The 56,955-nt window shown below is 41.3% G+C and carries 59 protein-coding genes and 2 pseudogenes (1 of these 61 cut by a window edge); 51 read left to right on the top strand and 10 right to left on the bottom strand.

All coding sequences use genetic code 11. The annotated features are described in order from the left end of the window. The 5 genes in view from comGB to BN1356_RS01795 are tightly spaced (at most 56 nt apart) and all read left to right on the top strand, a layout consistent with a single transcriptional unit that may run on beyond the window. On the top strand, nt 1–19 hold the end of the coding sequence (comGB, locus tag BN1356_RS01775) for a competence type IV pilus assembly protein ComGB (RefSeq protein WP_093649711.1). Its footprint begins 1,019 nt before the window's first position; 19 of the gene's 1,038 nt are visible here — the last part of the coding sequence; its start codon lies beyond the left edge, outside the window; it ends in the stop codon at nt 17–19. After that, entirely contained in the window at nt 20–463 is a 444-nt protein-coding gene (gene comGF, locus BN1356_RS01780) for a competence type IV pilus minor pilin ComGF (RefSeq protein WP_245620277.1), read from the top strand. After that, nucleotides 441–863, top strand: coding sequence for a competence type IV pilus minor pilin ComGG (gene comGG / locus BN1356_RS01785; protein ID WP_093649712.1), 423 nt, complete (start codon nt 441–443; stop codon nt 861–863). The genes comGF and comGG overlap by 23 nt, the downstream gene beginning before the upstream one ends. 22 nt (nt 864–885) lie before the next feature. Next, nucleotides 886–1,836 carry a class I SAM-dependent methyltransferase gene (locus BN1356_RS01790; RefSeq protein ID WP_093649713.1) on the top strand — a complete coding sequence of 317 codons (951 nt, stop codon included), beginning with the start codon at nt 886–888 and terminating at the stop codon, nt 1,834–1,836. A 56-nt stretch (nt 1,837–1,892) separates the two neighbouring features. After that, nucleotides 1,893–3,086, top strand: coding sequence for an acetate kinase (locus BN1356_RS01795; RefSeq protein WP_093650038.1), 1,194 nt, complete (start codon nt 1,893–1,895; stop codon nt 3,084–3,086). A 200-nt stretch (nt 3,087–3,286) separates the two neighbouring features. Here BN1356_RS01795 and pepA read toward each other — a convergent pair whose 3' ends face one another. After that, the gene (pepA, locus tag BN1356_RS01800) at nt 3,287–4,354 is read right to left on the bottom strand and encodes a glutamyl aminopeptidase (protein WP_093649714.1); all 1,068 of its coding nucleotides are present in this window, start codon (nt 4,352–4,354) and stop codon (nt 3,287–3,289) included. 154 nt (nt 4,355–4,508) lie between these two features. Here pepA and BN1356_RS01805 point away from each other — a divergent pair, with 154 nt between their 5' ends. The 4 genes from BN1356_RS01805 to BN1356_RS01820 are packed head-to-tail and all read left to right on the top strand — an operon-like array spanning nt 4,509 to nt 7,227. After that, complete coding sequence (locus BN1356_RS01805; RefSeq protein ID WP_093649715.1) at nt 4,509–4,793, top strand: DUF4651 domain-containing protein; 285 nt, start codon at nt 4,509–4,511, stop codon at nt 4,791–4,793. After that, the gene (locus BN1356_RS01810) at nt 4,790–5,107 is read left to right on the top strand and encodes a thioredoxin family protein (RefSeq protein WP_093649716.1); all 318 of its coding nucleotides are present in this window, start codon (nt 4,790–4,792) and stop codon (nt 5,105–5,107) included. Before BN1356_RS01805 ends, BN1356_RS01810 begins: the two co-directional genes overlap by 4 nt. Nucleotides 5,108–5,115: 8 nt before the next feature. After that, on the top strand, nt 5,116–5,742 hold the full coding sequence (ytpR, locus tag BN1356_RS01815) for a YtpR family tRNA-binding protein (RefSeq protein ID WP_093649717.1): 627 nt from the start codon (nt 5,116–5,118) through the stop codon (nt 5,740–5,742). A 57-nt stretch (nt 5,743–5,799) separates the two neighbouring features. Continuing rightward, complete coding sequence (locus tag BN1356_RS01820) at nt 5,800–7,227, top strand: aminoacyl-histidine dipeptidase (protein WP_093649718.1); 1,428 nt, start codon at nt 5,800–5,802, stop codon at nt 7,225–7,227. A 186-nt stretch (nt 7,228–7,413) separates the two neighbouring features. Here the strand turns inward: BN1356_RS01820 and BN1356_RS01825 are convergent, their stop codons facing one another. Next, nucleotides 7,414–8,124 carry a class I SAM-dependent methyltransferase gene (locus tag BN1356_RS01825; protein WP_093649719.1) on the bottom strand — a complete coding sequence of 237 codons (711 nt, stop codon included), beginning with the start codon at nt 8,122–8,124 and terminating at the stop codon, nt 7,414–7,416. Between the two features lie 83 nt (nt 8,125–8,207). Here BN1356_RS01825 and BN1356_RS01830 point away from each other — a divergent pair, with 83 nt between their 5' ends. The 3 genes from BN1356_RS01830 to groL all read left to right on the top strand — a co-directional run bounded on the left by BN1356_RS01830 (nt 8,208) and on the right by groL (nt 11,028). After that, nucleotides 8,208–8,600 (top strand): single-stranded DNA-binding protein, encoded by a 393-nt coding sequence (locus BN1356_RS01830; RefSeq protein WP_093649720.1) that lies wholly within the window; start codon nt 8,208–8,210, stop codon nt 8,598–8,600. A gap of 194 nt (nt 8,601–8,794) precedes the next feature. Continuing rightward, complete coding sequence (groES, locus tag BN1356_RS01835) at nt 8,795–9,082, top strand: co-chaperone GroES (protein ID WP_093649721.1); 288 nt, start codon at nt 8,795–8,797, stop codon at nt 9,080–9,082. A gap of 317 nt (nt 9,083–9,399) precedes the next feature. Further along, the gene (groL, locus tag BN1356_RS01840) at nt 9,400–11,028 is read left to right on the top strand and encodes a chaperonin GroEL (RefSeq protein ID WP_093649722.1); all 1,629 of its coding nucleotides are present in this window, start codon (nt 9,400–9,402) and stop codon (nt 11,026–11,028) included. Between the two features lie 94 nt (nt 11,029–11,122). On the opposite strand, the gene BN1356_RS01845 is transcribed toward groL, so the two are convergent. Genes BN1356_RS01845 through BN1356_RS01860 form a run of 4 tightly spaced genes read right to left on the bottom strand, consistent with a single transcriptional unit; the run spans nt 11,123 to nt 14,265 of the window. Further along, the gene (locus BN1356_RS01845) at nt 11,123–11,761 is read right to left on the bottom strand and encodes a bifunctional 4-hydroxy-2-oxoglutarate aldolase/2-dehydro-3-deoxy-phosphogluconate aldolase (RefSeq protein WP_093649723.1); all 639 of its coding nucleotides are present in this window, start codon (nt 11,759–11,761) and stop codon (nt 11,123–11,125) included. Between the two features lie 18 nt (nt 11,762–11,779). Then, the gene (locus BN1356_RS01850; RefSeq protein ID WP_093649724.1) at nt 11,780–12,781 is read right to left on the bottom strand and encodes a sugar kinase; all 1,002 of its coding nucleotides are present in this window, start codon (nt 12,779–12,781) and stop codon (nt 11,780–11,782) included. A 14-nt stretch (nt 12,782–12,795) separates the two neighbouring features. Beyond that, nucleotides 12,796–13,437, bottom strand: a complete 642-nt coding sequence (locus BN1356_RS01855; protein ID WP_093649725.1) for an RpiB/LacA/LacB family sugar-phosphate isomerase — start codon at nt 13,435–13,437, stop codon at nt 12,796–12,798. 15 nt (nt 13,438–13,452) lie between these two features. Beyond that, nucleotides 13,453–14,265 (bottom strand): gluconate 5-dehydrogenase, encoded by an 813-nt coding sequence (locus BN1356_RS01860; protein WP_093649726.1) that lies wholly within the window; start codon nt 14,263–14,265, stop codon nt 13,453–13,455. 217 nt (nt 14,266–14,482) lie between these two features. Between BN1356_RS01860 and BN1356_RS01865 the strand changes: the two genes are divergently transcribed. From BN1356_RS01865 to BN1356_RS13040, 13 genes are all read left to right on the top strand, one after another. Further along, nucleotides 14,483–14,908, top strand: coding sequence for a PTS sugar transporter subunit IIA (locus BN1356_RS01865; protein WP_093649727.1), 426 nt, complete (start codon nt 14,483–14,485; stop codon nt 14,906–14,908). Next, nucleotides 14,905–16,095: a glycoside hydrolase family 88 protein gene (locus BN1356_RS01870; protein ID WP_093649728.1), complete on the top strand. Its 1,191-nt coding sequence runs from the start codon at nt 14,905–14,907 to the stop codon at nt 16,093–16,095. Before BN1356_RS01865 ends, BN1356_RS01870 begins: the two co-directional genes overlap by 4 nt. Before the next feature lie 10 nt (nt 16,096–16,105). Continuing rightward, nucleotides 16,106–16,597 (top strand): PTS sugar transporter subunit IIB, encoded by a 492-nt coding sequence (locus BN1356_RS01875; protein ID WP_093649729.1) that lies wholly within the window; start codon nt 16,106–16,108, stop codon nt 16,595–16,597. Between the two features lie 24 nt (nt 16,598–16,621). After that, nucleotides 16,622–17,407 carry a PTS mannose/fructose/sorbose/N-acetylgalactosamine transporter subunit IIC gene (locus BN1356_RS01880; protein WP_093649730.1) on the top strand — a complete coding sequence of 262 codons (786 nt, stop codon included), beginning with the start codon at nt 16,622–16,624 and terminating at the stop codon, nt 17,405–17,407. Beyond that, nucleotides 17,394–18,215, top strand: coding sequence for a PTS system mannose/fructose/sorbose family transporter subunit IID (locus tag BN1356_RS01885; protein WP_093649731.1), 822 nt, complete (start codon nt 17,394–17,396; stop codon nt 18,213–18,215). Before BN1356_RS01880 ends, BN1356_RS01885 begins: the two co-directional genes overlap by 14 nt. 328 nt (nt 18,216–18,543) lie before the next feature. Continuing rightward, nucleotides 18,544–21,933 (top strand): polysaccharide lyase family 8 super-sandwich domain-containing protein, encoded by a 3,390-nt coding sequence (locus BN1356_RS01895; protein WP_093649733.1) that lies wholly within the window; start codon nt 18,544–18,546, stop codon nt 21,931–21,933. A gap of 379 nt (nt 21,934–22,312) precedes the next feature. After that, complete coding sequence (locus BN1356_RS01900) at nt 22,313–24,220, top strand: alginate lyase family protein (RefSeq protein WP_093649734.1); 1,908 nt, start codon at nt 22,313–22,315, stop codon at nt 24,218–24,220. Nucleotides 24,221–24,312: 92 nt separating this feature from the next. Beyond that, entirely contained in the window at nt 24,313–25,314 is a 1,002-nt protein-coding gene (locus tag BN1356_RS01905) for a LacI family DNA-binding transcriptional regulator (RefSeq protein ID WP_093649735.1), read from the top strand. Nucleotides 25,315–25,463: 149 nt separating this feature from the next. Beyond that, on the top strand, nt 25,464–25,856 hold the full coding sequence (locus BN1356_RS01910) for a hypothetical protein (RefSeq protein ID WP_093649736.1): 393 nt from the start codon (nt 25,464–25,466) through the stop codon (nt 25,854–25,856). A 240-nt stretch (nt 25,857–26,096) separates the two neighbouring features. Beyond that, nucleotides 26,097–26,510 (top strand): 30S ribosomal protein S12, encoded by a 414-nt coding sequence (rpsL, locus tag BN1356_RS01915; RefSeq protein ID WP_093649737.1) that lies wholly within the window; start codon nt 26,097–26,099, stop codon nt 26,508–26,510. Between the two features lie 17 nt (nt 26,511–26,527). Beyond that, nucleotides 26,528–26,998, top strand: coding sequence for a 30S ribosomal protein S7 (rpsG, locus tag BN1356_RS01920; protein ID WP_093649738.1), 471 nt, complete (start codon nt 26,528–26,530; stop codon nt 26,996–26,998). Between the two features lie 414 nt (nt 26,999–27,412). After that, nucleotides 27,413–29,494: an elongation factor G gene (fusA, locus tag BN1356_RS01925; RefSeq protein ID WP_093649739.1), complete on the top strand. Its 2,082-nt coding sequence runs from the start codon at nt 27,413–27,415 to the stop codon at nt 29,492–29,494. A gap of 53 nt (nt 29,495–29,547) precedes the next feature. Next, nucleotides 29,548–29,724, top strand: coding sequence for a DUF3781 domain-containing protein (locus BN1356_RS13040; protein WP_093649740.1), 177 nt, complete (start codon nt 29,548–29,550; stop codon nt 29,722–29,724). Nucleotides 29,725–29,784: 60 nt separating this feature from the next. On the opposite strand, the gene BN1356_RS01935 is transcribed toward BN1356_RS13040, so the two are convergent. Then, nucleotides 29,785–30,936, bottom strand: coding sequence for a glycerophosphodiester phosphodiesterase family protein (locus BN1356_RS01935; protein WP_093649741.1), 1,152 nt, complete (start codon nt 30,934–30,936; stop codon nt 29,785–29,787). Nucleotides 30,937–31,190: 254 nt separating this feature from the next. Here BN1356_RS01935 and gap point away from each other — a divergent pair, with 254 nt between their 5' ends. The 8 genes and pseudogenes from gap to BN1356_RS01975 all read left to right on the top strand — a co-directional run. Then, nucleotides 31,191–32,201 (top strand): type I glyceraldehyde-3-phosphate dehydrogenase, encoded by a 1,011-nt coding sequence (gene gap, locus BN1356_RS01940; protein WP_093649742.1) that lies wholly within the window; start codon nt 31,191–31,193, stop codon nt 32,199–32,201. Nucleotides 32,202–32,385: 184 nt separating this feature from the next. Further along, nucleotides 32,386–33,069, top strand: coding sequence for a GntR family transcriptional regulator (locus tag BN1356_RS01945; protein WP_281175818.1), 684 nt, complete (start codon nt 32,386–32,388; stop codon nt 33,067–33,069). Between the two features lie 47 nt (nt 33,070–33,116). Next, a complete protein-coding gene (locus BN1356_RS01950) occupies nt 33,117–34,313 on the top strand; it encodes an iron-containing alcohol dehydrogenase (RefSeq protein WP_093649744.1) in 1,197 nt (398 codons plus the stop codon). A 16-nt stretch (nt 34,314–34,329) separates the two neighbouring features. Then, a complete protein-coding gene (locus BN1356_RS01955) occupies nt 34,330–35,172 on the top strand; it encodes an aldo/keto reductase (RefSeq protein ID WP_093649745.1) in 843 nt (280 codons plus the stop codon). Nucleotides 35,173–35,182: 10 nt separating this feature from the next. Then, entirely contained in the window at nt 35,183–35,917 is a 735-nt protein-coding gene (locus BN1356_RS01960) for an SDR family NAD(P)-dependent oxidoreductase (RefSeq protein ID WP_093649746.1), read from the top strand. A 319-nt stretch (nt 35,918–36,236) separates the two neighbouring features. Next, entirely contained in the window at nt 36,237–36,998 is a 762-nt protein-coding gene (locus BN1356_RS01965; RefSeq protein WP_093649747.1) for an IS110 family RNA-guided transposase, read from the top strand. Nucleotides 36,999–37,017: 19 nt separating this feature from the next. Then, a pseudogene (locus BN1356_RS01970) lies at nt 37,018–37,485 on the top strand (transposase); the annotation flags it as partial. A gap of 19 nt (nt 37,486–37,504) precedes the next feature. Beyond that, a pseudogene (locus tag BN1356_RS01975) lies at nt 37,505–37,891 on the top strand (transposase); the annotation flags it as partial. Between the two features lie 191 nt (nt 37,892–38,082). On the opposite strand, the gene BN1356_RS01980 reads toward BN1356_RS01975, so the two are convergent. Further along, nucleotides 38,083–39,048 carry a hypothetical protein gene (locus BN1356_RS01980; RefSeq protein ID WP_093649750.1) on the bottom strand — a complete coding sequence of 322 codons (966 nt, stop codon included), beginning with the start codon at nt 39,046–39,048 and terminating at the stop codon, nt 38,083–38,085. A gap of 188 nt (nt 39,049–39,236) precedes the next feature. Between BN1356_RS01980 and BN1356_RS01985 the strand changes: the two genes are divergently transcribed. The 5 genes from BN1356_RS01985 (at nt 39,237) to BN1356_RS02005 (ending at nt 43,931) form a co-directional block, all read left to right on the top strand. Then, nucleotides 39,237–40,433, top strand: coding sequence for a phosphoglycerate kinase (locus BN1356_RS01985; protein ID WP_093649751.1), 1,197 nt, complete (start codon nt 39,237–39,239; stop codon nt 40,431–40,433). A 570-nt stretch (nt 40,434–41,003) separates the two neighbouring features. Then, nucleotides 41,004–41,531 carry an FUSC family protein gene (locus BN1356_RS01990; protein WP_093649752.1) on the top strand — a complete coding sequence of 176 codons (528 nt, stop codon included), beginning with the start codon at nt 41,004–41,006 and terminating at the stop codon, nt 41,529–41,531. Between the two features lie 75 nt (nt 41,532–41,606). Beyond that, nucleotides 41,607–41,969, top strand: coding sequence for a MerR family transcriptional regulator (locus BN1356_RS01995; RefSeq protein WP_093649753.1), 363 nt, complete (start codon nt 41,607–41,609; stop codon nt 41,967–41,969). Between the two features lie 93 nt (nt 41,970–42,062). Next, on the top strand, nt 42,063–43,409 hold the full coding sequence (gene glnA, locus BN1356_RS02000) for a type I glutamate--ammonia ligase (RefSeq protein ID WP_093649754.1): 1,347 nt from the start codon (nt 42,063–42,065) through the stop codon (nt 43,407–43,409). Nucleotides 43,410–43,538: 129 nt separating this feature from the next. After that, nucleotides 43,539–43,931 carry a GNAT family N-acetyltransferase gene (locus BN1356_RS02005; RefSeq protein ID WP_093649755.1) on the top strand — a complete coding sequence of 131 codons (393 nt, stop codon included), beginning with the start codon at nt 43,539–43,541 and terminating at the stop codon, nt 43,929–43,931. A gap of 363 nt (nt 43,932–44,294) precedes the next feature. Here the strand turns inward: BN1356_RS02005 and rnjA are convergent, their stop codons facing one another. Both rnjA and BN1356_RS02015 read right to left on the bottom strand, forming a co-directional pair. Further along, nucleotides 44,295–45,974 (bottom strand): ribonuclease J1, encoded by a 1,680-nt coding sequence (gene rnjA / locus BN1356_RS02010; protein ID WP_093649756.1) that lies wholly within the window; start codon nt 45,972–45,974, stop codon nt 44,295–44,297. 3 nt (nt 45,975–45,977) lie between these two features. Continuing rightward, nucleotides 45,978–46,208, bottom strand: coding sequence for a DNA-dependent RNA polymerase subunit epsilon (locus tag BN1356_RS02015; RefSeq protein ID WP_093649757.1), 231 nt, complete (start codon nt 46,206–46,208; stop codon nt 45,978–45,980). A 324-nt stretch (nt 46,209–46,532) separates the two neighbouring features. Here BN1356_RS02015 and tsaB point away from each other — a divergent pair, with 324 nt between their 5' ends. The 13 genes from tsaB (at nt 46,533) to BN1356_RS02080 (ending at nt 56,881) form a co-directional block, all read left to right on the top strand. Then, nucleotides 46,533–47,222, top strand: a complete 690-nt coding sequence (gene tsaB / locus BN1356_RS02020; RefSeq protein WP_093649758.1) for a tRNA (adenosine(37)-N6)-threonylcarbamoyltransferase complex dimerization subunit type 1 TsaB — start codon at nt 46,533–46,535, stop codon at nt 47,220–47,222. Beyond that, nucleotides 47,194–47,634: a ribosomal protein S18-alanine N-acetyltransferase gene (gene rimI, locus BN1356_RS02025; protein WP_093649759.1), complete on the top strand. Its 441-nt coding sequence runs from the start codon at nt 47,194–47,196 to the stop codon at nt 47,632–47,634. Before tsaB ends, rimI begins: the two co-directional genes overlap by 29 nt. An 8-nt stretch (nt 47,635–47,642) precedes the next feature. After that, complete coding sequence (gene tsaD, locus BN1356_RS02030) at nt 47,643–48,653, top strand: tRNA (adenosine(37)-N6)-threonylcarbamoyltransferase complex transferase subunit TsaD (RefSeq protein WP_093650039.1); 1,011 nt, start codon at nt 47,643–47,645, stop codon at nt 48,651–48,653. Between the two features lie 2 nt (nt 48,654–48,655). Further along, nucleotides 48,656–49,195, top strand: coding sequence for a cysteine hydrolase family protein (locus BN1356_RS02035; RefSeq protein ID WP_093649760.1), 540 nt, complete (start codon nt 48,656–48,658; stop codon nt 49,193–49,195). 180 nt (nt 49,196–49,375) lie between these two features. After that, nucleotides 49,376–50,071, top strand: a complete 696-nt coding sequence (locus BN1356_RS02040) for an AzlC family ABC transporter permease (protein ID WP_093649761.1) — start codon at nt 49,376–49,378, stop codon at nt 50,069–50,071. Continuing rightward, the gene (locus tag BN1356_RS02045) at nt 50,064–50,387 is read left to right on the top strand and encodes an AzlD domain-containing protein (protein WP_093649762.1); all 324 of its coding nucleotides are present in this window, start codon (nt 50,064–50,066) and stop codon (nt 50,385–50,387) included. The genes BN1356_RS02040 and BN1356_RS02045 overlap by 8 nt, the downstream gene beginning before the upstream one ends. A 131-nt stretch (nt 50,388–50,518) precedes the next feature. Then, on the top strand, nt 50,519–51,406 hold the full coding sequence (locus BN1356_RS02050; RefSeq protein WP_093649763.1) for a substrate-binding domain-containing protein: 888 nt from the start codon (nt 50,519–50,521) through the stop codon (nt 51,404–51,406). Between the two features lie 10 nt (nt 51,407–51,416). Continuing rightward, nucleotides 51,417–52,262, top strand: a complete 846-nt coding sequence (gene pstC / locus BN1356_RS02055) for a phosphate ABC transporter permease subunit PstC (protein WP_093649764.1) — start codon at nt 51,417–51,419, stop codon at nt 52,260–52,262. A 2-nt stretch (nt 52,263–52,264) separates the two neighbouring features. After that, nucleotides 52,265–53,143 carry a phosphate ABC transporter permease PstA gene (gene pstA, locus BN1356_RS02060; RefSeq protein ID WP_093649765.1) on the top strand — a complete coding sequence of 293 codons (879 nt, stop codon included), beginning with the start codon at nt 52,265–52,267 and terminating at the stop codon, nt 53,141–53,143. Next, a complete protein-coding gene (gene pstB / locus BN1356_RS02065; RefSeq protein WP_093649766.1) occupies nt 53,136–53,885 on the top strand; it encodes a phosphate ABC transporter ATP-binding protein PstB in 750 nt (249 codons plus the stop codon). The genes pstA and pstB overlap by 8 nt, the downstream gene beginning before the upstream one ends. After that, nucleotides 53,882–54,544: a phosphate signaling complex protein PhoU gene (phoU, locus tag BN1356_RS02070; protein ID WP_093649767.1), complete on the top strand. Its 663-nt coding sequence runs from the start codon at nt 53,882–53,884 to the stop codon at nt 54,542–54,544. Before pstB ends, phoU begins: the two co-directional genes overlap by 4 nt. Further along, nucleotides 54,541–55,218 (top strand): winged helix-turn-helix domain-containing protein, encoded by a 678-nt coding sequence (locus BN1356_RS02075; RefSeq protein WP_093649768.1) that lies wholly within the window; start codon nt 54,541–54,543, stop codon nt 55,216–55,218. The genes phoU and BN1356_RS02075 overlap by 4 nt, the downstream gene beginning before the upstream one ends. Continuing rightward, the gene (locus BN1356_RS02080) at nt 55,211–56,881 is read left to right on the top strand and encodes a sensor histidine kinase (RefSeq protein WP_093649769.1); all 1,671 of its coding nucleotides are present in this window, start codon (nt 55,211–55,213) and stop codon (nt 56,879–56,881) included. The genes BN1356_RS02075 and BN1356_RS02080 overlap by 8 nt, the downstream gene beginning before the upstream one ends. Nucleotides 56,882–56,955: the final 74 nt, after the last annotated feature.

Genomic DNA, 56,955 nt, shown 5'->3' on the forward strand with positions numbered 1-56,955 from the left:
CCAAAATATGGAGATTTAAATGAAAAAAATTATGAACTTGAAAGCAAAAGCATTTACTTTAGTGGAGTGTTTGGTTGCCTTGGTCATCTTGTCAGGAGGTTTATTGGTTTTTGATGGACTTAGTAAACTTCTTAGTCAAGAAGTGCACTATCACAGTCAGGCTAAGCAGAAGGATTGGTTGGTTTTTTCGCAACAGTTACGGATAGAGCTTGAGGAAACACGTCTTATTAGAGTAGAAAACAATCGCCTTTATGTGGATAAAAATGGGCAAGCCCTAGCCTTTGGACAGCTTAAATCTGATGATTTTCGCAAAACCAACGATAAAGGGCAGGGCTATCAACCCATGATTTATGGTTTAACATCGAGTCAGATTTCACAATCTGGACAGCTGATTCGGATTGATTTGTTCTTTGACGATGGTTTGGAAAGGACCTTTCTCTATGATTTTTCGGAAAAACCTTAAGGCGGGAACACTGCTGTATGCCCTGCTCATGTTGGGGATTTTTGCCCTTTTGCTGCAATTCTACATCCAGAGTCAGCTAGCTACTGGACAAATCAGCCAAGTTAGTCAGAAGGAAAGTCAGGCATATTTCATGGCACAGATGACCAAGGAAGAAGCTGTCATGATAGTTTCGCAATCAGTTGAGAAAAAGGAAGAAAGTAACTTACCTGACCAAGCTGAGTTGCCGTCTTCCAAGGAGGATAAGCTAGAAAAGGAAGCGAGCATTCCGAACAGTGGAGCTATTTCTTTTACAAATGGACGGGCGATCTATGAGCGAACAGGGCAATATCTTCAAATTCAGGTCATGTTGAATTCGGGTCAAACTTACGCATATCAATTCCCAATCTCTAGTCAAAACTAGGGATTTTTGTTATGATAGAAGCATGAATTTTGAAAAAATTGAAGAGGCTTATGATCTCTTATTAGAAAATGTCCAAAACATCCAAAATCGACTTGGAACCAACATCTATGATGCGCTGATTGAGCAGAATGCTGCTTATAGTTCCGGTTCAGAGGATGAATTGATTCATGGCAATAACCTTCGGCTAAAGAAATTGAATTTGACCAAGGAAGAATGGCGTCGTAGTTTCCAGTTTCTCTTGATCAAGGCCAATCAGACCGAACCCATGCAGTACAATCACCAGTTTACCCCTGATAGTATCGGCTTCTTGATGACCTTTCTCTTGGATGAGTTGGTTCAGGAAGAGGCTATATCTGTCTTGGAAATTGGCTCTGGAACTGGGAATTTAGCGCAGACCATTCTCAATCATAGTCAAAAGAAGCTAGATTATCTAGGGATTGAAGTGGATGATTTATTGATTGATTTGTCGGCTTCTACTGCAGAGGTCATGGGAGCGAACATCGGTTTTGCCCAAGGAGATGCAGTCCGTCCTCAAATCCTCAAGGAAAGCCAGGTCATCATCAGTGATTTGCCCATTGGTTTTTATCCAGACGATGCTATTGCTAAGCGGTATCAAGTGGCGAGTCAAGAGGAATATACCTATGCCCACCATTTGCTGATGGAGCAGTCTCTCAAATACCTCAAGCAAGATGGTTATGCGATTTTCTTGGCACCGAATGATTTGCTGACTAGTCAACAAAGTCCTCTATTGAAAAAGTGGTTAAAGGAGCAGGCTAGTGTTCTCGCTATGATCACTCTTCCGACCAATCTTTTTGGCAATCAGAGTATGGCGAAATCCATTCTTGTCTTACAAAAGAAACAGGATGCAGGTATTGAAGCCTTTGTTTATCCGCTCCATGATTTACAGAGCGGGGAACACTTACAGGCTTTTGTCGCTGACTTTAAAAAATGGAAAGCTGAGCATGCAATTTAAGTGAAAATCTGTTATACTAATTTAGGAAACGCTTAATGTTTAAAAAGGGGAATATTATGTCAAAAACAATTGCAATTAATGCAGGTAGTTCAAGTCTAAAATGGCAACTTTATCAAATGCCAGAAGAGACTGTTTTAGCAGCGGGTATTATTGAGCGTATCGGTCTCAATGATTCGATTTCGACAGTTAAATACGATGGGAAAAAAGAGAGTGAAACACTAGATATCCCAAACCACACAATTGCTGTTAAAATTCTCTTGGGGGACTTGCTTAAACACAATATTATCGAGAACTACGAGGAGATTACTGGTATTGGTCACCGTGTTGTTGCTGGTGGTGAAATCTTTAAAGAATCGGCAGTCATTGGACAAGAAGAAATCCAACAAATCGAAGAACTAAGTGCTTTGGCTCCACTTCACAATCCGGCTCACGTCGCAGCTATCCGTGCTTTTGAAGAAGTGTTACCAGAAGTCTTGAATGTCGCTGTTTTTGACACAGCCTTCCATACAACGATGCCTGAGCATGCTTACCTTTATCCGATTCCGAAAAAATATTACACTGAAAACAAGGTTCGCAAATATGGTGCACATGGGACAAGTCACTTCTATGTCGCTCATGAAGCAGCTAAATTGTTGGGTCGTCCAATCGAAGAGTTGAAGCTAATTACAGCTCATATCGGAAATGGTGTCTCTATCACTGCGAACTACCACGGTCAGTCAGTTGACACTTCGATGGGCTTTACACCACTCGCTGGTCCAATGATGGGGACGCGTTCGGGTGATATTGACCCAGCCATCATCCCTTACTTGATTGAAAATGTTCCTGAACTCAAGGATGCAGCGGCAGTTGTTAATATGCTCAATAAGGAATCTGGCTTACTAGGGGTTTCAGGTTACTCAAGTGATATGCGTGATATTGAATCTGGTTTGGAAGAAAATAACCCAAATGCTGTTTTGGCATACAACATCTTTGCCGATCGTATCAAGAAATTTATTGGTCAATACATGGCTGTTCTCAACGGTGCAGATGCTATTATCTTTACCGCAGGAATGGGTGAAAATGCTCCGCTACTGCGTAATGATGTCATTGCCGGCTTATCATGGTTTGGTATCGAATTGGATCCATCTAAGAATGTTTTCGGGAACTTTGGGGATATTTCGACGCCAGAATCAAAAGTTCGTGTCTTAGTCATCCCAACCGATGAAGAATTGGTCATTGCTCGTGAAGTAGAACGTTTGAAAAATGCATAAAAGAAAAAGATTGAAGGAAAAGTCCATTATGGATGAGAACTTCAATCTTTTTTTGTCTCTTGAAAAATAAAAACTCTTAGAAAGACTATTCTACTAGTTTCTCTAAGAATTTTTACCTTCTTGGTCGTAAATTGAATCTTTTTACTAAGGTTTTGCTTAAATTTAGACGACTTTTTAGCAGTTAGAACTGCAAGTTCCTCTTAATATTGTTTGATTAAATCCACGGTAGAGCGGTCCAATTTTTTAACAAGAGCTTGCAAGAAAGATTGAGCTTGTAGGAAATCATCCATATTATAGAGCGTTTGATGGGAGTGGATATAACGAGCGCAAACTCCAATGGTTGTTGAAGGGATGCCTGAGTTTCTCAAATGGGCAACACCTGCATCGGTTCCTCCTTTTCCTGCGTAATACTGGTATTTGATGCCAGCTTCTTCGGCTGTTGTCAGAAGGAAGTCACGCATGTTTGGCAACAGGATATGACCTGGGTCATAGAAGCGAATCAGGGTTCCGTCACCAATAGCGCCTTGTTCGCCGAATACATCACCAGCTGGAGAACAGTCCACTGCCAGAAAGATTTCTGGGTCAAATTTGGTGGTGGATACGGAGGCACCTCGCAAACCAACTTCTTCTTGAACGTTGGCACCAGCAATTAATTGGTTTGGCAAGTTTTGATCAGAAAGATTTTCCAACAATTCCGCCACCATAAGGACTCCATAACGGTTATCCCAGGCCTTGGAGATGATATTTTTGCCATTGGCAGTTAGGGTAGTCTCATTTTTGGGGACGAGTAGGTTTCCAGGTCGAACACCAAATTTCCAGGCCTCTTCTTTGGAAGTAAAGCCGGCATCAAAGATAATGTCCCCGATAGCAGGAAGTCCGCTTGTTCCATTGCTACCCCGGATTAGATGAGGGGGCATAGAGCCTGAAATGGCAGGAATTTGACGACCGTCTGCTAAAATCAGTTGAAAGGCTTGGCTGGATACGACCAGTGGATTCCACCCACCTAGTTCCACAACGCGGAAGGTTCCATCGGCCTTGATATCGCTGATCATAAAGCCGACTTCATCCATATGAGCTGCTACCATGATGCGCGGGGCATCAATATCTTTGCTTTCTTTTATCCCAAAAATACCACCTAGACCATCGGTCTCGCATCGGTCTATATAGGGTGTCATACGATTGCGAAGATAGTCTCGAATTTGTCCTTCAAAACCTGGCAAGCCCTGTAGTTCAGTCACTTCCTTAATTTTTGTATATAAATCTGTCATTTTTGCCTCGATTCTATTAGAGAATGATGATACCTTATTGTATCACTTTATAGGACAAATCTCAGCTTTCAAACAGCTATTTATTCATGAATAATCTTACAAAATCATAGTCAAATCAACCGCTGGAAGTCTCTTTTATGATACAATATGTGGTATGAATAAGAAGAAGACAGCCTTGCTAGCAGGCTTGATGGGAGCCGGTATATTGGCGGCTAGTGCTAAGTATCATCTGGATGTTCAAGAAGATCGCCAAAAGGCAGTGGCCCTTAGACAAGTACGGGAATTTTTTGCGGATTTTGGGACTATTGTGACTGTTTTTGTTGATGAAAGTCAATCCAGTAAAGAAGTCTTGGTTGGAGGAGTGGTTATGAAAGAGGGGCCAGTTTACCTTTTTGAAAACCAGGCCGGTGAAATTATTTATGGGGAGGAAGGACGATGATGATACCGAATACCTATGAGGAATTGGCAGATGTGCTTGAAGAACAAGGAAAGACAGTTCTCTTTTTCACGGCGGACTGGTGTCCGGATTGCCGCTTTATCTATCCGGTGATGCCAGATATTGAAGCAGAAAATCCAGAATTTAATTTTGTAAGGATTAACCGTGATGATTTCATGGAAGTCGCTCAACAGTGGGATATCTTTGGGATTCCTAGCTTTGTCGTTGTAGAAAATGGACAAGAAATCGGTCGTTTTGTAGATAAGAACCGAAAAACGAAAACAGAAATCAACAGCTTTTTGGCTGGTTTAAAATAGGAGAGAAGATGATTTTTTCATATAATAAAGAACAAGTCGGTGATGTCCTCATGGTCATCTTGCAGGATACTAAGGATATCAAACGCAGTGTTGAGCGCAAGGGCAAGGTAGCCCGCATTTTTGCAGATGAAACGGGCCAAACTTTGGCTTGGAATATTTTTGAAGCATCTAGCTTAGTAAACTTGGATGGACAAGGACAGGTCTTTTTATCAGATGAAGATCTTGCGGTTCTAAATAGTGAGTTAGCTAAGGAAGGTTTCTCAGAATTCTTGGAAAATACTTCTGGGCCAGTCTTCGTCGTGGGACAAATTGTGGAAATGGTAGCTCATCCAGATAGTGACCATCTCCATATTTGCCAAGTCAATGTTGGTGAAAAAACAGTGCAAATCGTGGCAGGAGCCCCAAACGCAGCGGTCGGTCTCAAAACTATTGTTGCTCTTCCTGGAGCCATGATGCCAAGTGGTAGCCTGATTTTCCCTGGGAAATTACGTGGGGAAGATAGCTATGGTATGATGTGTTCGCCTCGCGAGTTGGCTCTGCCAAACGCTCCACAAAAACGTGGCATTATCGAATTGGCAGCAGATGCAGTCGTTGGTCAAGCTTTTGATGCAGACAAGCATTGGACAGCTGGTTAAAGATTAAAATAAGATGCAGAGCTTGGGGGAGACCTAAGCTCTTTATAGGAGGATAAGATGAGTTTGAATATTGAACCAAAAGCAGTTTTTGATTGGTTTTATGCCCTGAATCAGGTTCCGCGTGAATCTGGTCATGAAGAAGGAATCTCCAATTTCTTGGTCAATTTTGCCAAGGAAAGAAATCTTGAGGTCAGTCAGGATGAGATGTGGAATATCATCATTCGCAAGCCAGCATCAGCCGGATATGAAAATGCAGAACCTGTGATTATCCAGGGACACATGGATATGGTCTGTGTGAAAACAGCGGATTCTAGCCATGATTTCACTAAGGATCCGATTGAGATGGTAGTTGATGGTACTATCTTGCGCGCTAAGGATACAACGCTTGGCGCGGACAATGGGATTGCAGTAGCCATGCAACTGGCTCTCTTAGATGGTGATTACCAGCACCCTGCCCTTGAAATCTTGGTAACAACTAATGAGGAAACGACTATGGAGGGCGCAGCTGCTATCCAATCAGACCAGTTAGAAGGAACGCGTCTTATCAATATCGATAGCGAAGAAGAGGGGATTTTCTACACGAGTTGTGCAGGTGGTGCGACCATTTCTAGTGCATTTGCTCTTGAAAAAGAAGAGGCAAAAGGCGCTGGTCTGCAAATTAGTCTTTCCGGGCTTAAAGGGGGACATTCCGGTATGGAAATCCATCAAGAACGTGGCAATGCCAACCTTCTCTTGATGCACCTCTTGTCTGCTGTAGCTAAGAAGACAGACATGCAGATTGCGAGTCTCTCTGGTGGTAGTCGAGACAATGTAATCCCAAGTGTAGCAACTGCCAGCTTTGTCGTGGAAGATGAAGTGGCAGCGCGTGCGGTAGTAGATGCTGTGGTCAGGGACTTGAAAAAAGAACTTTTCACAGCAGATCCAGAGTTGACTCTTGAGGTCGTGCCGGCTGACGTAGCAGAGGTTTATAGTAAAGATTTGACTCAGCGATTATTGAACTTCTTTACTCTTCTACCAAATGGGGTTCAAGTCATGTCACAAGACATGGAAGGCTTGGTACAAACGTCTCTCAATAATGCGGTCATGGTCGAAGAAGAAGGTAAATTCATCTTACATACTTCTCTGCGTTCCTCAGTAGCCAGTCAATTGGAAGTGATGGCAGATAAGTTGCGTCTCCTGGTAGAACTCTGTGGCGGTTCTTTCAGCCGTAACCACGACTATCCAAGTTGGGATTATGAGCCAGAAAGTGCATTGAGAGAGCAATGTCTAGCCGTCTATAAAGAAGTGTCTGGACAAGAGGCCCAAGTGGATGCCATCCATGCAGGGCTAGAGTGTGGTTTCCTAAAACATGCCCTGCCAGATTGTGATATGATCAGCTACGGTCCAAATATCTATGATGTCCACTCCACCAAAGAACACCTAGAAATTGACTCTGTGGCGCGTGTATGGGACTATACAAAGGCACTTTTAGCCAGTATGAGATAATGGTTTCAAACAACAAGAAAACGGTCTTTGCGGGACCGTTTTTTGTGTGGAGTATATTATACTCAAAGAAAAGTAAAAACAGGCGAGGTAAAGCGACGTAGGCATACCTCGTGGTAGGCTAACTTATCAAGTGTTTATTTTCAAAGAGTATTAGTAGCCTTTCCAGATGTTGGGGATAGCTTTTTTCTATTTTTTCAACCAAACATGTTGTAAGAAGCTCATGTCCTTATAGGGTGTCAGGTCTGCAACAGCTAATTCGATCTGGGTCATCTTTTCGAGCCAGTCTGGTTGGGTCTTGAATTCGTTAGGTTGCAGGCTATAAAAACTGCGAACGGCTAAATACTTTTCCAACTCTAGTTGGCTCATGTCGACTAGTTCATCTATAGTATAGGTGCTTCCTTGGGTAAAGGATGGACTGTTGAACTCTTGGCCTTTGAGTAATTCTAGAGCAGTATTGACATCGTTATGGAAAACTACGCTCTGAATAACCTTTCCAACTTGATTGTGCTTAATAATAGACAAGAGGCCGTTTGTTCTTAAAAGGCGTTTGAATTGGGCTAGGTAATGGGGACGTTCTTCTGGTTCGATATATTCTAAGACATTGTGGCAACAGATGATATCAAAGGATTGGTCGGGAAAGTCAGCTAGGACTTCTAAGGAGCCCACCAGTTTTTTGAAAGTGTGGGTCTTATCTGCCAAGAGCATTTCCTCATTTGGTTCGACAGCTATGACGGTGTTTTTCTTGGAGAGAAATTCGCTGGTCAGACCGAATCCGGCACCGAAGTCAAGAATCTGCTTGTTTTCTAAATGAGCTAACTGGGCAAAAGTCATTTCATACTGGATTTTCCCCCAAGGCTGTTCAAGCATCTGGCGATAATGGTCTAGATTTGTTGTCATAAGTACTCCCTTTTCTTTTATTGTATCAAAAAACCATGCATTTTCTATTTTTTCTACGAATAGATTAGATAGGAGGATATAAAATGAATAAAACGTTATTGATTGGCCGTCTAACGGCGACACCTGAGCTCACTCAAACACCTAATGGAAAATCGGTCTGCCATGTAACAGTCGCGGTGAATCGCCGTTTCAAAAATGAGAACGGGGAACGTGAAGCGGATTTTCTCAATGTTGTGCTATGGGGTAAGTTGGCTGAAACACTGGTTTCTTATGCTGGGAAGGGAAGTCTGATTTCCATTGAGGGTGAATTGCGCAGTCGCACCTATGAAAAAGACGGCAGCAACCGTTATGTGACAGAAGTGCTCTGCCAAGCCTTTCAACTTTTGGAAAGTCGCGCCCAACGTGCTATGCGGGAAAACAATGCAGGTGAGGACCTCTCGGATATTGTCTTGGAGGGGGAAGAATTGCCATTTTAAGGATTGGAGAGAGATTGGGAAACCAATCTTTTTTCTTTTCAGTCCAAGGTCTGATTTTGAAAAAAATGTCTCTCTTCTCTTGACTAATTTTGACCAAGTGATAAAATAAAGAATGTAGGAATTAGCACTCACATACATCGAGTGCTAAAAGGGGGATTACCCCTTTATTATTTCAAAAAATGGAGGAAGAAAGTATGGCTTTGAAACCTTTAGGCGACCGTGTCGTCGTTCAATTTGAAGAAACAGAAGAAAAAACAGCAGGCGGTTTTGTATTGGCAGGGGCTAGTCGTGAAACTAGTAAGACTGCAAGAGTCCTAGCAGTTGGACAAGGGATTCGTACCTTGACAGGTGATTTGGTGGCTCCAAATGTTTCAGTGGGCGATAAGGTCTTAGTCGAAAATGGCCCTGGTCTAGAAGTGAAAGATGGCGACGAAAAAGTGACCATTATTCGTGAAAGTGATATTTTAGCAATTATTGGGTAAGAAAAACAGATGAAGGTGGCATGTCAACCAACCACTTTACATCAAGAAAGAATTGAGACCTGATCAGAAAGTTGAGTAAGAAAGACGCTTTTCCTTTGCTTTCTGATTGAATTGGTATCATAACTTATGACAAGAAGATTATAAGGAACTATAAAACAGTAGAAAATAGAAGGGAGAAAAGGGGTCGGTTCGTATTTAGTCTAACTGAATACGGACTAGGGATGGCTGCAAAAAGGGCAACTATGGCTTAGATACAAGCATTGTCAGTTAGTTTCCTGTTTTGAGCTTGTCTGTTAGATGCCCTTTATATCTTAAAAATGGCAAAAGAGATTAAATTTTCAGCAGATGCGCGTGCGGCAATGGTCCGTGGTGTGGATATTTTAGCAGATACAGTGAAAGTAACCTTGGGGCCTAAGGGACGCAATGTTGTTTTGGAGAAAGCTTTTGGATCGCCTCTTATCACCAATGACGGTGTGACCATCGCAAAAGAAATTGAATTGGAAGATCACTTTGAGAACATGGGTGCCAAATTGGTATCTGAAGTGGCTTCAAAAACAAACGACATTGCTGGTGACGGGACTACGACAGCAACCGTTTTGACACAAGCCATCGTTCGTGAAGGTTTGAAAAACGTGACTGCGGGTGCCAATCCAATTGGTATTCGTCGTGGAATTGAAAAGGCTGTTGCGGCTGCTGTGGAAGATTTGCAAGCTATTGCTCAACCAGTAGCTAACAAGGAAGCTATTGCTCAGGTTGCGGCTGTTTCCTCACGTTCTGAGAAAGTTGGCCAGTACATTTCTGAAGCTATGGAGCGCGTGGGCAAAGATGGTGTGATTACTATCGAAGAATCACGTGGTATGGAAACAGAGTTGGAAGTGGTTGAGGGGATGCAGTTTGACCGTGGCTACCTGTCTCAATATATGGTAACGGATAATGAGAAAATGATGGCTGAATTGGAAAATCCATTCATCCTCATCACAGACAAGAAAATCTCTCACATCCAAGAGATTCTTCCTCTCCTAGAAGAAATTCTGAAAACCAATCGTCCGCTTTTGATTATTGCGGATGATGTAGATGGTGAAGCGCTTCCGACTTTGGTCCTTAATAAAATCCGTGGAACTTTCAATGTTGTAGCGGTTAAGGCACCAGGTTTTGGTGATCGTCGCAAAGCTATGCTAGAAGATATTGCTATCTTAACAGGAGCGACTGTCATCACAGAGGATCTCGGTTTGGAACTCAAGGATGCCAACATGGGTGCCCTTGGTCAAGCGACTAAAGTAACTGTTGATAAAGATTCTACTGTTATTGTAGAAGGCGCTGGTGCTAACGATGCCATTGCTAATCGTGTCAACCTCATCAAATCTCAACTGGAAACAACGACTTCTGAATTTGACCGTGAAAAATTACAAGAACGTTTGGCTAAACTAGCTGGCGGCGTGGCTGTCATTAAGGTCGGAGCAGCAACTGAAACGGAATTGAAAGAAATGAAACTCCGTATCGAAGATGCCCTCAACGCAACTCGCGCAGCAGTTGAAGAGGGCATTGTGGCCGGTGGTGGTACGGCCTTTGCTAATGTTATTGGGAAGGTAGCAGAACTGGACTTGACTGGTGATGAAGCAACAGGACGCAACATTGTCCTTCGTGCCTTGGAAGAACCAGTCCGCCAAATTGCCTACAATGCGGGCTATGAAGGTTCTGTTGTTATTGAACACTTGAAAAACAGTGAACTGGGTACTGGCTTCAATGCTACTGATGGACAGTGGGTCAATATGGTGGAAGCTGGTATCATTGACCCAGTTAAGGTGACTCGCTCTGCTCTTCAAAATGCGGCTTCTGTCGCTAGTCTGATTTTGACAACCGAAGCCGTCGTAGCCAACAAACCAGAACCAGCAACCCCAGCTATGCCAGCAGGCATGGACCCAGGTATGATGGGCGGTATGATGTAAGTTTCGTTTTAATAAGCAAAAAAAGACCGATTCTCTCGAAAATGAGAGACTTGGTCTTTTTTTTATTAAGTGACTATAAAGTAGATGTGGAAGATCAATCTTTTGGCAAAAGAGCGCTGTACTTCTGAGCCAAATTTCGGATGCTATCAAAGTCCCCTTTTGCAGCAAGTTCGTTAAATTCCCCTCCAATGCCGACGGCATCTGCTTTTGCAGCAAACCAGTCTAAAATATTCTCTATATTGACTCCGCCTGTTACCATAATGGCAACCTGAGGAAGAGGTGCTTTTATGGCTTTGATGTAGGAGGGGCCAGATAGATTTCCAGGGAAAAGTTTAATCATCTCACATCCAGCTTCCAGAGCTGTTACCATCTCGGTCAAGCTGATACAGCCAGGAATATAAGGAATGGCGTAGCGATTGCAGAGTCGGGCTGTGCTTGAGTGGAAAGATGGGGAAACAATATATTTAGCTCCTGCTAATATTGCTAATCGAGCAGTTTCAGCATCCAATACACTTCCAGCACCAATAATGATAGAAGAATTATCCTTATATAAATAAGTCAATTCCTTGATGATGCTACTAGCTTCGGAGTTGGTGTAGGCTATTTCTATCGCTGAAATCCCACCCTCAATACAAGCTATCGCACAGTGAAGTCCTTCGGATTTGTCAGATCCTCGGATGACAGATACTAAGTTCTCTTTTTTTAAATGAACAATGGTTTCAGATTTACTCATTGGTTCTCCTGTTCTTTTTTAACGTAATACATCCTTATGATGGGCAAGTAATTCCTCAATTTGCTTTGCCTGATGGTGGAGATGGTCTTCGGCAATGGTACATTTAAAGCTACCAGCAGCGACTGCAAAGTTAAGAGATTCGTCCATAGCACATGAGGTAAGTAATTTATAGAGCGCACCTGCTACAAATGCATCCCCACTTCCAATCCTCTGAAGGCTTCTAGTTTTCAATCTTTTTGATGCATGGAAAGTACCGTCATAAGCAAAAGCTTGGTAATAATTTATACCGCTCTCATCTATTTTTCGAATAGTGTGGAAAATGGCTTTCAATTGAAACTTCTCTTTTAAGTTTCGCATGCGCTTTTCAAGATTGTTCAATGAGCTGTTTTCACGGTCAAAAAGTGTGGAATCGTCACTATCTAACAGTAGGGGTTCAATACCAAAGCAGTAATCGGCATAGTTAGCAAAGCGAGAAAATTCTTTTTTTGCTTCCTGGATACTGATCATATGTTGTCTGAGATTAGGATCAAAAGAAATGGAAACTTCTCTTTTTTTTGCTTCTATGAGCAAGTTTTCTAGTAACTCCCTACAAGACGGACTAATGGCAATTGAGATGCCGCTGAAGTGAAAGTGACTGACCCCGCAAAAGAGGCTTTCGAGGTCCAACATATCTATTTTTATTTCGGATATGCTTGTGTTGGATCGATCGTAGATGACTTTTCCTTGCCGACAACCAAATCCATCCTCTAAATAGTAGACACCCATACGTGTTCCAATCCGACAAATACTTTCTGTATCAATGCCATGTTGTTTTAAAAAAGTGAGGAAACTATCGCCTAGCCCATTATGGGGAAGCCCAGATAGAAGGCTAGTTTGCATACCGAAAGCTTGGAGGGCGCAAGCGACATTGATTTCAGAACCTCCGTAATGTATAGAAGAGGTAGCGCCGTCGTGTAGTGAGTCAAAGTTTTGAGGTGTAATTCGGATGAGAGGTTCTCCGAAAAATAAGATTTTTCCCATAGTTGCCGCCTGGATTAATGGGAAAGAAGCGACTGGAGATAATCTGCAATGGCTTCGTCTTGACAATTTTCAAAGAAATATTCTTGGAAATATTCCCCAGCAATGGTTTCTTTCAAGAAATCTTGGTCAATTGTTTTCAAAACGGTCAACAGATCCCGATGAGTAATCGTTTTCATCTCGTTCAAAATACGAGCATTGCGTTGCTCTGGGACCACGCGATCTTTTGGATAGCCGCCGCCCATCGGTTCAGCAAAGAGACGTTCAAAAATCAATTTTAAGTTTAATTCAGCTCCCCATCCGAATCCTTTTGCAAAAGGTAGGGATAGAGCATTACCACCGTTAATTTGTGAAAAAAGATAGGCGTCAGTTGGTTCTGATGCAATGCCGCAGACGACTCCTGGGAAACTATTTAAGGAAACCATGGCCCCAACTCCCGTGCCGCAACCGGTAATGACGAAATCTGCTGCTTTGCTATTGAGCAAAATTGCAGCTAGTAAACCGTTTTGAACATAAGTGAGCTGACTTTCGTCTTCTTTGCCATACATTCCGTAATTGTAAACTTCAAAACCTTTTTCTTTGGCAACTTCATTGAGAGTCTCATAAATGAGGGAGTTTTTAGTTGCTTGACTATTTTCATTAATAAGTGCAATTTTCATTGTTTTCTTTTCCTCCTATTGTGGTTGTTTTCCGATGTAAGCCAATATACCTCCGTCCACATAAAGAATGTGTCCGTTGATAAAATCGCTTGCTTCGCTAGCTAAAAAGACAGCAGGTCCTGCCAAATCTTCTGGTACTCCCCATCTAGCCGCAGGAGTCTTTGCGATGATAAATTGATCAAATGGGTGTCGTGAACCATCTGCCTGCAATTCGCGAAGAGGAGCTGTCTGCGGTGTTGCAATATAACCAGGACCAATGCCGTTACATTGAATGTTAGCGCCACCGAACTCGGAAGCAATATTTTTGGTCAGCATCTTCAATCCACCTTTGGCTGCCGCATAAGCTGCCACGGTCTCGCGACCTAGTTCACTCATCATGGAGCAGACGTTGATTATTTTACCGTGCCCTTTTTCAATCATAGATGGTAAAACAGCCTTAGCAACGATGAAGGGAGCGGTTAGATCGATATCAATGACTTTACGAAAATCGCTCGTTTCCATCTCCAACATTGGGCAGCGATTGATGATCCCAGCATTATTTACTAAAATATCAATTGTCCCAACTTCGGATTCAATTTGTTTTACCATTGCTTTTATGCCAATTTCATCCGTAACATCACAAACATAACCATGAGCGCGGATGCCGTATTCTTCATAAAGAGCTAGTCCCTTATCCACCAGTTCTTGTTTTATATCATTAAATACAATTGTTGCTCCAGCTTCTGCGTAGGAGCGTGCGATAGAAAATCCAATGCCATAAGAAGCACCTGTAATCAGGGCGATTTTTCCATCGAGTGAGAATTGAGAGAGCGAGAATGTTTTTTCCATAAAATAAAACTCCTTTAAAGTTAGTTTAGTAAACCGATTTACTGTTATTTTAGTTTTTTAATCTCTCTATGTCAACTATTTTTTATTGAAAGAAGCAAAAAAAATAAAAAATAATTAAAAAAACGGTTACATTTTTTCAAAAAAAGGCTTGACAAAGATTAAAAAGTCCTATAAAATGAAAAAAGTAAAGTGAACCGGTAAACAAAAAGGAGGAAAAATGAAAGTTATTTTATTAGGACATGGTCATTGTGCTAGTGGTTATCTCTCTTCATTGGAAATGATTGCTGGAAAACAAGAACACGTTGAAGCGATTGATTTCTCAGATTCCATGACAAGTCAGGAATTGGAAGAGAAATTGGAAGTTTCTCTTGTAAATGAAGATGAGGTTTTGATTTTATGTGATTTATTGGGAGGGACTCCCTTTAAATTAGCTGCCGCACGAGCTCTTCGTTCGGAGACACAAACAATAGAAGCTATTTCAGGTTTAAACCTTTCCATGTTATTGGAGGTTGCATTAGGTGTTACAAGTCTAGGGGATGATGCAGTTGAAAAAGTGATTTTCAGTGCTAAATCTGGAATCATGAGCGCCAAGGACTTGTTTAAGCCTTCAGCTGAAGCGGAAGAAGATGGTGAGGGAATATGATAAAAGAAGTCGCAATTGAAGAAATTATTCGACCGGAGCGATTTACAAAAGAGAGTTGGTTAAGGCGTCAAGAGATTGAAGAAGCGATTGAGCGTGCTGTCAAACAGTTGGCTTTGAACATGGATTATTTTAAAGAAGATTATCCAACACCAGCTACTTTTCAAAATATCTATAAGGTAATGGATAATACGGAATGGACCAATGGGTTTTGGACAGGTTGCCTTTGGCTAGCATTTGAATACAGTCGAGATGAGGCATTTGAGAACTTGGCTTCCTGTAATGTTCGCTCCTTTCTAGACCGGGTTCGCAATCAAGTTGAACTAGACCACCATGATTTGGGCTTCTTATATACACCATCATGTGTAGCAGAATACCGGATCAATGGGGATCAAGTAGCATGCGAAGCTGCTTTGGCAGCAGCAGATAAGCTGATGGAGCGTTACCAAGAAAAAGGTGGTTTCATTCAAGCTTGGGGTGAATTAGGAAAAGCAGAGCATTATCGCTTGATTATTGATTGCCTTCTGAATATTCAATTATTGTTTTTTGCATATGAGCAAACAGGGGACTCAACTTATTATCAAGTTGCGAAAAATCATTTTTATGCCTCGGTAAACCATGTAATTCGGGATGACGCTTCTTCTTTTCATACGTTTTATTTCGACCCAGAAACTGGTCAGCCGTTGAAGGGTGTAACCAGACAAGGTTATAGTGATGATTCCTGTTGGGCACGTGGACAAGCTTGGGGCATCTACGGTATCCCCTTGGGTTATCGTCATCTTAAGAATGAACAGTGCTTTGATTTGTTTAAAGGGGTAACCAACTACTTTTTGAATCGCTTGCCTGAGGATTCGGTCTCTTATTGGGATTTAATTTTTGGTGATGAGAGTGATCAGTCGCGTGATTCCTCTGCTACAGCTATTGCTGTTTGTGGGATTCATGAAATGTTGAAGTACCTTCCGGAAGTAGATCCAGATAGAGAGACTTATCGTCATGCAATGCATGTTATGTTGCGGTCGCTTATCAATCATTATGCCACAGACGTTCCACAAGAGGGTAGTCCCCTACTCTTGCATGGAGTCTATTCTTGGCATTCAGGTAAAGGGGTGGACGAAGGCAATATCTGGGGGGACTACTATTATCTAGAAGCTTTGCTCCGATTCTATAAGGATTGGGAAATTTACTGGTGAGGAGGAAATTATGACAACACCAAATATTGTTATGACTCGTGTTGATGAACGCTTAATTCATGGACAGGGACAGTTGTGGATCAAGTCGCTCAATTGCAATACTGTCATTGTAGCTAATGACGAGGTCTCAGAAGATAAGATTCAACAGACCTTGATGAAAACGGTTGTTCCGACTTCAATTGTAATGAGATTTTTCTCAGTTCAAAAAGTTATTGATATTATTCACAAAGCAAGTCCTGCCCAGCAAATCTTCTTAATTGTTAAAGATTTGAAAGACGCTCAAGCTTTGATAAAGGGGGGCGTTCCAATTAAAGAATTGAATATTGGAAATATCCACAATGCAGAAGGAAAAGAGCGTGTGACGCGCTCCATTTTCCTAGGAGATGAAGAACGGCGAATCATTCGCGAATTAAGCGAAGGGTATCAGGTTGATTTTAATACGAAAACAACACCAACAGGGAACGATGGAGCACTAGAAGTGAATCTATTGGACTATGTTTAATCATATTCATACAAGGAGAACCTTATGGAAATAAACGTAATTCAAGCAATATTAATTGGCTTGTGGACAGCATTTTGCTTTAGTGGTATGCTTCTGGGCATTTACACTAACCGTTGTATCATCTTATCCTTTGGGGTAGGGATTATCGTCGGTGATATTCCGACAGCTCTTGCTATGGGAGCCATTTCTGAATTGGCTTATATGGGCTTCGGTGTCGGAGCAGGGGGAACTGTTCCACCCAATCCAATCGGCCCTGGTATCTTTGGTACCCTAATGGCTATTACCAGTGCGGGCAAAGTATCGCCAGAAGCAGCCTTGGCTCTGTCAACGCCAATTGCAGTTGCTATCCAATTCTTACAAACATTTGCTTATACAGCTTTTGCGGGATCGCCTGAAAGCGCTATCAAGCATTTGCGTAATGGCAATATTAAAGGTTTCAAAATTATCGCAAATAGTACAATCTGGATATTTGCTCTTATCGGCTTTGCTTTGGGTGTAGTGGGAGCTTTGTCCATGGATACCTTGATTCATTTGGTTGACTTTATCCCACCAGTCTTGTTGAATGGTTTGACTGTTGCAGGTAAAATGCTTCCAGCAATTGGTTTTGCAATGATCCTTTCTGTCATGGCGAAAAAAGAACTTATTCCATTCGTGTTGCTCGGTTATGTCTGTGCGACTTACTTAGGTGTTCCTACAATCGGTATCGCTATCATTGGTACTATGTTTGCCTTAATGGAGTTTTACAATAAACCAAAAAGAACAGAAGCTGTAGTGGTTTCAGGAGGAGATGAACAAGATGACTGGATCTAATAAATTAACAAAAGGTGATTACACTAAAACAGCTCTTAGAGCATTCTTCTTACAAAATGGTTTCAACTATAGCAACTACCAAGGTCTTGGTTATGCCAATGTCATGTATCCTGCTTTGAAGAAACACTACGGAGAGGATAAGAAAGAACTTTGCAAAGCTTTGGAAGAAAACTGTGAGTTCTATAATACAAATCCTCACTTCTTACCATTTATTACCAGCTTACATTTGGTAATGTTAGAAAATGAGCGACCAGAAGAAGAAACTAGAAATATAAAAATGGCTCTCATGGGTCCGTTAGCTGGTATTGGGGATTCCTTGTCTCAGTTCTGTCTAGCACCTTTATTCTCAACGATTGCGGCATCCCTTGCTAGTGATGGCTTGATTATCGGTCCGATTCTATTCTTCTTGGCCATGAATATCATCCTCACAGGAATCAAGGTTGGCAGTGGTTTGTACGGTTACAAAGTGGGAACCAGCTTTATCGATAAATTGAGTGAGCAGATGGCTGTTGTGTCTCGAATTGCTAATATTATCGGTGTAACGGTTATCGCAGGGCTTGCAGCTACTTCGGTAAAAATGATGATTCCGATTCAATTTGCGGCAGGAGAAGTTGATGCAACCAATGCTGCTCAAAAATTTGTGACTATCCAAGGAATGTTGGACAAAATCGCACCAGCTCTTTTACCAGCTCTCTTTACTTTATTGATGTTCTACCTTATTAGACAGAAAAAATGGACAACTTACAAATTGGTTATCCTTACAGTGGTTATCGGAATTGTTGGAAGTTGGCTAGGAATCTTAGTTTAATCTAAAAACTATTGAAAATGATAAGTATTTCTTATCTGTGTGTCACTCTGGCAACGATCTCTCTTGTTCCTTCTGTCAAACCTTATTTAAGAGTTAATCTTTTCTAAAAAAGATCGTTTTTGGATAAGTTTTGGTGAGATGGCAGGTACAGGAAAATAATGTTGAAAACAAAGAGATTGGGGCACTACGGCCTCTGTCTCTTTTCTTTAAACCGTGTATGGTTTTATATTGTGTTCTGGAATTGCAATGAAATATCACTCTTTATGGGTTTCAGCAACTTCCAAGCTGCATCAGTCGGTAGGTATGTTATGAAAGGAAAATGTGTCGCATGCAAAGAAAAGGAAAAATGAGTGTTGGAAAGTTTGGAATCGGACTTGGCTCCGTATTGCTTTCTCTCCTATTTTTTGGAAACTCTTCCTCGGCGGAAGAGACTTCTACTAGTTCAGATACAACAGTTACCACAGAGCAAATATCAGAAATCGCTTCAGTGGAAGAATCAACTGAAATGAATCTAAATGAAAAAACAAACTTAATTCAAAATGGGGCTTTTGAAAATACTGTAGTTGCGAGTGGGAATTGGTCTAAACTAGCAGCTCTTACTTGGGATGATCCTTGGATCCCGGCTGAAGTGGACAAGAAAAATGGTGCTGTTAGTGTGGAAGAAGGCAGGCTTTCTATTCGTGCGATAGCCGCTTATCGTGTGGCCTTGGGACAGGTTCTTGTGGTGGATTCCAGTAAGGAATATGTTTTGGAATACGATGTGGAAACCAAGGAGGTTAAGGGAAGTGGTGTTCGAGCTCGTGTGAGAGTATTGGATGAGACTGGAAAAGAAGTGAATAAAGATTTTCTTTATACAGATTTTGTGAGTGGGACAAAAAATGCCCATATCCAGCGTAATATTGCCTTGCCACAGGGAACAAAAAAGGTTAAAGTTGAATTGTTCTTTGAAAATAGTGTAGGAGAAGCATGGTTTGATAATGTTTCTTTGAAAGAGTCTATCAAGCCGGAAGAATCAAATCCCGCAATAGAAAACCCCCAGGTAGACAAGTCTTCTCCTGAGTCAGGAGTCGTTCGTTTGATGAGCAACAAGGTTTATTTGCCAGCTCGCAAAGATCTCCGCTATGAAATAACAAATCCTAGTATTGCTCGTCTCGAAAATCAAATGATTTATCCCTTGGCTGCCGGCAGTACTGAAATCTCAGTTTATGAAGGTGATGAGAAGCGCTCGAACTTTACTTTAGAGGTATCTCCCTATACAGATACTGTTTTTCGTCAAGTTCGTGAAAATTGGGAGGTAAACTCTCTGTCCAATAAGAGTTATAATCCAGCAGATGAGCATATGAAGGCTTTTCTTGGAACTCTTGAAACGGGTGTTGCTGATTCACTAACCAAATGGATCGAACCAAGCTTAGCTACAAAGACGATTTTTAGCGATATTGATTTTACTAGTTCTAAGCATTTAACAACTGCTTACCGTCGCTTAGAGCAAATGGCGCAGGTTTTTGAAAACCCGAATTCACAATTTTATCGCAATAGAGATCTATTAGAAAAAATAAGAAATGGGATGGCTTGGTTAAATACCAAAGTCTATAACGAGCAAAAAGAAATTAGTGACAATTGGTGGGATTACGAAATTGGGACTCCTCGTGCCATCGTTGATATTTTGATTTATTTGCATCCTTACTTTAGTCAAGAAGAAATTAATAAGTATACTGCACCTATTTCTAAGTTTGTTCCCAATGTTTCTATGATTCGTTCGACTACTACACAGGCGACTCCTGCTGTGGGAGGAAATCAAACAGATCTTAGCAAAGTAGCTATTTTAGAAGGTGCTCTCCGTGAAGATAGCCAACGCATTAGAGACGGAGTTCATGGTTTAAGTACTATTTTAAAATTTGTGGACAAAGGTGAAGGGTTTTATGAAGATGGCTCCTATATTGACCACACAAATGTAGCCTATACAGGTGCCTATGGAAATGTTCTAATCGATGGATTTTCTCAGTTATTGCCCGTTGTACAGTCAACAGAATTTGCTCTGGATAGCAATAACCTCTCCATACTTTATGAATGGATCGACCGGGCCTATGCTCCCATTCTCGTGAAAGGGGAATTGATGGATATGACCCGCGGTCGATCCATCAGTCGAGCGACAGGACAATCCCACGTACAGGCAGTTGAAATCCTTCGATCACTGGCTAGGCTGGCAGAGGCTTCTAGTAATGAAAATAAAGCGAAACTTCGTGCTATTGTAAAAGGCCATCTCCAATCCGACACTTTTTACAGTGCTTACAATAATTTGAAGTCTTATCGGGATATTGAACTCTTCAACCAGATTTTGTCAGATACAACTATTTCTCCAGTTGAAGATAGGGATCGAATAGCAGCTTTTAACAATATGGATAAATTTGTTTACCACAATGCTCAATCAGATTATGCCTTTGGTATCAGCATGTATTCATCACGTACACAGAATTACGAAGATATGAACAATGAAAACCGTCGTGGTTGGTATACTTCTGATGGAATGGTTTATCTTTACAATGGAGATTTGGGTCACTATAGCCAAGACTATTGGGCAACGGTTAATCCTTATCGTTTGCCAGGAACCACAGTGACCAATGATATGCGAGAAGATGGAAGTGGAGAAGTGACCTTAAAAAGTAGCTTTGTTGGCGCGACACAGTTGGATAGTCGTTTGGCTACAGTTGCTATGGACTTCAACAATTGGAACGATAGTTTGCAGGCTCGTAAAGCTTGGTTCATCATAGGGGACAAACTTGTCTTCTTGGGTACGGATGTCCAACATTCCTCAGACAAAGGAGCTGTAACAACAATTGAAAATCGGAAATTGTCTCCTGGTCAGAATTATACCTACTATCTAAATGGAGCTCCTATTGATTTATCCAAAGATGTTGTGACGGATAAAACCCAATCTTTCTACATGACAAACGGAGATATCAAGCAATCTATCGGCTATGTTTTCCTGAATGACCTAAGCACTCATGCGCAAGTAGAAGAACGTTCAGGTAAGTGGAGTGATATTAATCATGGACAATCCTCGGCGCCTGTACAAAATCGCTTCCTAAGTCTTTGGCATGAGCAATCAAAGGAAAGTAGCCATTACGCCTATGTCATGATTCCAAACAAATCAATGGAAGAAATGCAAGAGTTAGGTAAGGCGGTGTCTGTGCAACACCAAGATAAAGATTTGCAAGTTGTTTATGATAGGAATGAAAAAGTATGGGGTATTGTCAAATATGTTGATGGGGACTATTCCTTGAATGATGATGTGAAGCTGACTAAAGCTGGACTTTATACGGTTCAGGAGTTAGATAATGGATACAGAGTTTCATATTATAATCCAGAGACTAAGTCAACAGAGCAACCTGTTTATCCAATGTCTAAAACTACAAAAGTATCTCTTGAAGTAGCTGCAACAATGGCAGCTCCATCCAGCATTTGGACAGTTCAGGTGGCTGAGAAATCAAGTTTGGCAACCACTACAACTTCTGAAATCACCTCGACTCAAAACTCTAGTAGCCAGGCTAATAGCCCAAGCACATCAGATGCAAACACAAACAGTGAGAAGAAAAATGGTTCGGTTGTGAAGCTACCTCAAACTGGAGAGAAGAAAGGGATTCTTCTTTCTCTGGCAGGTTTTTTGGTCTTTGGTCTAGTCATCTATTTTACAAGAAAAAAGAAGACCCCCAAAGCTTGATGTAGATACCGCATTCAGTTTAAAGATGAAAAGTTCAAGGTGGGTTATACCCAAAGAAAATCAAAAATAGATGAGGTAAAGCGACACAGGCCTAGCTAGTGGTAGGCAAAGAGTTTTAACAAAATCTAATATTAATTTTCAAAGAGTATTAGATAAACTAGAACCTTTAGTTCTCGTAGCTGATTTGTTGGAAAAATGACCAGTCAAGAAGGGACTTGTTTTGTCCCTTCTTGTTGTTTGATTTTTTGAGTTTAGCTAGATTACTTTAGAATCATTACTTTCGATTTTATTTCACAGCAGATAGAGAGGTATAGAAAAGATTTTCTTTTCATAGAGAAAGACTTTGCCTTTCAAAGTTACTAATACAAAAGGGAAAAATATGACAAATAAAATAGAAGAATTTTTTCAAACTTTTGACATTGATTTTTGTCGTCAATATATTGAAAAGTATCAAGCAGAAGAGCGAAAAGAAATGATAAGAAAGGCTGAGTTGGTTATGGACAACACCTTTGTCTTTGACCATAACTGGGACATGGAGCCTTGTCAAACTCCATATCATTTGGATCCAATCATCTGGGACCGTGCCATTACTGATGATCCTGAATGGAATTTCATGTTAAATCGTCAAGCATTCCTAGTTACTTTAATGACTGCTTATGTTGCGAAAGCAGATAAGGCCTATCTGGAAAAAGCAAAAACCTTGATGATAGATTGGGCTGATTCTGACTTGGTTTTAGAACCGCAATCCTTAGCTTGTCGTACCTTGGATACAGGGATTCGTTGTTTTAACTGGGTCAAGTGTTTACTCTTTTTGATTCACTTTGACGTGCTTACACCTGAGCAAAAAGATAAACTACTCCGCTCCTTAGAAATGCAACTTCACTACTTAGTGGATCGGTATATAGACAAATACAGTCTAAGCAACTGGGGAATCTTACAGACTACCGCTATTCTCTTGGCCGCCTATTATTTTGAAGATGATATAGAGATTCAAGAGGCAAAGGTATTTGCAGAAAAAGAGTTGTCCTTGCAAGTTAGTCTTCAGGTACTGGAAGATGGTAGTCAATATGAACAATCTATTATGTACCATATAGAAGTATTTAAAGCTCTTTCGGAATTGGCAATATTGGTTCCCTCTTATTTGCCCTTGCTTGAAAAGACCCTTCAGAAAATGGCTTACTATATCCAGATGATGACCGGGCCGGACCACAAACAGATTGCATTGGGAGATAGTGATCAGTCAGATACCAGAGATATATTAACTCTGGCTAGCATCCTCTTGCAATCTCCAAGTCTGAAATCTTCAGCCTTTTCCTTTGTGGATGTAGACTCATTGATGCTCTTTGGTAAAGAAGGAGTAAGAATCTTTGCTCAATTGAAGAGAGAAGATATTTTGCCCCAGTCACATCATTTTGAGTCGTCTGGTCATATTTGTATAAAGAAAGATGGCTATCAAGTGTTTTTCAAAAGCGGTCCTATGGGAAGCGCGCATACACATAGTGATCAAAATAGTCTGTGTCTCTATTACAAAGGCAAGCCCGTTTTTATTGACCCGGGCCGCTATACGTATAAAGAAGAAGCGCTCAGATACTCACTTAAGAGCGCAGTTAGCCATTCAACTTGCTTTATTGAGAACAAGCTTCCTGAGAGGATTAAGGATTCCTGGAGTTATGAAAGTTATCCTGGATCCCAATTTTGTCGCTTGAAGGAAGAAGGAGAGTTCCTTCTAATAGAAGGTTTTTCTCAAACCACTTTTCTTGCCGAAGCAAATTATCAACACCAGAGACAAGTATTGATCTTGCCAAATGGGATTTTTATTGTGCTTGACCGAGTGGACTGTCAAGGGAGTCATACATTTACAACGCAATTTGTTTTAGATCAAAATCTTCGTTTTGAGAATGGTTGCCTTGCTGACCTTAGAGTGATCAGTCAAGAGCCTTTTCAGGAAGTAGAGATGCCAATTTCTAAAAAGTACAATCAAATTCAAACAAGTCACAAAATTGTAAAAAAACAGACCGTTCAGAATCATTGTTTTGACTCCACTATTTTTGTAAGTCATGATAGCAGGGTCAGGTCTCTAGATGTTTATCAAGTAGGAAGTCATCAAACTCTTGCCGGTGCCCAAGCTTGGGAATTTAAAGGAGCTGATTTTCATTATATCGTAGCTGTATTGGACCAAGATATTGTAAAGGGAGACAAGTTGTTTATGGTTGAAGGGATCAAGTGCCGAGGGAAAGTGATTGTATATGACAAAAAGACTCAACGTCTGATTCGACTCAAGCACTAAAATTGTCCACTAAATTGCCGAATACGAATAATAGAAGATGAATATGATATAATAAGAAGAAGTATTCATTAATGTACAAAGGAATCGTTACAATGTCACGAAAAATTACCATTAAAAATATCGCGGAAATGGCTCAGACATCTAAAACAACAGTTTCTTTCTATTTGAATGGAAGATACGAAAAAATGTCTCAGGAAACGCGTGAAAAAATAAAAAATGTGATCCAAGAGACGGGATATGAGCCCAGTATTGTCGCCCGAAGTTTGAATTCTAAACGGACAAAGTTAATCGGTGTGTTGATCGGAGACATTACAAATTCTTTTTCGAATCAAATTGTCAAAGGTATTGAGAATATCGCCCAAAAAAGAGGCTATCAAGTAATAGTTGGGAATAGTAATTATGATCCTGAGAGTGAGGATCGTTACATTGAAAATATGTTACGTCTTGGAGTTGATGGTTTTATTATTCAACCTACTTCAAATTTTAGGAAATACGCTAAAATCAGCCAAGAAACCAAAAAGTCTTTGGTTTTCTTTGATAGCCAGTTGTACGAGCATCGGTCAAATTGGGTTAAAACCAATAATTATGATGCTGTCTATGATGCCACACAAGCATGTGTCCAAAAAGGTTACGAAGATTTCATTATTATAACAGCGGATACAAGTTTGTTGAGCACTCGTATTGAACGGGCTTCGGGTTATATTGACGCTTTAACAGATAGTAGTTTATCCTATGCCACTTATATCATTGACGATGGACAGACAACGGTAGAAGACATCTCTCTCTTTCTGCAGAATACTGTTCGTGCAGATAGAAAGACATTGGTCTTTGTTCCTAACTGCTGGGCGTTACCGATTGTCTTCACTGCGCTGAAGAAAATGAAATTCCAAGATATGAATATCGGTTTGATTGGTTTTGATAATACGGAATGGACAGACTTATCTTCGCCGAGTGTTACAACTATTGTACAGCCTGCTTTCCAAGAAGGAGAACAGGCAACGAAAATTTTGATTGATCAAATCGAAGGGTTAGACCAAGAAGAGAGACAACAAGTTTTAAATTGCAGTATTAATTGGAGAGAATCAACTAAATAGAAACAGAGAGAATCTTGGATAACTGAGGTTCTCTCTGTTTTTGGACGGTTTTTTCACCTAAAACAGTGGGTATGTTATAATAGACGAAATAGTCTTTGTAGAGATCTTTTTGATAGTGAATCAAAGATAAAATCTAGGAGAATCGTATTATGAAGTTTGTCAGCAATGCAGCCAAAGTGCTAAATTATCTCATAGCAATGAGCCCCTTGTTTTTACTTTTAATATTTGTGCCACCTTATTCCGAACTAAAAGGAGCCTCTTCACTGGGGCAAATGATAGTTTTTATTCCTGGGTTCATCAGTTATTACTTTCTTATTCCACTCAACTCACTTCTCCACCTTATTTTACTTATTGTCGAACGTACGCAAATCCCAAAAACCTATTATAGAGGAACTAGTCTCACTCTCCTCTTATCACCTTATTTGATTACTGTATGTTTTCAGATGTATCCTGCAGAAAGAACTATGCCCGTATTTGTAAGTTTATCATTACTTTTTGCTGTCCTTTTGTTCCTGATCCAAAGAAAAATTGATCGGTTGTGAAAAAGTCAATTGAAGAAACAATCTTCTTGCCGAATCTTCTCAATGGAGAATCAAAAAAGAGCAAAAATCATTGACAAGGGTTGCTCTATATGGTATTATGATAAACGGTACTTTTTATCTTTTGGTCTCTCAAAAGTGTACAGAGACGTGCTGACAATTGTTGCAAAAAGTGCACCCAGATAAGGGCTGTCACCAAGCGCCTTATCAACCAAAAATAAAAAATTATACAGGAGAATGTAGATGCCTACAATTAACCAGTTGGTTCGCAAACCGCGTAAATCAAACGTAGAAAAATCTAAATCACCAGCTTTGAACATCGGTTACAATAGCCGTAAGAAAGTTCATACAAACGTTTCTTCACCACAAAAACGTGGTGTTGCAACTCGTGTCGGAACAATGACACCTAAGAAACCTAACTCAGCCCTTCGTAAATTTGCTCGTGTACGTTTGAGCAATCTTATCGAAGTTACTGCCTACATTCCAGGTATCGGACACAACTTGCAAGAGCATAGCGTTGTTCTTCTTCGTGGCGGACGTGTAAAAGACCTTCCAGGGGTACGTTACCATATCGTCCGTGGTGCACTTGATACTGCAGGTGTAACGAATCGTAAACAAGGCCGTTCTAAATACGGTACGAAACGTCCAAAAGGGTAAGAAGGGAGAGTAGATAAATGAGTCGTAAAAATCAAGCGCCTAAGCGCGAAGTATTGCCAGATCCGTTGTACAACTCAAAAATTGTAACTCGTTTGATCAACCGTCTTATGTTGGATGGTAAACGTGGTACAGCTGCATCTATCGTTTATGGTGCATTTGAGCAAATCAAAGAAGAAACTGGCACTGAACCAATCGAAGTTTTTGAAACAGCAATGGAAAATATCATGCCTGTACTTGAAGTACGTGCACGCCGTGTAGGTGGTTCGAACTACCAAGTCCCAGTTGAGGTTCGTCCAGAACGTCGTACAACATTGGGTCTTCGTTGGTTGGTAACAATCGCACGTAACCGTGGTGAGCACACTATGGTTGATCGCCTTGCAAAAGAAATCATGGATGCAGCAAACAATACAGGTGCATCTGTTAAGAAACGTGAAGATACTCACCGTATGGCAGAAGCGAACCGCGCGTTTGCACACTTCCGCTGGTAAGATAAGATGTGAGGACGTTAAGAAAGCTCAAGGAAAAATAGGAAATCTGACGCAGAGCCTAAAAGCTCTAGGAAGATTTATCATTTTTCCAGAACTTTTAGTCCGAACTCAATTAATAAGATACCAAGGGTGAGCGTACAGGTGAAAAATAGGAAGGTGACCTTGGTTGTTTACAACCAAGGAAGCTTATCTTTTTTCACAGCCCGCACGCAATCTGTGTTCATTTTAACGAATTAGCTAAAATGAGCTCGAGTTCAATTCATAAGCTAGATTTAAAACCTAGCTTGATTGAACAAAATATCTTCCAAGTAAACTATAAAAAATCATTTTAGAACGGGTAGGTTTTGCCTATCCGTTCTTTCTAAAAATGATATAATAGAACTGTTAAAAAATTAATATAGGAGAAACAACCTCATGGCACGCGAATTTTCACTTGAAAAAACACGTAATATCGGTATCATGGCCCACGTCGATGCTGGTAAAACAACTACAACTGAGCGTATCCTTTACTACACAGGTAAAATCCATAAAATCGGAGAAACTCACGAAGGTGCGTCACAGATGGACTGGATGGAGCAAGAGCAAGAACGTGGTATCACAATCACATCTGCTGCGACAACAGCTCAGTGGAAAAACCACCGTGTAAACATTATTGATACACCAGGACACGTGGACTTCACTATCGAAGTACAACGGTCCCTCCGCGTATTGGATGGAGCAGTAACCGTTCTTGATTCACAATCTGGTGTTGAACCACAAACTGAAACAGTTTGGCGTCAAGCAACTGAATATGGTGTTCCACGTATCGTATTTGCCAATAAAATGGACAAAATCGGTGCTGACTTCCTTTACTCAGTAAGCACCCTTCATGATCGTCTCCAAGCCAACGCGCATCCAATCCAATTGCCAATTGGATCTGAAGATGATTTCACTGGTATTATTGACTTGATCAAGATGAAAGCTGAAATCTATACTAACGATCTTGGTACAGATATTCGTGAAGAAGATATCCCGGCTGAATACCTTGAGCAAGCTGAAGAATACCGCGAGAAATTGATTGAAGCAGTTGCTGAAACTGATGAAGATTTGATGATGAAATACCTTGAAGGTGAAGAAATCACAAACGAAGAACTCATGGCTGGTATCCGTAAAGCGACAATCAACGTTGAATTCTTCCCAGTAATGTGTGGTTCTGCCTTCAAAAACAAAGGTGTTCAATTGATGCTTGATGCGGTACTTGATTACCTTCCAAGCCCACTTGATGTTCCTGCTATCAAAGGGATCAACCCAGATACTGATGCGGATGAAGAGCGTCACCCATCTGACGAAGAGCCATTTGCAGCTCTTGCTTTCAAGATTATGACGGACCCATTTGTAGGTCGTTTGACATTCTTCCGTGTTTACTCAGGTGTCCTTCACTCAGGTTCATATGTTTTGAATACTTCGAAAGGCAAACGTGAACGTATTGGACGTATCCTCCAAATGCACGCGAACAGCCGTCAAGAGATTGAACAAGTTTATGCTGGTGATATTGCTGCTGCGGTTGGTTTGAAAGATACAACAACTGGTGATTCATTGACAGATGAAAAAGCGAAAATCATTCTTGAGTCAATCAATGTTCCAGAACCAGTTATCCAATTGATGGTTGAGCCTAAATCTAAAGCAGACCAAGACAAGATGGGTATCGCTCTTTCTAAATTGGCTGAAGAAGACCCAACATTCCGTGTTGAAACAAACCCTGAAACAGGTGAAACTGTTATCGCCGGTATGGGTGAGCTCCACTTGGATGTCCTTGTTGACCGTATGCGTCGTGAGTTCAAGGTTGAAGCTAACGTAGGTGCTCCTCAAGTATCTTACCGTGAAACATTCCGCGCTTCAACTCAAGCACGTGGATTCTTCAAACGCCAATCTGGTGGTAAAGGTCAGTTCGGTGATGTTTGGATTGAGTTTACTCCAAATGAAGAAGGAAAAGGCTTCGAGTTTGAAAATGCTATCGTCGGTGGTGTGGTTCCTCGTGAATTCATCCCTGCAGTAGAAAAAGGACTTGTTGAATCTATGGCAAACGGTGTTCTTGCTGGTTACCCATTGGTTGACGTGAAAGCTAAGCTTTACGATGGTTCATACCATGATGTTGATTCATCTGAGACTGCCTTCAAGATTGCTGCTTCACTTGCATTGAAAGAAGCTGCTAAATCAGCACAACCTGCTATCCTTGAGCCAATGATGCTTGTCACTGTAACTGCACCAGAAGACAACCTTGGTGATGTTATGGGTCACGTAACAGCACGTCGTGGACGCGTTGACGGTATGGAAGCTCATGGTAATAGCCAAATCGTTCGTGCGTATGTACCACTTGCTGAAATGTTCGGTTATGCAACTGTTCTTCGTTCAGCAACACAAGGTCGCGGTACGTTCATGATGGTATTTGACCACTACGAAGATGTACCAAAATCTGTACAAGAAGAAATTATCAAGAAAAATGGTGGCCACGAATAATGGTCCCAAGACCTGCCCGCGAGGGTGGGTCTTTTCTATAAGTTGAGGATGATGTGGTAGCTTATTGTAAAGCTAAGATTTTGGATAAAGATTCCTTAATCTATAGAAAAGGAAAGAATTTCTATTGTGAGAGTGATCATGTCAAAATCACCATACATGCGCACAGTTATACCCTTAGCACTGCTCATCTATTGAATCATTCCAACAAGAAGAGATTAAAAGATAAGTAAGTAAAAAAGACTTAGAATTTGTCTGGATGATGATTCTAGGTCTTTTTTGGTCTTATAGATTTAAATCATTGGGAAAATAAAGAGGTTGTAGAGCTGCTTATAGTAGAGAAAACTGTAATCTCTGTCTTTTTTGATTTCTTCTAATTCGTTTCGAGTTTTTCCGAGGTAATCGGTGATGATAGCGTTAACTTCAAGGAATTCAGCATTGAGGACCCCTTGTGAATCGTTGATTGTCCAGGCATAAATTTTCTTATTGTTAATGACAAGATAGCTATATAGGTCATCGGTGAGCTCCAAGAGTGGCACGCTATAGCCGGTCAAACCAGGAATATCATGTTCCAAAATGGAATTTGAAATAAGAAAAGTTTCAAATTTTGGAGAATGTTTCAAGATTTTACGCATAAGCTCTGCATCTGATGATTGGACTTGATGATGGCCTTTTTCCAAGCGACTTTGATATTTCGCTAAAAAATTATCGACCATTTCAGGGCTGTCAGCTTTATAAGTTTTGAAGTCAATGAGAAGCTTTTGTCCTAACTTCTCGGCTTCATCCAACATTGCATCAAAGGAAGGAATGGTACCTTCAATACCGCTTGAAGGGTCGGTAAAAGTAATTTGAGTCAGTTCGGCAAGAGTTAGATCATGCGGCCTTTTATAGATATTAGCTACCTCAACCAGAGTCCCATTGTGAAAAACAACAAATTCTAAATCGGCTGTCTCATAGATATCAATTTCAACTAAATCAGGTTTGTCTTGACTGGTTAGTTGTAAGGCTTGGATGGTGTTTTCGGCAGCGTTTTTATTGTTTAAAGAACGATGAGCAATGATCTGAGGAAGTTTATCGACCTCTATTTGGGCTTGTTTGAAATAGTGAACAAAAATAGGAACCATCACCACTAAGCTGAGGACGATTGGCCTCCAAAAACGAACTTTCATTTTTTCTTCAGATATTATTTTCCCCCAAACCCATAAAGAGATAAAGAGGATAGGAATTAGGCCACTATAGAGGAGTCCACAGACAATGAAGTAAAAAAGGGGTGTGTATTGGAGAAAATGACTATTGATGTAAGGTAGGTAATAGTAGATTCCTAGATTGATCAGGTACCAAATACCAAAACCGACAAGTGGGGTTAGGAGGCAGATGAAGATTTTCATCCATGTTGGTCGTTTTACTCTATTTCTATGCCGAGTAAGACCGTGTCTTTTTGTCATAATGGAAACTGCTTTCTGTGATAATAAGGTTTATTATAACAAAAAAAATGGGAAATTTCTTAGAAAGTTTAAGAGTAGTCTAGAATTTCCAACAATAGATAAAATGGCGATAACTTGCATTATTTAAAAAATCAGTATATAATAGAAATGTTGAAAAGTGATTTGTATATTTACATGTTACGATTTTCACAATAGACTAAAAGGCTTGTCCTTTTAAAATAAATAACTCGATTTTCATAAGGAGGAAATCATTCATGGTAGTTAAAGTTGGTATTAACGGTTTCGGTCGTATCGGTCGTCTTGCTTTCCGTCGTATCCAAAATGTTGAAGGTGTAGAAGTAGCTCGTATCAACGACCTTACAGATCCTAAAATGCTTGCACATTTGTTGAAATATGATACAACTCAAGGTCGTTTTGACGGTACTGTTGAAGTAAAAGATGGTGGTTTTGAAGTTAACGGTAAATTTGTTAAGGTTTCTGCAGAACGCGAACCAGCAAACATTGACTGGGCTACTGATGGTGTAGACATCGTTCTTGAAGCAACTGGTTTCTTTGCATCTAAATCAGCAGCTGAGCAACATATCCATGAAAATGGTGCTAAAAAAGTTGTTATCACAGCTCCTGGTGGAAACGATGTTAAAACAGTTGTATTTAACACTAACCACGATATCCTTGATGGTACAGAAACAGTTATCTCAGGTGCTTCATGTACTACAAACTGTTTGGCTCCAATGGCGAAAGCTCTTCAAGATAACTTTGGTATCAAACAAGGTTTGATGACAACAATCCACGGTTACACTGGTGACCAAATGGTTCTTGATGGCCCACACCGCGGTGGTGACCTCCGTCGTGCACGTGCTGCTGCAGCGAACATCGTTCCTAACTCAACTGGTGCTGCTAAAGCTATCGGTCTTGTAATTCCAGAATTGAATGGTAAACTTGACGGTGCTGCACAACGTGTTCCAGTTCCAACAGGTTCTGTAACTGAATTGGTTGCTGTTCTTGAGAAAGAAACTTCAGTTGAAGAAGTGAACGCAGTCATGAAAGCAGCAGCTAACGAATCTTACGGTTACACTGAAGATCCAATCGTATCATCAGATATCATCGGTATCTCATTTGGTTCATTGTTTGACGCTACACAAACAAACGTTCAAACAGTTGATGGTAACCAATTGGTGAAAGTTGTTTCATGGTATGACAACGAAATGTCTTACACTTCACAACTTGTTCGTACTCTTGAGTACTTTGCAAAAATCGCTAAATAATAATTAAAGAAGGACTTCGGTTCTTCTTTTTTGTATTTTTTCACTTGTCTTGATTATGTCAGTGTTAGAATTGAAAGCTCTCGCAGTAAAAGTATATACTTTTTAAATAAATATGATATACTTATATTGTTGAAAGTGGAAGGAGGAGATTGTCATCGGAAAGACAAGTCCAAAATATCTGTCAATTTGTCAAGATATTCGCCGGAAAATCCAAGATGGTACCTTTGCCATCAATGAGAAATTGCCAGACGGTCAGACCTTAGCAAAGCAGTATGACGTTAGTCTTTTAACCCTTAAGCGTGCCTTGGATCTTTTGGTAGCAGAAGGTTATATCATTCGCCGCCGTGGGGATGGTACACTTGTCAGAGATTGGAAAAGCAAGCAACTGCCTCATCTTTATTCTTTGAGAGGGAATTATCATGATTTTAAGGAACAAATGACTTCTAAAATTATCCAATTCCAGGTGGTTCATCCTAGAGAGGAAGTGGCCAATAAGCTAGGAATTACTCAAGATAGTTTTGTTTATGAGATTATTCGTCTAAGGATTTTGGAGAAGCAGCCTCTTATTATGGAGTATACCTATATGCCTCTGGATGTGGTACCAGGCTTAAAAAAGGAAGACTTGGAGCGGTCTATTTATGCTTATATCCAAGATAAGCTGAACTTTAAGATTCACAGTGCCTTTGTTAAAGTAACAGGTGTTCGTCCAAATCAACTGGAAAAAGAAGAGATGAATCTATCAGACCATGATTTTCTCATGGAAGCTGAACGTGTTAGTTCTTTGGATAGTTGTCAAACTTTTGAGTATTCGATTGCTCATCATCTACCAGAGACTTTTGATTTTGAGACAGTGATTTTCAATAATTAATCGTCTGATTCAAAGAAAAGTACTCTAGAAATTGAAAGGAAGAAATAATGGAAAATTTTCGTTTGCAGATTCCGACGGACATCCGTTTCGGAAAAGATCGTTTAGCTGAATTGCCAGAAGTTTTGGCGCCGCTAGGTAAGAGAGTGCTCCTAACTTACGGTGGAGGTTCCATTAAAAAGTCAGGCCTTTATGATAAGGTGACTCAAATCTTGAAGGACAGTGGTTTCGAATGGGTCGAATTAGCTGGAATTGAGCCCAATCCCCGCATTGAGTCTGTTCGTGAAGGGACCAAATTGATACGTGAAAACCAGTTGGATGTCATTTTGGCTGTCGGCGGTGGCTCGGTTGTCGATGCCAGTAAGGTCATGGCAGCAGCTGTCTACTACGATGGGGATGCCTGGGATTTGGTCAAGGACAGTAGCCTCATCGGACAGGCTGTTCCGATTGTGGATATCCTAACTTTAGCTGCAACTGGAACTGAGATGAACCGCAATGCGGTTATCTCGAATATGGCGACCAATGAGAAATTGGGTACTGGTGGCTGGGAATTGATTCCCCGTGCCTCATTCTTGGATCCAACATTGACCTTTACCGTTTCCAAATGGCAAACAGCAGCAGGTTCGGCAGATATGATGAGTCACCTTTTTGAGCAGTATTTTAACCGAACGCAAGGAGTGGATGTGCAGGACAGTATCGCCGAAGGTTTGCTCAAAACCATCATCAAGCATGCGCCTGTAGCCATTCAAGAACCAGAAAACTATATTGCGCGAGCTAACTTACTCTGGTCTTCGACCTTGGCTCTCAATGGTTTGGTGGCTCGGGGCCGCAATGGCGGCTGGACTTGTCATCCTATCGAACATGAACTATCAGCCTACTATGACATTACACATGGGATTGGCTTGGCTATTTTGACACCGCGTTGGATGAAGTTCTGTATCGACACAGACCCAACAACTCATGCTAAGTTTGCTACCTACGCCCGCAATGTTTGGGGTCTGACCCAAGGCTCAGATGAAGAATTGGCAAGACAGGCTGTGGAGAAGACCTATCACTTCTTTAGAGATCAGCTGGAAATTCCTATGATTTTGTCTGAGGCTGGCATTGAAAGCCAGGAATTGGTCAGAGAAATGAGTGAGAAGGCTGTGCTTCATGGTAATTTGGGTCAAAATATCTTTGTGACACTGGATGTGGACGATGTAGAAAGTATCATTTCAGCATCTTTTGAGGCCATGGAAACATTTTAATTAATAGGAGGAAACGATGGAAAACTATAGATTATCGAACGGCGTAAACATCCCAAAAGTTGGCTTTGGAACTTGGCAGATTCCAGACGGCGAAGAGGTTTACAATAGCGTAAAACACGCTCTTGAAGTCGGTTATAGGCATGTCGATACGGCTCAAATTTACCGCAATGAAGTCGGTGTGGGCCGGGCCATTGCGGACAGCGGTTTGGCGCGTGAGGATATCTTCTTGACTACTAAGGTCTGGAATGACAAGCACGATTACGAATTGGCAAAGGCTTCGATTGATGAGTCTCTGGAAAAATTGGGTGTGGATTATGTGGATCTTCTTTTGATTCACTGGCCAAATCCAGTTGCTCTGCGTGAAAATGATGCTTGGAAAACTGGTAATGCCGGTGCTTGGAAGGCGATGGAAGAAGCTTATAAGGCTGGAAAAGTTCGTGCAATCGGGGTTTCTAACTTTATGATTCACCACTTAGAAGCTCTTCTTGAAAGTGCGGAAATTAAACCCCATGTTAACCAAGTTCTTTTGGCTCCAGGTTGTCCACAGGAAGAATTGACTGCCTTTTGTCGCCAACATGATATCTTACTAGAAGCATATAGTCCTCTTGGAACAGGCTCCATCTTTAATAATGAATTGGTTAAAGATATGGCGGGTAAATATGGTAAGTCAATTGCTCAAGTTGCGTTGCGTTGGTCTCTGCAAAAAGGTTTCTTGCCATTGCCAAAATCGGTGACACCAAAGAATATTGAAGCTAACTTAGAAATCTTTGATTTTGAACTATCGGCTGAAGATGTCGCGAAATTGGACAAGGTTGAAGGTGTTAGTCAGCAAAAAGATCCAGATCAAACCAATTTTTAGGAGGTGAGCCATGCTTGATGTCAGCGGAAAGTGGGTCCTAGTTACAGGTGCCAGTCGCGGAATTGGTCGTCAAATTGCGCTTGCAATGGCGAAGCTGGGTGCTAATCTAGTTCTACAGAGTCGCAATCTTCAGCATACCCATGACTTGGCCCAGAATATAAAAGCAATGGGGAATCAAGTGCTAGAAGTGGAAGCTGATTTGGCTAATCCAGTGGATATTGCCAAAATGGTGGATCAAATTAAGGGGCAAGTGACGATAGATATTCTCTTTAACAATGCAGGTTATCAGTTTTCCTCTCAAACGAATCTCTGGCACGTAGATAGCAATGAGTATCTGGAATCTTATAAAATCAATGTCATTGCCCCTATGCTTTTGATTGAAGCTTTCTTGCCAAAAATGCTTGAGCAAGGTTTTGGGCGCATTATCAACACCACTAGCGGAATCAAAAATCAACCAGAGCAAGGAGCCTATGCAGCCTCCAAAGGAGCCCTAGATAAGATTTCTAAGGATTATGCCAACAAATTGATTGGAAATATCACTATCAACCTTATGGATCCAGGTTGGATTCAGACGGATCTTGGTGGTCCAAATGCCAGTCATGAAGTGGAAACAGTCATTCCTGGTATGATCGTATGTGCCTTAGCGGATCAATCAATAAATGGTCAATGGCTACGTGCCCAGGATTTCGCAGGAGTGCCCTTGGATCAAGCCTTGGTAGTCTTAATGGATAAAGCAGCACAATAATGGTTACCTGATGTTAAAAATGAAGAAGCTGAGATATATTTTCGGTTTCTTTTTTTATCAAAAAGAAGCAAGGGAAAAGCTAAGACACAGAAAACTCTAAGCAGTTTTCACCTGCTAACTCATGACAGAAAAAGATTTTCGACATATAATAGAGATGAACAATACAAATCCGTGGTCTTTAATAGGGCTTTGCCTAGCCTGTACAGAAAACTGGATGAATAAGAGTCATGAGATAACTCGAATACGCCTGGAGCGTGAAAATAAAATTACAAGAAGCCTCTTATTCCATTGTTCAAGATTAGAATAGGAGGCTTTTCGTATGGAAGTCATGATTGAAACCTGCTGCGGTATTGATGTCCACCAAAAATCCATTGTTTGTTGTATCCTAGATGGTCCACTAGATACCAACAAACCTAAGAAAATTCAGAAGAAATTCGGGACAACGACAGTCGCCCTTCAAAATGCTCTAGCCTGGCTAGAGGAAAACCGTGTGACCCATGTCTTCTTTGAGTCTACTGGCCAATATTGGCTCCCTCTTTTTAATATTTTCTCTGATTCCGATTTAGTCCTTGTTCTAGCTAATCCACAACACATCAAAAATGTTCCTGGTCGAAAAACGGATGTGAAAGATGCAGAGTGGATCGCTCAACTGGGTCGGTGTGGTCTCATTTCGCTATCTTATATTCCCAGTCCCGAGGTCATGCAATTGCGTTTACTCACTCGTCGGCTACGTTCTTATAAACAGCGTCAAACACAAGTCAAAAACGAAATTCATAATCTCTTACAGCGTGCCAACATTAAACTAACCAGCTATCTTTCTGATATCTTCTCCAAGACAGGCCAATCCCTTCTAACACTCTTTATTAACGGGGAAGTCATTGACTGTGATAGTGTATCAGCTTGCCTTCACAAGCATGTTAAAGCGAGTCCTGAGGAACTAGTTGAGGCCATGAATGGGAAGTTATCACTGGAAGATCGTTTTCTATTGAATCAGAGTTTGGAAGAATATCGGATGTATCAAGAACTTATGGATAAATTGACCAGCGAAATACAGACTTACATCGCAAAGGAGTTTCCCTGAAGAAAATCGATTACTCCAAACCATTCCTGGTGTGAGTGAAGCCTGTGCAGCCACTGTTTTAGCTGAAATTGGACCAAACGTAGATAGTTTTGAAACAGATGGACACTTAGCTTCTTGGGCGGGACTTTGTCCTGGTTCCTATGAAAGTGCTGGGATTAAAAAATCCTCGCATATCACACAAGGAAATCGCTATATCAAACAGGCCTTGACCATGTCTGGACTCATTGCGGCACACTCCAAAGACCCAGCATTTTCATCCTTATACAATAGAATTTCCCAAAGAGGAAGCAAGATGAAAGCTGTTATTGCCTGTGCACATAAAATCCTTAGAACCATATACAAACTAGTTGAGGCCATGAATGGGAAGTTATCACTGGAAGATCGTTTTCTATTGAATCAGAGTTTGGAAGAATATCGGATGTATCAAGAACTTATGGATAAATTGACCAGCGAAATACAGACTTACATCGCAAAGGAGTTTCCCTGAAGAAAATCGATTACTCCAAACCATTCCTGGTGTGAGTGAAGCCTGTGCAGCCACTGTTTTAGCTGAAATTGGACCAAACGTAGATAGTTTTGAAACAGATGGACACTTAGCTTCTTGGGCGGGACTTTGTCCTGGTTCCTATGAAAGTGCTGGGATTAAAAAATCCTCGCATATCACACAAGGAAATCGCTATATCAAACAGGCCTTGACCATGTCTGGACTCATTGCGGCACACTCCAAAGACCCAGCATTTTCATCCTTATACAATAGAATTTCCCAAAGAGGAAGCAAGATGAAAGCTGTTATTGCCTGTGCACATAAAATCCTTAGAACCATATACAAACTACTCTTAACCCATCAACCTTATCAAAAAGAAAAGGCGTTAGGACTGAGGCAACAGTTCTAACACCAAAACTTAAAAAATTTCAATTACAGTATAACACAGGAAGTGATTTTTTGCGCTTTTTTACTGTAATTTTTTCAAATAAAAAAGCATAGAACCAACGGATCAAAAGTTGATTCTATGCTCTTTTAGAGTAAAAGATAGGTTGGGGTTTGAGATTTTTTCCAGTCACTTAATATGGTGTAGCAAGTCTCCTAAGCTTTGTAGCCTATTGTGATATGGGGGAAACGCTCCTGGATATAATCAAATAGGGGTTGCAGTTGCAAGTCGGTGTTTTTACCTACATTCTTGATAGCAAATTCTTGAGCTTTTTTGTGATTTGGGCTCTCGAATACTAGAGAAGAACTTCGACTAACGGTAATCAGACCATATTTTTTATGATTGACGACACGGTGATAAAGATTGTTAATATCCCGTAAATCCAAGAGGAAGAGTTTTTGTTTATAGCCAAAAATATGATTTTTGTAAATGAGGAGACCAATCTTTTCATCAATGTAATCAGCACCGTCTTGTAAACCTTGAATATTCCCCTGCAAACTAGGATAGGCTTGATAGAGGTCTTCATAAACTTGAGCATTAGACTTTTTAAGTTTCCAAGCGTTAAAGAAACCGAGTAAACCAAGGGCTAGAAAGAGAGGTCCGATGAAGTAAACAACTTTACCTAAGCCAGTATCTAGTCGAGACACATAGGTGGTATAGTCTAGTGTTTGTTTAATTTCCTCGTTTGAAGCGAAAATTTCCCTGAGAGAACTTTCGTAATTAAGGATGGAATCTTTATCGTAGGTAGATTTTTTTTTGACAACTAGGTACTGAGGGTTTTTAGCGAGTTTATCTGGAGAAGTTTCAATTAATTTTTGAACCTCTTTGTCCTTGTTTTTTGCTTCCATTCCGACATAGCCAAGATAGCCATCCGGCTGAACGTAACCGACCAAGTAAAGATTGTTATTATTGTCTAAATGGCCGATTGGTTCTGGATAAATAAAGTCGATGTGGACCACGACATCGTCACTGGAACTGACTTTGTAGATAGCATCATTTTTAAGAAGTTGATTGACATCTGTTGAGGTCCAATGAACTATGCCTAAAAGAATGGAGACTGCTAAAGAGACAACTCCGAATATTAGGGAAGCAATGACGCCTTTTAAGGGTTTTTCTTTCATAATGGGAGCTCCTTTAGGACTATATTTTATTTATTATTATATCATATCAACTCAGATTTTATTGTTTTTAAAACCAGTCGCAGAGAAAAAATGTGAAAAGAATCACAACCAAAAGGAATGTTTGTCGTTTTTTTTCAAAAAATATGCTATAATGAACAAGATAAAAATTATTTAAGGAGTCCTATCTAATGGCTAAATTGACTGTTAAAGATGTTGAATTAAAAGGCAAAAAAGTTCTTGTCCGTGTTGACTTTAACGTACCTTTGAAAGATGGCGTTATCACGAATGACAACCGTATCTCAGCTGCTCTTCCAACGATCAAGTACATCATCGAACAAGGTGGTCGTGCAATCCTCTTCTCTCACCTTGGTCGTGTGAAAGAAGAAGCGGATAAAGCTGGCAAATCTCTTGCTCCAGTTGCAGCTGACTTGGCTTCCAAATTGGGTCAGGAAGTTGCTTTTCCTGGTAGCACTCGTGGTGCTGAACTAGAAGCAGCTATCGATGCTCTTGAAGATGGACAAGTTCTTTTGGTTGAAAATACTCGCTTTGAAGATGTTGACTGCAAAAAAGAATCTAAAAATGATGCAGAACTTGGTCAATACTGGGCCTCACTTGGCGATGGTATCTTCGTAAACGATGCATTTGGTACAGCTCACCGTGCTCACGCATCAAACGTTGGTATCTCAGCAAATGTTGAAAAAGCAGTTGCTGGTTTCCTTCTTGAAAATGAAATTGCTTACATCCAAGAAGCTGTTGATGCGCCAGAACGTCCATTCGTGGCAATCCTTGGTGGTTCAAAAGTTTCAGATAAGATCGGTGTTATCGAAAACCTCTTGAACAAAGCGGATAAAGTTCTTATCGGTGGTGGTATGACCTATACTTTCTACAAAGCGCAAGGTATCGAAATCGGTAACTCACTTGTAGAAGAAGATAAATTGGACATCGCTAAAGAATTGCTTGAAAAATCAAACGGCAAACTCATCTTGCCAGTTGACTCAAAAGAAGCAAACGCCTTTGCAGGTTACGATGTTGTTCGTGATACAGAAGGTGAAGCAGTTTCAGAAGGTTTCCTTGGTTTGGATATCGGTCCAAAATCAATCGCTCTCTTTGAAGAAGCGCTTGAAGGTGCTAAAACAGTTGTTTGGAACGGACCAATGGGTGTCTTTGAAAACCCTGACTTCCAAGCTGGTACCATCGGTGTTATGGACGCTATCGTTAAACAACCAGGCGTTAAATCCATCATCGGGGGTGGTGACTCAGCAGCAGCAGCTATCAACCTAGGCCGTGCAGATAAATTCTCATGGATTTCTACTGGTGGTGGTGCAAGCATGGAGTTACTCGAAGGTAAAGTATTGCCAGGACTTGATGCATTGACAGAAAAATAAGATCTCCGCCCGTTAGTCTCTGCAAAATCCTGATTTTGTAGAGAAAAGTTTGCTGGCAATAGCAAGCTTCTGCCTAGTATCTTAAAACTAGGACATACTAGGAGAGCGAAATTATAGAGCCTAGAAAAAGGGTGGCTTTGGCCACCCTTTTGTTGTAGTGAAGATATTTGGGCCGTGGTGGTGGTGCATCATTGGAATTGCTTGAAGACAAAGTACTTCCAAGACTTGATGCTCTTACTGAGAAATAGGCGATAAGTTACTTCAAAAATCTAGGGGATATTGTGAGTTGGAAAATGGAGGAAGCAAGACTTCTGTCGTAAATGATTCCGTCTTTGCCACTCCCTAATTTTTGGGCGACAACCTCCAAGAGTCCATCCGTAGATTATTAGAGCTCTGCACGATTGAATAGGAAGGTAATAAGTGTAACGAAGTCAGTTACTATTCAGCTATTAACTTATAAAAAATAAAAAGAGTTGTTTCCAACTCTTTTTTAGCAAGTTTCTTCTCCGATTTCTGATAATACAATTGAATAAATCTTACTTTCTTGTCAAAACATGTTACAATAAAGTTATGTTTAAAAATTATCATTTTGATCCTAAGAAATTCAAACTAGGCATGCGAACTCTTAAATCTGGGATTGCAGTCTTTTTGGTGATTTTACTTTTTAAATTAATTGGTTGGCAGGGAACCAATATTGCTGCTTTGACAGCTGTCTTTAGTCTTCGCGAAGATTTTGATAGGAGTGTTCATTTTGGAGCTTCTCGCATCCTAGGGAATTCCATCGGCGGTTTTTTTTTGGTACTTTTCTTTATGGCTAGCCAGTTTTTCCACGGACATTTTCTAGTAACTCTGATCCTTGTTCCTATTGGTGTTATGCTAACCATCATGACCAATGTAGCTATGGGAAACAAGGCTGGTATCATCGGGGCGTCGGCTGCCATGTTGATTATTACCCTATCGACACCGTCTGGTGGACCTGTACTTTATGCGATCATTCGAGTCTTTGAAACTTTTGTTGGTGTCTTTATCGCTATTTTGGTTAATTACGATTTGGATAATCTAAAAATAGGACAAAAAAACAAAAGAAAAAGCGAATGATGTTAGAAAATATAACATGAACACTTGACGGATAAATTGAATTATCCTATAATGATAAACAGAAAGAGGCAACTCGTGAGAGAAAAGGAATTACGGAGATCATTAGCAGTCTTTCCGATTGGTAGTGTTATGAAATTGACTGATTTGACAGCGCGACAAATCCGGTATTATGAGGAGCAGGGTCTCATCCATCCTGATCGCAACGAAGGAAATCGCCGTATGTATTCTCTGAATGATATGGATCGCTTGCTGGAAATCAAGGACTATATCGCTGATGGCTACAATATTGCAGCTATCAGAAAAGAATATGAAGCTAGGGAACTAGCTAAACATCAGACACTTTCCGATAGTCAGGTAAGAAAAATCCTTCACGATGAGCTTTCTAAAGTCGGTGGCTTTAATCCTGCGACAACAGGTTTTGGTTCATTCCGCATGTAACTGCCTTTGAAAATATAGATAAATCATAACTTCTTGATTTATCTATATTTTCATTGAGTATCAACATGCATTTATAGGAAAAAGGAGAAACACATGTCAATCACAGCAGCGGATATCCGTCGCGAAATCGAAGAAAAAAACGTTACTTTCTTACGTCTTATGTTTACCGATATTATGGGCATCATGAAGAACGTAGAAATCCCAGCAACTGAGGAACAAATAGAGAAAGTCTTGTCAAACAAGGCTATGTTTGACGGTTCTTCTATTGAAGGTTTTGTTCGTATCAATGAGTCTGACATGTATCTCTACCCAGATTTAAATACGTGGACTATTTTCCCTTGGGGGGATGAGAATGGTTCAGTTGCAGGACTCATTTGTGATGTCTATACAACAGATGGTAAACCCTTTGCTGGGGACCCACGTGGAAACTTGAAAAAATCTCTTCACCATATGGAGGCAGTTGGTTTTAAATCTTTCAACTTGGGACCTGAGCCAGAGTTCTTTCTCTTTAAGATGGATGAACACGGCAATCCGACGCTTGAAGTCAATGATAAAGGTGGCTATTTTGATCTGGCACCAACTGACTTAGCAGATAATACACGTCGAGAAATTGTGAATGTCTTGACACGAATGGGCTTTGAAGTAGAGGCCAGTCACCATGAGTGTGCGATTGGCCAGCATGAAATTGATTTTAAGTATGATGATGTCTTGAATGCTTGTGACAAAATCCAACTCTTTAAATTGGTTGTAAAAACGATCGCTCGTAAGCACGGACTCTATGCAACCTTTATGGCAAAACCCAAGTATGGTATTGCTGGTTCCGGAATGCATTGCAATATGTCTCTCTTTGGTAAAGATGGACAAAATGCCTTTTATGACCCTAAAGATCCAAAGGGGATGGAATTGTCTGAAACAGCCTATCATTTCTTAGGTGGTCTCATGAAACATGCTTACAGTTATACAGCGATCATGAATCCGACAGTCAACTCATACAAGCGTTTGGTTCCTGGTTTTGAAGCACCAGTTTATATTGCTTGGGCTGGACGAAACCGTTCTCCTTTGATTCGCGTACCTGCTTCTCGTGGTATGAGTACCCGCTTGGAATTGCGTTCGGTTGACCCGATGGCTAATCCCTATCTAGCAATGGCTGTTTTGCTCGAGTCTGGTCTGGACGGTATCGAAAATAAAATTCCGGCACCTGCTCCAGTTGAAACCAATATTTATGCCATGTCATCTGAAGAACGTGCAGCAGCAGGAATTGTTGATTTACCATCAACACTTCACAATGCTCTCAAGGCTCTGCAAATGGATGATGTTGTTCGTGATGCTCTGGGAGAGCATATCTATGCTAACTTCATTGAAGCAAAACGAATTGAATGGGCTAGCTATGCTACCTTCGTTTCCCAATGGGAAGTGGATAACTATTTAGATTTGTATTAAAAAAATGGTCCGGGGGACCATTTTTTCATGAGCTCGAAAATGAGAAAGCGAGTCAGGTCCGGGGCTATAAACAGTTTGGGAACAGGTTTATTGGTGAGCTAATATGTTTGTTTTTGAAGGAGGGATTATATGCAGGACTGGATTGACGGGATTTTTAAAGAGCAATACAAGGAAATTTTTGGTGAAGAAGGTTTAGGGCAAAAAGATCCTGAAACATTTTATATTCTTGAGGAGATGGAGGGGGAAATTGTCGCTGCTTTACAAGCCCAACAAACCTTAGAAACTGTTCATATTAAAGCCTTGGTTGTAGCAAAAGAATTCCGTGGTCAGGGATTAGGTATGTCGCTCTTGAAGAGGTTGGAAAAAGAGTCTTCTTCGCTCGGATTTAAAAGTATTACGCTGTCAACAAAGTCCTATCAGGCCAAAGACTTCTATCTTAAGGCAGGTTATGAGATTTATGCTAGCTTGGAAGGAGTGCCTCGAGGTGGCATCACCAAATACCAGTTTATTAAGTGGGTCTAAAAAGAAGGAAGCTATTTAGTTTTTTCCAGAACACAGACAAATCTACTCATTAGACTTAAAATGGGAAAAATCAGTTTTTTATCATACCAACAGATACTCTCTGGAAGAATGCTAGGACACTATTTCAAAGAGTATTTTTTTAAAAGCAAAGAAAAAAGATTGAAGAAATGATTCCTATGGATCTTTTCTTCAATCTGAAAGAAAGGAGAGTCTTCTTCGCTCTTTGGTTTTAAGACTCACGTTAAAAAGACCCATCAGGGTCTTTTTCGCTTTTGTATTTCCGAGCTCACGTTAAAAAGGTCTCCCAGACCAAGCTCGCTCTTTGGTTTTAAAGCTCGCGTTAAAAAGGTCTCCCAGACCTTTTTAATTATCCGGTGTCAAGATCATTGGGATAATAATGGGCTCGCGTTCTGTTTTTTCATAGAGGAATGGTCGCAGGGCGTTGACAATGGATCCGTTGACGCTTTGGATGCTTGCATCCTTATTTTTCAGAGCGATACGGATAGCATTGAAGAGAATCTGCTGGCTCTCACGGATGAGGTCGCCAGATTCACGCATATAGATAAAGCCTCGGCTGAGGATATCTGGGCCAGCCAAAATCATTTGTGTCTTAAAATCAACAGTAGCAACGGCTAAGACGACGCCATCTTCAGATAAATCACGGCGATCTTTGAGGACAGCAGCTCCGATTTCACCGATACGGTTTCCGTCAACATAGATGTCTTGTGCATTGAAGCTTCCTGAGATACGCGCTGAGTCCTTGGTAAGAGCCAAGACATCCCCATTTTCCATGATAAAGATATTATCTTTAGGGATACCAGTGTCAACAGCAAGACCAGCATGAATTTTCTGCATGCGGTATTCGCCATGAACGGGCATAAAGTACTTCGGTTTAATGAGGCGGAGCATGAGTTTTTGTTCTTGCTGGCCACCGTGTCCAGAGGTATGGATGTTGTTGATTTTACCGTGGATTACTTCGACACCAGCTTCAATCAAGATATTGATAATCTTGTTGACGCCAGTTGTATTTCCTGGAATCGGGCTAGAGGAGAAGATGACGGTATCACCAGGTTGCAATTGTACTTGACGATGAGTTCCGTGAGCGATCCGTGAGAGGGCAGCCATGGGCTCTCCTTGGCTACCGGTACAGAGAATCAAGACTTCACTAGCAGGGTATTCTTTGATAGCATTGGGCTCGATAAAGGTATCTGCTGGTACTTTAATATAACCCAATTCAATACCGTTGGCAATGGCTTTTTCCATAGAGCGTCCAAAGACCGCAATCTTGCGTCCGGTTTTGACCGCCGCATCTGCAGCTTGTTGGAGACGGAAGATGTTGGAAGCAAAGGAGGCAAAGATGATACGGCCGTGGATGCCTTCGATAATTTTGCTGATAGACTGACCGACAACTTTTTCAGAGTTAGTAAAAGTTGGTACTTCGGCGTTTGTCGAATCTGATAGAAGACAGAGTACGCCCTCTTCGCCCAGTGCGGCCATGCGGTGCAAATCGGCAGGTTCTCCCACAGGGGTAAAGTCGAACTTAAAGTCGCCGGTACAGACGATTTTTCCTTGAGGTGTAGCTACCACAACACCCAAAGGCTCTGGAATAGAGTGAGTGGTACGGAAGAAGCTGACCTTGAGTTGCTTGAAGGTTAATTCAGTGTTGTGGTTGATTTCATGGAGACTAGCATCGCGCAAAAGACCATGCTCTTCCAATTTACCTCGGATGAGGGCAAGAGCAAGAGGTCCGGCATAGATAGGAACATTGGCTTGCTTGAGGAGGAAAGGAATACCACCAATGTGGTCCTCGTGTCCGTGAGTGATGACGACGCCTTTAACACGCTCAATATTTTCAACGATATAGGAGTAATCAGGGATAACATAATCAATTCCCAATAAATCGTCTTCTGGGAACTTAATGCCGGCATCGACGATGAGAATTTCATCTTGGTATTCGATGCCATAGGTGTTTTTTCCGATTTCCCCTAAACCACCGATGGCAAAGACGCCAACTTCATTTGGTTTTAGATTGATGGATGACATGGATTAGAACTCCGTAAGTTTGAAATCAGTATGAGATTTTTCATACTCTAAGTGGTTGTCAGATAATAATTCAATTAATTCGATATTGAAATCAGTATGTTGCTCTACTAATTGGCGAGCTACGATGCGTCCTTCCAATTCTGAAGCTGCTTCAACTTCTAGATAGAGAGACTTGGTTTGCTCACGACGTGGAGAGCGATCTTTGGTTTCTTGGTAAAATACTTTATAAATCATGGTTTTCCTTTCTTGATGAAACAGTTTACGTTGAAAAAGCCACAAATAGAGGGTTTCTACTTGTTTTTTCTTATGCAGTTTTCTGGAGTTATGTTAAGAAAAAGAACGAGTTATTCACTCTTTTCTTCTGTTTTCTATGAAACGTTGCAATTATGTACATTATACCATAAAAGGCGCTTTTGGTGAAAGGAAAATGCTGGTGAAAATGTAAAAAACCATTTATTTTCAATTATTTTCCAATGATAAGATAAGACTTGATGGACTTGATTTGAAAAAATGTTCAAGATAGCTTACAATAAAGAGAAGTAGAACGAGGAAATTATAATGAAAATATTAGCAATGGATACTTCTAGCCTAGCCTTAGCTGTCGCACTTTTGGAAGATGACAACTTGGTGGCTGAAGTGACTCTTAACATCAAGAAAAACCACAGTATCAGTCTCATGCCTACCATTGATTTTTTAGTGGAATCGATTGGTTGGAAGCCTGCTGATTTGGATCGGATCGCCGTAGCTAAAGGGCCAGGCTCTTATACGGGTTTACGGGTGGCCGTTGCCACTGCCAAAACGCTTGCTTATGCTCTAAAGATAGAATTAGTTGGGGTGTCCAGTCTCTATGCTTTGGTATCGGAGTGTCCAGCGGATGGACTGATTGTGCCACTCATGGATGCTCGTAGGAACAATGTCTATGCTGGTTTTTATGAAAAAGGTCTATCGGTGCAAGCAGATGCTCATTTACCTTTTGGTGATGTGTTGAAAAGGGCTGAGTCAGCTGAAAAGGTTACTTTTGTTGGGGAAGTAGCTAACTTTCGCAGTCAGATTGAAGCATCTCTTCCTCATGCTCAGATCATGGAGACCTTGCCTTCGGCCCTTGGTATCGGAAGACTGGGTCGAGATTTACCGGCAGTCAATGTAGATGACTTTGTTCCCGAATATCTGAAGCGAGTAGAAGCAGAAGAAAACTGGCTCAAAGCAAATGAGGCGGACAATGAAGATGACTACATTAAGAGAGTCTGATATGGATTATTCTCAAGAAATATTTTCACTGTTGACCGATGTCTATAATCAATCGCCCTGGACCTTGCAACAGATTGAAAGAGACATGAAGTTGGCCCATACGGAGTATCTCTATCTGATTGAAAATCAGAAATTGCTTGGTTTTTTAGCTGTTCAAGACTTGGCTGGAGAATTAGAAATCACTCAGATTGCGGTCAGAAAAGACTATCAAGGTCAAGGTCTAGCCAATCAACTCATGAATACATTGTCTAGTAGGAGTGAGCCTGTTTTCTTGGAGGTTAGAGAAAGCAATAAAGCGGCGCGTGGCTTGTATGAAAAGTTTGGTTTCAAGAAAGTGGGACTACGAAAAAAATATTACCAGAATCCGGTTGAAGATGCAGTTTTGATGGCTCGTGAGGGCCAGTTAGGATGAATGAAGAAATGAAAGATCGATATATTTTGGCTATTGAGTCTTCTTGTGATGAGACCAGTGTAGCTATTTTAAAAAATGACAAGGAATTGCTGAGCAACATCATTGCTAGTCAAGTAGAAAGTCACAAGCGTTTTGGCGGCGTAGTGCCCGAGATCGCCAGTCGCCACCATGTGGAAGTAGTGACGACTTGTATAGAGGAAGCCCTGCAGGAAGCGGGTATTGAAGCAGAGGATTTGGATGCGGTAGGAGTGACCTATGGTCCAGGTTTAGTGGGAGCTCTTTTGGTCGGTATGGCTTCTGCTAAGGCTTTTGCTTGGGCGCATGGCTTACCGCTGATTCCAGTCAATCACATGGCTGGCCACTTGATGGCGGCGCGTGCGGTTAAAGAGTTGACCTATCCTCTCATGGCTCTGTTGGTATCCGGAGGTCACACGGAGTTGGTTTATGTGGCGGCACCGGGTGACTATAAGATCATTGGTGAAACCCGCGATGATGCGGTTGGCGAGGCCTATGATAAGGTTGGTCGCTTGATGGGGCTGACCTATCCGGCTGGCCGCGAAATGGATGAGTTAGCACACGAAGGTCAGGATGTCTACCATTTCCCGCGGGCAATGATCAAGGAAGACAATCTAGAGTTTTCTTTTTCAGGACTCAAATCTGCCGTTATTAATCTCTATCATAATGCTCAGCAAAAAGGCCAGGAATTGGACATAGTTGATCTGTGTGCCTCCTTCCAAACAGCGGTGCTGGATATTCTCATGGTAAAGACTAAAAAGGCTTTGGAGAAATACCCAGTGGGTACCTTGGTGGTGGCTGGTGGTGTCGCAGCCAATCAAGGATTGCGTGAGCGACTCGCGGTAGAGATGAGGGATGTCGATGTGATTATTCCACCCTTGCGTCTTTGTGGGGACAATGCTGGGATGATTGCCTTGGCTGCTGCCATAGAATTTGAAAGAGGGAATTTCGCTAAACTAGATCTTAATGCTAAACCTAGTTTGGTTTTCCAAGAAATGGAGTAGGAATGAAGAAGGCTTTGCTTCTTATTGATATGCAAAAAGGCTTTTTGGGTAGCCAGTGGCCTGAACGCAATAATCCTCAAGCGGAAGAGAAGATGTTGACTGTCTTGGAACATTTTCGTGAAAGTGGGGAAGAAGTTATTCACATCTGCCATAAGTCACGCCTAGCAGAAGATTCATTTTATAAGGAATCGGATAGAGCTTTCATGGAGGGGTTTGAACCCTTGGATGGGGAAGTGATTTTCGAAAAAACGGTTAACAGTGCCTTTATCGGGACAGACTTAGAATCTTATTTGCAAAAGCAAGGAATTTCGGACTTGGTCATCCTTGGTCTGACTTTACCACACTGTGTTTCGACGACCACTCGTATGGCAGCTAATCTTGGGTTTACGGTTGTTCTCTTATCGGATGCGACAGCTAGCTTTGCTCTGCCTGACTTATGGGGACAAACGATTGATCCTGAACTACTCCATCAAATCAACTTAGCAAGTCTCGATGGTGAATTTGCCCAGGTCATGACGGTGGAGCAATATTTAAACAGTTGAGATGGGTATGCTGAAGCCGTTCTCCGTATACTTATTATGGAAGAAGTTCCTGAGATCTATCTCGGGGACTTTTGCTTTTATCTGACTGCTTGCTAATGGTCTGTTTCCCAATTTCATTCCTATCTGAACTCTTTTTATGTTATACTATAAGAATATTCTGAATTTTTTGTGAGGATAATGATGAGAGAGAAAAGGTTTTGGGCAGGAGTTCGGGCTGCGACTCCAACTGTTTTTGGTTATTTATCAATCGGTTTGGCTTTTGGGATTGTGGCGGCCAAATCCGGTATTTCCCCTCTAGAAACGGGTTTGATGAGTATCTTAATCTATGCAGGTTCTGGTCAATTTGCCTTGGCAGCCTTGATTCTGGTCCAGGCACCTCTGACCTCCATCGCACTGACGATTTTTCTCGTCAACTTACGGCATTTCCTTATGAATTTACATACCTCAACCATCTTTTCTAAGGCTTCTTTTCCTCAACAAATTCTAATCGGTAGTTTTTTGACGGACGAAAGTTATGGAGTGATGCTGGGACATCATATTCTTCATCAGGAAGTATCTCCTTTTTGGATGTACGGCAATAATGCTGCCAGCTACCTTTCTTGGATTTTAGCTACGATAACAGGTTCCTTGGTTGGTGGCTTTATTCCAAACCCACATGCTTTTGGCATCGATTTTGCTCTTATTGCTATGTTTGTGGCTATTTTTGCCAGCCAACTGCAGGGGATTTTGCAGAAAGTAGCCTTACAGAAAATCGTTTGGATCTTGTTGGTGGTTTTGGTCTCTTATTTTGGCTTCTCGCGGATCATTTCCGCTTCTTTGGCCCTTTTGATGGCGACTTTGTTAGGATGTTTAACGGGGGTGATTTTGGATGATTAATCAGTATATTTTAGGGGCTATTGTGATCTCGGCCTTGGTGACTTGGTTGCCGCGGGTACTACCCTATGTTTTCGTTCGTTTTGCAACCTTGCCTGACAAATTGGTCAAGTTCTTGGCCTATTTACCTCTTACAATCATTTTCGCACTGATTCTATCCAGTCTTTTTCCTGGTCGAGTTGGTGGCTGGCCTAAGATTCAGTGGATAGAACTAGTAGCCGTATTGCCGACTTTTGCGGTCCTTGGAAAAACAAGAAATGTGATGCTGGCGGTAGTGGCGGGTATCCTTTGTGTGGCTACTCTCCGCTATTTATTTTAAAAATGAAACAGTCTACCGATGCCTAGGCTGTTTTTTTGCGATTTTACAAAAACTTTACAAAAGGGAGGGCATAGATTTGATGTTGAAAGACTATAATCATACTTGTAAATCAAATAACTGAGGAGTTTACCATGAAAAAACTATCAACATTATCTAAAATTGCCATTACTGGTCTTGCAGGTTTATCTTTTTTAACAGCTTGTGGCACTAAGTCAGCTGAAGGTGGCAGTTCATCTAATCAAACTATCAATGTTGTATCGCGTGAAGAAGGTTCTGGAACACGTGGAGCCTTTGTTGAATTGTTCCATGTTTTAGAAAAGGGTGCAGACGGCAAAAAGGTGGATATGACCTCTGATAAGGCTATTGTGACCAACTCCACATCTGTTATGTTGACAACGGTATCTGGAGATGCCAATGCTATTGGTTATGCTTCACTTGGTTCACTTGATGACAGTAATAAAATCCTTAAAATTGATGGTGCGGAAGCTACAGTAGACAATATCAAAGATGGTACCTATAAAATTTCACGTCCTTTCAATATTGTGACGAAATCAGAAGTTAGCGAAGCGGCTCAAGACTTCATCCACTTTATCTTGAGTGCGGATGGTCAAGCTGTCGTTGAAAAGAGTGGTTATATTCCTTTGGATAATGCTCCAACTTACACAGCAAAAGCAAATAGCGGAAAAGTTGTTGTGGCAGGTTCTAGTTCAGTAACACCTGTGATGGAAAAATTAAAGGAAGCTTATGCTAAGGTAAATGCTAAGGTGACTGTAGAAGTACAACAAAGCGACTCCTCTACTGGTATTATCAGCGCTACGGAAGGAACAGCAGACATCGGTATGTCTTCTCGTGAACTAACAGACGAAGAAAAAGCAAAAGGCGTTACTCCAACAGTTATCGCTCTGGACGGAATTGGTGTTATTGTCAATAAAAACAATCCAGTTTCTGACTTGACCAACGAGCAAGTGAAAGAGATCTTCACAGGAAAAACAACATCTTGGGATGCTCTCTCTAAATAAGAGGTTATGAATGAATCATACGAAAGAAAAAATTATGCAAGCGGTATTCTTCCTTACCGCCTGCATTTCTATTTTATCTGTTTTACTAATCTGTATCTTTCTCTTTATGAATGGCTTTCCTGCTATCCAGCAAATCGGCTTGGGAAACTTTCTAACAGGAACTACTTGGAGACCAGCCAATAATCTCTTTGGCATTTTACCCATGATTGTAGGATCGCTGTATGTAACGGCAGGGGCCTTGGTCTTGGGTGTGCCAATTGGGATTTTAACAGCTGTTTTTATGGCACGTTTTTGTCCACAAAAGATTTATAGACCGCTCAAGGCAGCTATCAATCTCATGGCAGGGATTCCATCGGTTGTTTATGGTTTCTTTGGTTTGGTGGTTTTGGTTCCTTTTGTAAGGGAAAATATTGGTGGTTTTGGGATGGGTGTGTTAACAGCTTCTATCCTCTTAGGCTTGATGATTTTACCCACCATTATCAGTGTCTCTGAGGCAGCTATTCGTGCAGTACCCAACTCCTATTATGAGGGCGGACTGGCTTTAGGGGCCTCCCATGAAAGAAGTATCTTCTTTGCCGTATTACCAGCTGCAAAACGCGGTATCCTGGCTGCGGTTATTTTGGGAGTTGGTCGGGCAATCGGAGAAACCATGGCAGTGATCATGGTAGCCGGAAACCAGGCTATCTTACCGGATTCCTTAACATCAGGTGTTCGTACCTTGACGACAAATATCGTTATGGAGATGGGCTATTCGACCGGCTTACATAGAGAGGCCTTAATTGGTACAGCAGTGGTACTCTTTATCTTTATCCTGATGATCAATATCAGTTTCTCACTACTAAATAAAGAGGACTAGGGATGGAAAATATCAATCAACGAACTTGGAAACAGGAGATGAAGGCCCGGCAGAAAGATCGCCTATCGCTCTTTTTATTCCTTTTAGTAGGCGGAGCGGCCTTAGCGACTTTTTTGGGTATTCTCTTTATTGTCGGCTATATCTTGGTTAAGGGCATTCCTAATTTACACTGGAGTCTCTTTGAATGGACCTACAACAGCCAAAACGTTTCGCTCTTGCCAGCCCTTATCAATACTATTTTTATGACAATTTTGGCTCTCACTTTTGCAGTGCCTATTGGCATCGGCTCCTCCATTTATTTGACGGAGTATGCTCGTCGAGACAATCGTTTTGTCAAAGTGATTCGGATAGCGACAGAGACTTTGGCGGGGATTCCGTCGATCATCTACGGTCTTTTTGGGGCCCTCTTCTTTGTGAAATTTGCACAAATGGGTCTCTCCCTACTGGCAGGTGCTGTTACCTTGAGTATTATGATTTTACCCTTGATTATGCGGACAACAGAGGAAGCCTTGCTATCCGTTCCGGATAGTTATCGAGAGGGCGCTTTTGCTCTAGGAGCAGGGAAGATTCGGACGATTTCCCGGATTGTTCTGCCAAGTGCCTTGCCTGGTATTTTCTCAGGGATTATCTTGGCGATTGGGCGGATTGTCGGTGAGTCAGCCGCTTTAATCTTTACAGCGGGCACCGTTGCAGAAGTTGCAAAGAGCGTCTTTAGCTCCACTCGGACCCTGGCTGTTCATATGTATGCTATTTCTGGGGAAGGTTTGTATATCAATCAGACCTATGCCACAGCGGTTATTCTTTTAGTATTAGTTATCGTCATCAACTTGGTTTCTGGTTTGATTGCAAGACGATTAGGAAGTGAAACAAATAATGAGTAAATTAGCGATCAATAATCTGGATCTTTATTATGGGGATTTCCATGCCTTAAAAGATATTAATTTGGACATTTCAGCCAATGAAATAACGGCTTTTATTGGTCCATCTGGATGTGGAAAATCGACCCTGTTAAAAAGTTTGAATCGGATGAATGATCTGGTCAAAAACTGTGTCATTACGGGACAAGTTACCCTAGATCAGGAAGATGTCTACCGTGATATGGATATTAATGTCCTGAGAAAAAAAGTCGGAATGGTCTTCCAAAAACCCAATCCCTTTCCAATGAGTATTTATGATAATATTGCTTTTGGGCCTCGGACCCACGGTATTCATAACAAGGCGCAATTAGATGAGATTGTAGAGCGTTCTCTGAAACAGGCAGCTATCTGGGATGAGGTCAAGGATCGTTTGCACAAATCCGCACTTGGTATGTCAGGCGGACAACAACAACGTCTTTGTATTGCAAGAGCTTTAGCGATTGAGCCAGATATCTTGCTTATGGATGAGCCAACCAGTGCCTTAGATCCCATTTCGACAGCAAAAATCGAAGAATTGGTCATTGAGCTGAAGTCCAAATATACTATTGTCATTGTGACCCACAATATGCAACAGGCTGTGCGTATTTCGGATAAAACAGCCTTCTTCCTCCTAGGAGAAATTGTCGAATACAACAAAACTAGTCAACTCTTTTCACTACCACAGGATGAACGTACAGAAAGATATATTACGGGGAGATTCGGATGATTCGCTCAAGATTTGAAAACCAACTTCATGATTTAAATACTAATTTAATTGTTATGGGGACTCTTTGTGAGGACATCATTGCAAAATCCCTGGTTCCTTTGGAAGAGGATGACTTTTATCTGGTCAATAATGTCGGTAAAACGTATCAAAAGATTGAGCAGTTGGAAAGAGACATTGAAGAGCAATGTTTGAAATTGCTCCTGCGTCAGCAGCCTGTTGCAACAGACTTACGCCGGATTTCTTCTGCCCTCAAGATGGTTTACGATATGAAGCGGATTGGGGCACAATCGGCCGAAGTAGCTGAAATCATCGGCCTCAACCATATTCAGACTGGACGGGAATTGGAGACCTTGCGTGAGATGGCTAGCCATGTCATCCAGATGGTAACAGACAGTATCGATGCTTTTGTCCATGAAGATGAAAAATTAGCCAACCAAGTAATTGCAAAAGATGACTATGTTGACCAACATTTTGATACAATAAAGAAAGAACTTATTCGCTATTTTAAAGACACATCGGAAACAGTTGAAGATGGAGAGCATGTCTTGGATATTCTGATGGTGGCTAAATATTTGGAACGAATTGGGGACCATACCGTTAATATTGCTAAATGGGTACTATTCTCAATTACAGGCCAACTAGATGGAGAAACAACGTGATTTATTGTGTAGAAGATGATGATGACATTCGTGAGCTAATGCTCTATACCTTGCGGACGACTGGTTTTGAAGCCAAGGGTTTTGCAGACGGGGAAAGTTTCTGGCAGCAGATTAGCCAGGAGCCAGCAGATTTGATTATTCTAGATATCATGCTCCCAGGAGAGGATGGCATCAGTCTTTTAGGGCGTCTCAAAGAGAATGCTCCTACAATGGATATCCCTGTGATTATGGCTACGGCTAAGGGAACAGAGTTTGATAAGGTGAAAGGTCTGGATTTAGGAGCTGATGATTACTTGGTCAAACCTTTTGGGATGATGGAGATGATTTCTCGGATCAAGGCGGTGCTGAGAAGAAGTGGGGAGATTGACAAAGGATCCCAGCTTCGTTTGGGCGCTATTCGCCTAGATTCCAAAAGCTATACTGTCTACACAGAAGGGGAAAAAATCCTTCTAACCTTAAAAGAATTTGAACTACTTTCTCTCTTAATGCTCAATCCGGGCCGCGTCTTCACTCGCCAAGAGTTGTTGGACAAGGTTTGGGGGACACAGTTTTTTGGGGAGACTCGAACGGTCGATGTTCATATCGGTACCTTAAGAACCAAGTTGGGTACTTGTGGGAACTACATCCAGACCATTCGGGGCGTTGGCTACCGTATGGAGGACCCACATGGTTAAAAAAATATTTCGTTCGACCTTGTTTTCTAATTTTTTGATTCTTCTGCTGAGTTTGCTTCTGATAGTGGGAGCTGTCTATCGCTATTTTAATCAACTTCAGATGGAGCAACTACAGACTCAGACTGCCCTGGCAGCTCAAGGATTGTCCGTTGAAGGGAGAGATTTTTTCGAGGGCTTAAAAACTTCTAATACTCGGATCACTTGGGTAGATAATACGGGTAAGGTCCTCTACGATACAGAGTCGGATGCCACTAAGATGGAGAATCACGGAGACCGAGAAGAGATTGCAGAGGCCATCGCTTCAGGTCATGGTGAGAGTGTGCGTTATTCTTCCACCTTAACCCAGAAGTCTCTCTACGTTGCCCAACGGCTGGTCAATGGTACGGTTGTTCGTCTCTCTGTGACCCAACATAGCATCCTGCTCTTGCTTTTTGGGCTCTTTCAGCCGCTCCTCTTAGTTCTCTTGATAATGTTAGCCTTATCCATCTGGATTTCGCGCTATACAGCCCATCGTCTGGTAGCTCCGCTTAATCAATTAGATCTGGACTCTCCTTTGGAGAATGTTGTTTATGGTGAAATCTCTCCTCTTCTGAGACGAATTGATCACCAACAAAAAGAATTGGCTAGTCAAGAGCAACTCCTGACCCAGAAAAAAGGAGAATTTGATACCATCATCTCTAAGATTAGAGAGGGGATGGTCTTATTAGACAACCAAAGAAGGATTATCAGTATGAATCCGGCGGCCCAGCAATTGCTCCAAGCAGACAATGAATCGGTTGGCCGGGATATGCTGGAAGTGGTCCGTGACCTTCAGCTCAATAAACTGATGGAAGCTGGTTTGACCGGTGTCAAAGGGGAAGGTGTTCTGACTGTGGAGGGGATGACCTACAAGGCTTTGGTCAGACCCATTCTTTCAGACAATCAAGTAACTGGCTTGGCTCTGTTGTTCTTTGATATCACAGAACAATGGCAGGCAGAACAGATGAGACGAGAGTTTACAGCCAATGTCTCCCATGAACTGAAAACTCCACTTCATATTATCTCTGGTTATTCAGAAATGTTGCACAATCAAGTTGTTTCAGAGGCCGATGTGCAGCAGTTTGCCCACAAGATTCATAGTGAATCTCAGCGCATGGTTCAGTTGGTGGAGGATATTATCAACCTCTCCTTATTAGACGAATCACCTCAGATTAGCATGGAAAAGCTGGATGTTTACCAAGTCGCGACAGAAAGTCTGGAAAGTTTATCGGGAAAGGCTAGTCAAAAACAGGTAGCCCTCCATCTCAAAGGGAGTTCTCATTTCGTCAAAGGAAATCATGCTCTCCTATCCTCTGTGATTTACAACCTTTGTGACAATGCCATTACCTACAATCAGCCTAAGGGAGATGTCTATGTGACGGTAACTGGCAAGGACAATAAAGTTCTCTTAGAGGTAAAGGATACAGGGATTGGTATTCCAAAGGAGGAGCAGGAGAGGATATTTGAGAGATTCTATCGGGTAGACAAGAGCCGATCTAAAAAGGTGGGCGGAACAGGTCTTGGTTTATCCATTGTGAAACACGCACTTAAGTGCCATGGCGCGAGCATTGAGGTCTCGAGTCAGATGGGCCAAGGGACCAGTATGATAGTGACTTTTCCAAGTCTAACTGATTCAGAAGCATAAAATAGTCTGGAAAACTCCATTCGCAGACTATCCTTTGATATAAAGTAATGCAAAAAGTATAGATCAACGTTTTC

The organism is Streptococcus varani, assembly GCF_001375655.1.
GTDB classification, from domain to species: domain Bacteria; phylum Bacillota; class Bacilli; order Lactobacillales; family Streptococcaceae; genus Streptococcus; species Streptococcus varani.

Coding starts and splice junctions, on each gene's coding strand:
- pstA (WP_093649765.1), top strand. CDS start 52,265: ATGGAAAATATCAATCAACGAACTTGGAAACAGGAGATGAAGGCCCGG.
- tsaB (WP_093649758.1), top strand. CDS start 46,533: ATGAAAATATTAGCAATGGATACTTCTAGCCTAGCCTTAGCTGTCGCA.
- rnjA (WP_093649756.1), bottom strand. CDS start 45,974: ATGTCATCCATCAATCTAAAACCAAATGAAGTTGGCGTCTTTGCCATC.
- BN1356_RS01795 (WP_093650038.1), top strand. CDS start 1,893: ATGTCAAAAACAATTGCAATTAATGCAGGTAGTTCAAGTCTAAAATGG.
- glnA (WP_093649754.1), top strand. CDS start 42,063: ATGTCAATCACAGCAGCGGATATCCGTCGCGAAATCGAAGAAAAAAAC.
- BN1356_RS02040 (WP_093649761.1), top strand. CDS start 49,376: ATGAGAGAGAAAAGGTTTTGGGCAGGAGTTCGGGCTGCGACTCCAACT.
- comGF (WP_245620277.1), top strand. CDS start 20: ATGAAAAAAATTATGAACTTGAAAGCAAAAGCATTTACTTTAGTGGAG.
- BN1356_RS01960 (WP_093649746.1), top strand. CDS start 35,183: ATGCTTGATGTCAGCGGAAAGTGGGTCCTAGTTACAGGTGCCAGTCGC.
- groES (WP_093649721.1), top strand. CDS start 8,795: ATGGCTTTGAAACCTTTAGGCGACCGTGTCGTCGTTCAATTTGAAGAA.
- BN1356_RS01985 (WP_093649751.1), top strand. CDS start 39,237: ATGGCTAAATTGACTGTTAAAGATGTTGAATTAAAAGGCAAAAAAGTT.
- BN1356_RS01870 (WP_093649728.1), top strand. CDS start 14,905: ATGATAAAAGAAGTCGCAATTGAAGAAATTATTCGACCGGAGCGATTT.
- pstC (WP_093649764.1), top strand. CDS start 51,417: ATGAATCATACGAAAGAAAAAATTATGCAAGCGGTATTCTTCCTTACC.
- BN1356_RS01830 (WP_093649720.1), top strand. CDS start 8,208: ATGAATAAAACGTTATTGATTGGCCGTCTAACGGCGACACCTGAGCTC.
- rpsG (WP_093649738.1), top strand. CDS start 26,528: ATGAGTCGTAAAAATCAAGCGCCTAAGCGCGAAGTATTGCCAGATCCG.
- BN1356_RS01980 (WP_093649750.1), bottom strand. CDS start 39,048: ATGAAAGAAAAACCCTTAAAAGGCGTCATTGCTTCCCTAATATTCGGA.
- BN1356_RS01935 (WP_093649741.1), bottom strand. CDS start 30,936: ATGACAAAAAGACACGGTCTTACTCGGCATAGAAATAGAGTAAAACGA.
- pstB (WP_093649766.1), top strand. CDS start 53,136: ATGAGTAAATTAGCGATCAATAATCTGGATCTTTATTATGGGGATTTC.
- BN1356_RS01850 (WP_093649724.1), bottom strand. CDS start 12,781: ATGGGAAAAATCTTATTTTTCGGAGAACCTCTCATCCGAATTACACCT.
- BN1356_RS01885 (WP_093649731.1), top strand. CDS start 17,394: ATGACTGGATCTAATAAATTAACAAAAGGTGATTACACTAAAACAGCT.
- BN1356_RS01990 (WP_093649752.1), top strand. CDS start 41,004: ATGTTTAAAAATTATCATTTTGATCCTAAGAAATTCAAACTAGGCATG.
- rpsL (WP_093649737.1), top strand. CDS start 26,097: ATGCCTACAATTAACCAGTTGGTTCGCAAACCGCGTAAATCAAACGTA.
- BN1356_RS01805 (WP_093649715.1), top strand. CDS start 4,509: ATGAATAAGAAGAAGACAGCCTTGCTAGCAGGCTTGATGGGAGCCGGT.
- gap (WP_093649742.1), top strand. CDS start 31,191: ATGGTAGTTAAAGTTGGTATTAACGGTTTCGGTCGTATCGGTCGTCTT.
- BN1356_RS02005 (WP_093649755.1), top strand. CDS start 43,539: ATGCAGGACTGGATTGACGGGATTTTTAAAGAGCAATACAAGGAAATT.
- ytpR (WP_093649717.1), top strand. CDS start 5,116: ATGATTTTTTCATATAATAAAGAACAAGTCGGTGATGTCCTCATGGTC.
- BN1356_RS01860 (WP_093649726.1), bottom strand. CDS start 14,265: ATGGAAAAAACATTCTCGCTCTCTCAATTCTCACTCGATGGAAAAATC.
- pepA (WP_093649714.1), bottom strand. CDS start 4,354: ATGACAGATTTATATACAAAAATTAAGGAAGTGACTGAACTACAGGGC.
- BN1356_RS02035 (WP_093649760.1), top strand. CDS start 48,656: ATGAAGAAGGCTTTGCTTCTTATTGATATGCAAAAAGGCTTTTTGGGT.
- BN1356_RS01900 (WP_093649734.1), top strand. CDS start 22,313: ATGACAAATAAAATAGAAGAATTTTTTCAAACTTTTGACATTGATTTT.
- fusA (WP_093649739.1), top strand. CDS start 27,413: ATGGCACGCGAATTTTCACTTGAAAAAACACGTAATATCGGTATCATG.
- BN1356_RS01865 (WP_093649727.1), top strand. CDS start 14,483: ATGAAAGTTATTTTATTAGGACATGGTCATTGTGCTAGTGGTTATCTC.
- BN1356_RS01905 (WP_093649735.1), top strand. CDS start 24,313: ATGTCACGAAAAATTACCATTAAAAATATCGCGGAAATGGCTCAGACA.
- BN1356_RS01855 (WP_093649725.1), bottom strand. CDS start 13,437: ATGAAAATTGCACTTATTAATGAAAATAGTCAAGCAACTAAAAACTCC.
- BN1356_RS01955 (WP_093649745.1), top strand. CDS start 34,330: ATGGAAAACTATAGATTATCGAACGGCGTAAACATCCCAAAAGTTGGC.
- BN1356_RS01875 (WP_093649729.1), top strand. CDS start 16,106: ATGACAACACCAAATATTGTTATGACTCGTGTTGATGAACGCTTAATT.
- phoU (WP_093649767.1), top strand. CDS start 53,882: ATGATTCGCTCAAGATTTGAAAACCAACTTCATGATTTAAATACTAAT.
- BN1356_RS02045 (WP_093649762.1), top strand. CDS start 50,064: ATGATTAATCAGTATATTTTAGGGGCTATTGTGATCTCGGCCTTGGTG.
- BN1356_RS01950 (WP_093649744.1), top strand. CDS start 33,117: ATGGAAAATTTTCGTTTGCAGATTCCGACGGACATCCGTTTCGGAAAA.
- BN1356_RS01965 (WP_093649747.1), top strand. CDS start 36,237: ATGGAAGTCATGATTGAAACCTGCTGCGGTATTGATGTCCACCAAAAA.
- groL (WP_093649722.1), top strand. CDS start 9,400: ATGGCAAAAGAGATTAAATTTTCAGCAGATGCGCGTGCGGCAATGGTC.
- tsaD (WP_093650039.1), top strand. CDS start 47,643: ATGAAAGATCGATATATTTTGGCTATTGAGTCTTCTTGTGATGAGACC.
- BN1356_RS02050 (WP_093649763.1), top strand. CDS start 50,519: ATGAAAAAACTATCAACATTATCTAAAATTGCCATTACTGGTCTTGCA.
- BN1356_RS01790 (WP_093649713.1), top strand. CDS start 886: ATGAATTTTGAAAAAATTGAAGAGGCTTATGATCTCTTATTAGAAAAT.
- BN1356_RS02015 (WP_093649757.1), bottom strand. CDS start 46,208: ATGATTTATAAAGTATTTTACCAAGAAACCAAAGATCGCTCTCCACGT.
- BN1356_RS01880 (WP_093649730.1), top strand. CDS start 16,622: ATGGAAATAAACGTAATTCAAGCAATATTAATTGGCTTGTGGACAGCA.
- BN1356_RS01845 (WP_093649723.1), bottom strand. CDS start 11,761: ATGAGTAAATCTGAAACCATTGTTCATTTAAAAAAAGAGAACTTAGTA.
- comGG (WP_093649712.1), top strand. CDS start 441: ATGATTTTTCGGAAAAACCTTAAGGCGGGAACACTGCTGTATGCCCTG.
- BN1356_RS01910 (WP_093649736.1), top strand. CDS start 25,464: ATGAAGTTTGTCAGCAATGCAGCCAAAGTGCTAAATTATCTCATAGCA.
- rimI (WP_093649759.1), top strand. CDS start 47,194: ATGAAGATGACTACATTAAGAGAGTCTGATATGGATTATTCTCAAGAA.
- BN1356_RS01825 (WP_093649719.1), bottom strand. CDS start 8,124: ATGACAACAAATCTAGACCATTATCGCCAGATGCTTGAACAGCCTTGG.
- BN1356_RS01895 (WP_093649733.1), top strand. CDS start 18,544: ATGCAAAGAAAAGGAAAAATGAGTGTTGGAAAGTTTGGAATCGGACTT.
- BN1356_RS01820 (WP_093649718.1), top strand. CDS start 5,800: ATGAGTTTGAATATTGAACCAAAAGCAGTTTTTGATTGGTTTTATGCC.
- BN1356_RS01810 (WP_093649716.1), top strand. CDS start 4,790: ATGATGATACCGAATACCTATGAGGAATTGGCAGATGTGCTTGAAGAA.
- BN1356_RS02080 (WP_093649769.1), top strand. CDS start 55,211: ATGGTTAAAAAAATATTTCGTTCGACCTTGTTTTCTAATTTTTTGATT.